The sequence below is a fragment of the Pseudactinotalea sp. HY158 genome (assembly GCF_009660225.1).
Taxonomy (GTDB): Bacteria; Actinomycetota; Actinomycetes; order Actinomycetales; family Beutenbergiaceae; genus HY158.
The window spans coordinates 3,555,614-3,613,284 of record NZ_CP045920.1 but is presented as its reverse complement, the minus strand read 5'-3'; the positions used below and the strand labels follow the sequence as shown (position 1 = coordinate 3,613,284).

The following is a 57,671-nucleotide window of genomic DNA, read 5'->3' as shown; positions in this document are numbered from 1 at the left end:
CGTGTTGTTCTCGCTCGTGTTGATGGCGTCGGAGAGGTCGAAGCCGACCTTCTTGGCGTCGACGTCGAACGCCGCGACGAACTCGATGTCGCGGATGTGGTAGTCCCCGAACTGAACATGCATGAGGCCCGGCACGGTCGTGGTGGGATCGGCATCGGCGTAGAAGTGCACGCCCTGAACCAGCGACGAGGCGCAGTTGCCTACACCCGCGATAGCGACGCGAATTGACATGGGTTCATGACTCCTTGGTTGACTCCGCCGAGGGGTCCCCCGGCGGTGTGGATGGGTTCGGTTCGTGTGGGTGGGCGGGGCCGCGCTGCTCGGCGGTGATGAGGTCCTCGAGCCAGCGCACCTCGCGATCGAGCTTCTCCAGGCCGTAGCGGTGCATCTCCTGGGTGTAGGCGTCGCGGCGCTCGCGGGTCGTGGCCACGTGCTCGCGCAACGCCTCCCGGCGCGCCAGGATGCGGGCCCGACGGCCCTCGAGGATGCGCAGCCGCGTGCTCGGGTCGACCTCCGCGAACAGGGAGAAGCGCACGTCGAAGTGCGCGTCCTCCGAGGCCGCGGCGTCGACGTGATGGAGCGTGGCGTCGAGGTGATCCTTGCCCTCGGCGGTGAGCTGGTAGACGATCCGGGCCCGCCGTCCGGCAAGCGCGTGCGGCAGCTCGTGGGAGTCGGCCCCCTCGATGAGGCCGCGGGCGAGCAGGGATTTGAGGGTGGGGTAGAGCGATCCGTAGGACAGGGTGCGCAGCGCACCCAGCGAGATGTTCAGCTGCTTGCGCAGCGCATAGCCGTGCATCGGCTCATCGCGCAGCTGGCCGAGGATGGCCAGCTCCAGCATCTCTCCACGGGTCCGCATGAGGTCCTTTCGATATATCGTATTGATATATCGAACTTGGTTGTCACGTCAAGTATCCACCCCGGTGCGGCGCACGGGCTCGAGGACGACGCCGCTGCTGCCCGTAGCCCGCTCCCCCGCCGCAGGCGGGCCCGTCTCGGGCGGGCGGGCGTCGTCCGGCGGGCGGGAGTGCGGTGACGCCGATCACAGGCGCGGCAGGGGCGGCGCGCAGGAACTGTGAAGGTCCGGGCGAGGGCACTGTGTCGCCCAGGTGCGACATTCATACTTGGGCTCGAGTCCCGTCAGAGGAGGGGTGTCGCGCGTGTCAGATTCCAGACCACCACGCTGGGAGCCGGTCGGCTCCGGTTCCAAGCCCGCCCCGCCGACCCGGCGCAGCGCCCGGGAGCGGGCGGCCGCGGAGGCGAGCGGGCGTCGTCCCAAGGCCTCGCAGGGCGACGACGCACGGAAGGTCGGCTACAAGGGCCGCCCGTACCAGGAGCCGAATCGCTTCTGGAACTACCCGCGGCCGAACCGCGGCCCGCTCCGCCGCTGGCTGCCGAGCTGGCGGTTCCTGCTCGCGTCCGTGCTCACCCTCGGCGTGGTCGGGGTCGGCCTGTTCGCATTCGCCTACGTCACGATCGACGTGCCCGAGCCCGAGGACGTCGCGCTCGCCGAGGCGAGCACCGTGTACTACTCCGACGGCACCACCGAGATGGGTTCGTTCGCCTCGGTCAACCGCACGATCATCGACGCCGACGCCTTGCCCGACCACGTCGGCCAGGCCGTCGTGGCCAGCGAGGATCGCCGGTTCTATTCGAACTCCGGGGTCGACCCGGTGGGGATCGCCCGCGCCTTCGTCAACAACCTGCTCGGCAAGCCGCGCCAGGGCGCCTCCACGATCACCCAGCAGTACGTCGAGAACTTCTACACCGGCCGCACCGACGGCTATGCGGACAAGGCCCGCGAGGCGATCCTCGCGCTGAAGATCGACCGGCAGCAGTCCAAGGACGAGATCCTCGGCAACTATCTCAACACGATCTACTTCGGGCGCGGCGCCTATGGCATCGAGCAGGCGGCGCAGCGCTACTTCGGCAAGTCCGCCGTGGATCTGACCCTGTCCGAGTCGGCGATGATCGCCGGGGTCATCCCCGCGCCGAGCAACTGGGATCCGGCCCTCCATCCCGAGCAGGCCGAGGCACGCTGGAACCGCACCCTCGACTACATGGTCGACGAGGGGTTCATCACCCAGGCCGAACGGGAGGCGCAGACCTTCCCCGACACGATCGACCCCGACGAGCAGAAGAACAAGTTCGGCGGCCCCCAGGGCTACCTGCTCGACCTCGCCCGCTCCGAGCTGCTCGACCAGGGGGGTTTCACCGAGGCGGACGTGATGTCCGGCGGCCTGCGGATCGTCACGACCATCGATCCGGAGCTGCAGGAGGCCGCGGTCGCCGCGGCCGAGGACCTGCCCGACGACCACGCGCCGAACCTGCGGGTCGGCCTCGTGTCGATGGATCCGGCGACCGGCGCGATCCGCGCACTGTACGGCGGCCCGGACTACGTGGAGGAGCCGCGCAACGCGGCGACCCAGGCGCGGGCGCAGGGCGGGTCGACCTTCAAGGTCTTCACCCTCGCGGCGGCCCTCGACCAGGGCATCCCGCTCGAGCAGCGCTTCCCCTCCTACAGCCCGATGACCATCGAGCCGTACGGCTACGAGGTGAGCAACTTCGACCACCGCGGCCACGGGAACATCAGCCTCCTGCAGGCCACGGAGGGCTCGGTCAACACCGTGTTCGCCCAGCTCAACGCGGAGGTCGGACCCGAGGCGACGGAGGAGATGGCCATCCGGCTCGGCCTGCCCGCGGACACCGCCGGGCTCGACCCGGTCATCTCCAACGTGCTCGGCAGCGCCTCCCCGCACGTGGTCGACATGGCCCGGGCGTACTCGACGATCGCCTCCGGCGGATTTCGGACGACGCCCCATATCGTCGCCGAGGTCACGGATTCCTCGCAGGCCGTTCGCTATACCGGCCCGACCGCGAAGACGTCGGTGCTCGATGCGCAGGTGGCCGCCGACACGACCTATGCGATGACCCAGGTGGTCCAGCAGGGGACGGGCCGCACGGCGAGCGAGATCGGCCGGCCCGCGGCCGGCAAGACCGGGTCGAGTCAGAACTACCGATCCGCGTGGTTCGTGGGCTTCGTGCCCCAGCTCACCACGGCGGTCGCGCTCTTCCAGCCCGGGGAGGACGGCACGGAGGAGGTCATCACCCCGTTCGGCGGAGTGAACCCGGTGGCGGGTGGAAGCTGGCCGGCGACCATCTGGACCGAGTACATGACGGCGGCCACGGACGGGATGCCGGTCGAGGACTTCCCCGAGCGCAGCGCGCCGGTCCGGCCGACGTACGCGCCCAAGCCCCAGCCCACGCAGCCGGCGACGGAGGAGCCGAGCGAGGAGCCGAGCGAGACCACCACGCCGAGCCCGACTCCCACGCCCAGCCCCACGCCGACGACACCGACTCCGACCCCGACGGCGCCGCCACCTCCCACCCCCACCGGTCCGCCGAGCGGCGGCTCCGATGGAGAGTCCGGCGGCGGTTCGGACGGCGGCTCCGGTGGCGGTTCGGACGGCGGCTCGGGCGGTGGCTCCGGTGACTCCGACGGCGCCGGCTCGGGTGGTTCCGGCCAGGGTTCGGGTCAGGGGTCGGGCCAGGGTGGCCAGGGCTCGAGCCGGGGTGGCCAGGGCTCGGGTCAGGACGGCCGGGGCCTCGCGCTCCCGGGCCGGGGCGACGCCGGAGCCTGGTAGCGCGCGGACGTCCCGAGCCGGTCGCCACCGCCGTGGCCCGCCCGGCCCGTGCGTGGCCGAGCCCACAGTGGGCCTTCCGCCGCCCGTCCGGTAGCATGGCCGGGTTCCCCGTTTCGTTCTCATGCCCGGATTCGTGTCGCATCGCGGCCGAGGGGCGAGGCGGACGGGGCGCATCACCCTCCTGTCACGGAGAGACCGTGACCGATGTAGACCAGAGGAGGTGGGTGACACCTATGCGTCAGTATGAACTGATGGTCATTTTCAGCCCCGAGCTCGACGAGCGCACCGTGGCCCCGGCGATGGAGAAGTTCCTCACCGTGGTGACCGGCGACAGCACTCCGGGCAGCGTGGAGAAGGTGGATGTCTGGGGCAAGCGCCGCTTGGCCTACGAGATCGAGAAGAACACCGAGGGCGTGTACGTGCTCGTCGAGATGACCGCCACCCCCGAGCAGGCTCAGGAGCTCGACCGCCAGCTCGGACTCAACGAGACCGTGCTGCGCACCAAGCTCATCCGCCGCGGCGCCTGACGGCGTCGGGCCTCCCAGCAACCTTTCCGACCATCCCCTCCCGACCGGCTCATCGGTCGGCCACCAGCACGTGGCGAGCAATGGCGAGCACGTGACGACTAAGGAGTGACATGGCAGGCGAAACCACCATCACCGTGATCGGCAACCTAACCGCCGACCCGGAGCTGCGGTTCACCCCCTCGGGGGCTGCGGTCGCGAACTTCACCATCGCCTCCACGCCGCGGACGTTCGACCGCCAGTCGGGGGAGTGGAAGGACGCCGAGACCCTGTTCATGCGCTGCTCGATCTGGCGCGAGGCCGCGGAGAACGTGGCCGAGTCGCTGACGAAGGGGATGCGCGTCGTGGCTCAGGGCCGCCTCGTGCAGCGTTCCTTCGAGACCCGTGAGGGCGAGAAGCGCACCGTGGTCGAGATGCAGGTCGACGAGGTCGGCCCGTCGCTGCGGTACGCCTCCGCCAAGGTCACCCGGGCTCAGCGCTCCGGTGGCGGCGGTGGCGGCAACTTCGGTGGTGGCGGCGGCAACTTCGGCGGCGGCGGTGGAAACAGCGGCGGTGGCGGAGGCTACGGCGGAGGCAATGCAGGTGGCGGCGGCGGATTCGGTGGCGGCGCGGCCGCGACCGACGACCCGTGGGCCACGAGCGGCTCGAACTTCCCGGACGAGCCGCCCTTCTGACAGCTGTGCCCCGGGTTGCCCGGGGCAATAAATGACCAAGGAGTACCACTATGGCGAAGGGAAACCCTCGCAAGCCCGTGATCAAGAAGGTCAAGCCGGTCAAGCGGCCTGTCCTCGAGGGCGCGATCGATTACAAGAACACGGCCATGCTGCGTAAGTTCATCTCCGACCGGGGCAAGATCCGCGCCCGCCGGGTCACGGGTGTGACCGTGCAGGAGCAGCGCCTCATCGCGAAGGCCGTGAAGAACGCCCGCGAGATGGCCCTGCTGCCCTACTCGAGCTCCGCTCGATAAGGAAAGGGAGAGACCATGGCTACCAAGCTCATCCTCACCCACGAGGTGTCCGGCCTCGGCGCCCCCGGCGACGTGGTCGAGGTCAAGGACGGCTACGCCCGCAACTACCTCATGCCCCGTGGCCTGGCCACCGGCTGGACCAAGGGTGCCCAGAAGCAGATCGACCAGATCACCGCGGCCCGCCGCAAGCGTGAGATCGCGACGATCGAGGGCGCCCAGGCGGCCCGCGACTCGCTCTCGCGCACCCGCGTGATCGTGCCGGTCCGCGCCGGTGAGAGCGGCCGACTCTTCGGCGCCGTCACCACCTCCGACATCGCCACCGCGGTCAAGGCCGCCGGTGGCCCGAACGTCGACAAGCGCAAGATCGAGGTCAAGAACCCGATCAAGTCGCTCGGCGAGTACCAGGTGTCCGTTCGCCTGCACGCCGACGTGACCGCCACGATCGACATCCAGGTCGTGCCCGGGAAGTAGTCCCGCGCAGCCGACAGCGGCCCGGTCCCCAGTCCTGGGGGCCGGGCCGTTCGCCTTTGGACGACGCAGCTCGCCCGATCTCTCTCCCTCACCCGCCCGCCCGGGTCGGGTTCCGCGGATCGTGTCACAACGTTCACACGGGGTCCCGCGCCTCTCCCGCGAAGCACCACGTGGTCCCGGCACGATGGAACCGGTCCGAGCAGGAGGGTGCGTGCGAGGAGGAGGCGCCGATGGTGGAGAGCGTGATGGGCGAGGCGGCCGAGCGCAATCGCAATCGCATCATCCTCGTGGTGTGCCTCGTCGCGGTGCTGAGCCTCGGGAGCGCCGGCTACATGTGGTTCTCCTCGAGTACGGCCGCGTTCATGCGCCGGCACGTCTCCGACCGTGAGCCCGTCTCGGTCGAGGCGTATGACGACGTCGCCGGCGCGTGGCTCTCCGCCGGGGTCGACGACATGCTCATCGTCGTCGCAGACATGCCCGATCTGCTCGGGGCGACGATCACGTTTCGCGCATGGGACGAGCAGTTCATCCTCCACCTGTGCGAGGTGGAGATTCTCCGGTTCATCGCGGAACGGCCCGAGAAGCCGCTCGCCCGCGTCACGTTCGACATCGAGGTTCCCGGCAGGGATCTGCCGCTGATGCACTATCCCCTACCGCTCGATTGCGAGACGCTGTCGGACTCGTTGAAGTCCGGCTGACCCGCGTCAGGCGCCGAGCACCATCCAGTTCGTGCCCCGCGCCCGGACGCCGGTGGTCAGGGCGCGGGCGATCATGAACGCGCCCGCGAACGCGGCCCAGAGCCAGGCGAGGGCTCCGGGTCCGGTGGGCAGCGCCCACCAGACCAGCGCCGCGAACGGCAGGTAGGCGACGAGGGTGACGACCCCGGCCCACGCGAGGAAGCGGCCGTCGCCGGCGCCGATGAGCACCCCGTCGAGCACGAACACCCACCCGGCGATCGGCATCGCGATCCCGCACACGAGCAGCGCCCACGCCGCCTCGGCCTGCACGGCCGGATCGGCGGTGAACAGCGGCGTGATCAGCCACCCCGACCCGGCCACGAGCGCGCCGATCCCGATGCCGGCGAGCACGCCCCAGCGCAGCGCCCGGGAGGTGAGCCGGCGTACGACGCCCGCGTCCCCGGCCCCGAGGCTTGCGCCGATGAGGGCCTGGGCGGCGATGGCGAGCGCATCGAGGGCGAAGGCGGTCAGCCCCCAGATCGACAGCACGATCTGGTGCGCCGCGAGCGGCACGTCCCCGAGCCGCGTGGCCACGAGCACGGTGACGATCATCGCCCCCCGCAGGGTCACGGTGCGCACGAACAGCGGCAGCCCGGCCCGGGCGCTCGCCAGGATCGCCGCCGGATGGGGCGCGAGCCGCACCCCGGGGAGGTCGCGGGCCCGGGTGAATACCTTGTACACGAGCCAGGCACCCATGCCGAGCTGGGTGGCCGCGGTGGCCAGGCCCGAGCCCGCGATGCCCATCCCCGCCCCGTACACGAGCGCCACCGAGCCGGCCGCGTTGACGATCGCCCCCGTGACGGCCGCGTGGAAGGGGGTGCGCGTGTCCTGCAGGCCGCGGAGCGTGCCGGTCGCGGCGAGCACGAGCAGCATCCCGGTGATGCCGGGTACGGACCAGCGCAGGTAGGCCACGGCATGGGGAACGATCTCGTCGGAGGCGCCGAGCGCGGTCACCAGTCCCGGGGCGAACGCGAGCCCGACGGCCGTGAGCACGAGCCCGAGGCCCAGCGCGAGCCACATGCCGTCGACCCCGAGCGAGACGCCCGCGGCCAGGTCCCCGGCGCCCTGCTTGCGCGCGACGGCGGCGGTCGTCGCGTAGGCGAGGAACACGCAGACCGCCACGACCGTGACGAGCAGGGTCGAGGCGAGCGAGAGGCCGGCGAGCTGGGCCGTGCCGAGGTGCCCGACGACCGCGGAGTCGATGAGCACGAACACGGGCTCGGCCACGAGGGCCCCGAGCGCGGGCCAGGCGAGCGCGAAGATCCGCCGGTCCACCGCCCGACCGACCGGTCCGGGCTCCGCCGACACCTCGTCGGCGTGTCGCGCGGGCGTGTCGTCCACCGATCTCCTCCCTCGTGGTTGTCCACAGCCCCCGCGGCACCTGTGGATGCGGCTCGGGTCTCCGATGCCGCGTGCGAGCGGGAGCGTGGGGACGGCGTATCGCCCGTCATTCTGCCATCTCACCGCCGTTCGGCGACTGTGGGTGCCGGCTCGTCCACCCGCTGGATCGCCGCGGCCGGTTCTGGCCGGGGGCGTCGTCCACAGGCCTGTCCACAGGGCGGGCGGCGTCGTCCACACCCGTGCGGGCCGTCGTCCACACGCGGGGCCGGGTTATCACCAGGCCGGGCTCGGGCGGGGCCCGGGCCGGTCGGCATGGGCGGTCGAAAGCGGATACCGTGCGCGGGAGGGGAACCCGGCAGCTGCCTGCCGGACCGATGTCGGAGCCGGGTGCGATCCTGATTCCATGCCGCGAACGAGAGCGGCCCGAGCAGAAGGCGAAGAGGAGTGCGGATGTCCACTGCGGAACTGGAAGCGGCGCCGACCACGGGGGTCGAGCGCACGCCGCCGCAGGATGTCGCGGCCGAGCAGAGCGTCCTCGGCGGGATGATGCTCTCCAAGGACGCGATCGCCGACGTCGTGGAGATCCTGCGCGGGTCGGACTTCTACCGGCCGGCGCACGAGATGATCTACGACGCGATCATCGACCTGTACGGCCGCGGGGAGCCGGCCGATGCGGTGACCGTCTCGGCCGAGCTGACCGACCGGGGCGAACTCACCCGGATCGGCGGCGCACCGTACCTGCACACGCTCATCTCCACCGTTCCGACGGCGGCCAACGCGGGCTTCTACGCGCGCATCGTGCAGGAGCGCTCGGTGCTGCGCCGGCTCGTCGACGCGGGCACCCGCATCGCCCAGCTCGGGTACGCCACCGACGGCGGTGACGTGGACGAGCTGGTCAACACCGCCCAGGCCGAGGTGTACGCCGTGACCGAACGGCGCACCTCGGAGGACTACGTGCCGCTGCGGGACGTCATCAACTCCACGATGGAGGAGATCGACGCGGCCTCGAACCGCGGTGAGGGCATGGTCGGGGTGCCCACGGGCTTCCGCGACCTGGACCAGCTCACCCACGGCCTCCACCCCGGTCAGATGGTCGTGGTCGCCGCCCGTCCCGCGGTCGGCAAGTCGACCCTCGGGCTCGACATCTGCCGTTCGGCTTCGATCCGGCACGGCATGGCCTCGGTCATCTTCTCCCTCGAGATGAGCCGCAACGAGATCTCGATGCGCATGCTCTCGGCGGAGTCGCAGGTGCCGTTGCAGAACATGCGCAAGGGCACGATGCGCGACGAGGACTGGACCAGGCTCGCGCGCACGATGAGCAAGGTGTCCGAGGCGCCGCTGTTCATCGACGATTCGCCGAACATGTCGCTCATGGAGATCCGGGCCAAGTGCCGCCGACTCAAGCAGCGGCACGATCTCAAGCTCGTCGTGATCGACTACCTGCAGCTCATGTCCTCGGGCAAGCGGGTCGAGAGCCGTCAGCAGGAGGTCTCCGAGTTCTCGCGCGCGATCAAGCTGCTCGCGAAGGAGATCGAGGTCCCGGTCATCGCGATCTCCCAGCTCAACCGCGGTAGCGAGCAGCGCACCGACCGCAAGCCGCAGATGAGCGACCTGCGCGAGTCGGGGTCGATCGAGCAGGACGCGGACATGATCATCCTCCTCCACCGTGAGGACATGTACGAGAAGGAGTCCCCCCGGGCCGGGGAGGCCGACCTCATCGTGGCGAAGCACCGGAACGGCCCGACGGCCACGGTGGCCGTCTCGTTCCAGGGCCACTACGCACGCTTCTTCGACATGGCCCAGTAGGAGAGCCGATGGTGGCGGGGTCGCCATCCCACATCCTTGATCAGCCGCCCGGCGCATCGATGTGGTGTGAGGGCGGGTCGAGGCGTACGCACGCCCGGTGCGTGACGTCGCGAAGCTGGGCGACCATCCAGTAGTGCCCCATCGGGTGGTGGCGCCCGCGCGAGGCCACGTCAGGCCGGCATGGTCACGAACAGGCCCGGGATCGGGTTGGTGCTGAGCTGCGTCAGACGCAACCGGGTCTGATACTCCTCGAGGATCGTGAGCGCGGCCTGGTCGGTCTCGTCGTAGGGCTTGCCCGGGCCGGTGAACTTGTTCCGCGACACAGACGTGCCCGGGATGAAGTAGTCATCCCAGGCACGTTGTGGTGGCTGCCGGTGCGCCATCGGCGGGGTGGCTCAGCGGCCGAGAACGTGACGACGGCCCAGCTCGCTGGCTTCCTCGATAGAGATCTCACCGCGGGCGAATCGTTCCCCGACCGCTAGCAGGTACGGGTCGGTGACCTCGTGCCCCACGGCACCCAGAGCTGCGTCCGCGAACGCCAGCCGGTCGGCCGCCTCGGCCTCGGTGTAGCGCGTCGTCCTCCTGCTCGTGCTGGCCATCGCCAGCCCCTCTCGTCGACCCTCTGATTTTACCACCCGGCCCGGAAACGGGGCGGGTGAGGGGGAACGGTCGAGCGCATAGTCGAGATGACCGGCAGCGCCCGGGGATCGCGTCGGCGGCGGGCCCCCCGGCTACGCGCTGCACCTGGTCCGCAGGGCACGGGCCATCCCGTAAGTCATCCGATCTCTGACGGTGCCGGCGCGGCCGGCGACGCTCCGCTGATGATCGCGACGCGGGAGGGTCGAACGGGCGACGACCGCTACGAACCATCGCCTCTAGCTGCTACAGTCCTTCCTGGCAACGTGGACAAAGTGGTGCCGTACAAGCGCCGAGCGTCGATGCTCGGCGAAGGAGGAGAGTAATGCGACGAAGTATTAATCCGATGTTTGCGAGTGTGGCGGCGACCGCGGGCCTCGTGCTCGGCGGGATCGCCCTGCCGGCGCAGGCGTCGATCCCCACGGATGACCTGAACCCCGGCGAGGTCACCGGCGTGCCCGCGTCGGTGCCCTACAGCGACGAGGAGCGCGTCGCGGACTGGCAGGAACTCCAGTTCGGGCTGTTCCTGCACTGGGGCGTCTACTCGATGTTCGAGGGCATCTACGAGGGCGAAGTCCAGACCATCGGCTATCCCGAGCAGATCAAGGCGTGGATGGACATCCCGGACGAGGCCTACCTCGCCGAGGCCGCGCAGATGACCGCCGAGAACTGGGACGCCGACGCCGTGTGCCAGACCGCCGCGGATCTGGGCATGAAGTACGTGAAGATCACCACGAAGCACCACGACGGCTTCGCGATGTGGGACACGGAGACGACCGATTACAACGTCGTGGAGCAGACCGCCTTCGGACAGGACCCGATCGCCCAGCTCGCCGAGGCCTGCAACGAACGCGACATCGAGCTCGGCTTCTACTTCTCGATCATCGACTGGACTCAGCACGAGGCGGAGCCGTACCAGAACCGCAACCCGATCCCCGAGTCGATGATGCCGCTCATCAAGGACCAGCTGACCGAGCTGCTGACGAACTACGGCCCGATCTCCGAGCTCTGGTTCGACATGGGCGGCCCCACGGCTGACCAGTCGGAACGGATGGTGCAGTGGGTCAACGAGCTCCAGCCGAACACGGTGATCAACTCCCGCGTCTGGAACGACAAGGGCGACTTCGAGGTCGGTGGCGACAACCGGGTGCACTCCGACCTGCGCACCGGGCCCTGGGAGTCGATCCTGTCGATCTTCCCCGCGTGCTGGGGCTACTGCTCCACGTACAAGGCGGACCGGTCCGACTCGAACATCCTGCCCAAGAGCCAGGAGGCGATCACCTCGCTCGTGACCGTGATCTCCGGCGGCGGCCAGTTCGCCTACAACATCGGCCCCAAGGGCGACGGCTCGTTCGACCCGTTCGACCAGCAGGTGCTCGACAACATCGGCGACTGGATGGACCGCCACCCGAGCGCGATCACCGGGGCGCACGCGACCTGGTTCGACGTGCCCGACTGGGGACGGGTCACCGCGAACGGCTCCGATCTCTACCTGTTCGTGCCCTCCGCCGAGTGGGAGGCCGGCCGGGTGATCGGCCTGTCGGGCCTGGCGAACGGGGTCGAGGCGGTCACGATCGACGGCACCGAGACCACGCTCGAGGCGGAGCGCGCGGGCCTGGACCTTCGCGTCACACTCGCCGGCGACGCGCCGGATGAGCTCATGTCGGTGATCAAGGTGTCGCTCGACGGCGAGGCCCGGATCGTCCCGACGGAGACGGTCGCGCTCGCCGACGGTGCGGCGGAGATCACCGGCGACGACGTCGTCGGTCGGCTCAGCCCGAAGGGCAACGGCTTCACCGACCTCGACGGCTACGTGCTCAACGAGCGCGCCACGCCGGTGATGCTCACGCTGGACATCTCGGCCGACGAGGTCACCCCGGAGGAGGAGTACCGCGTCACCTTCGGCGACCGCAGCGTCGTGCTCACGGGCACGGAGCTGGTCGAGGCCTCGATCACGGACCTCCCGCTCGAGGCCGGTGCGGTGGGCCGGGTCCGGATCGACTACGCCGATCCCGACTACTACGCCGACGGCCTCGACCTGGCCGGCGTCACCATTGCGGTGACCGCCGCATCGCCGAGCGTCACGCCCACGGACGTGACCTTCACCGACGAGCCGGGGACGGAGGACGACACGATCACCGTTCCCGCCGTCGAGGGCGTGGTGTACCTGATCGACGGCGAGATCGTCGACGCCGGCACGCACCCCGGTGAGGGAACCGTGACGGTCACCGCGGCCGCCGCGGACGGCTACGTGCTCGCCGAGGGCGCCGCGACCGAGTGGAGCCACGAGTTCAGCACCGAGCCGGGCGAGCAGCCCACGGACGAGCCGACCGGCGAGCCCACGGACAAGCCGACCGATGAGCCCACGGACGGCGCCTCCGAGGACCCGACCCAGGATCCGACCCAGGATCCGACCCAGGATCCGACCGGGGACCCGACCCAGGCTCCGACCGCTCCGGGAACCGGCCTTCCCGACACCGGGGCCGACGTGGGTATCTACACCGCCCTGGCCGCAGCGCTGCTGCTGGCCGGCGCGGCCGCAGCCCTCGTGGCGCGTCGCCGGCGCGCCTGATCCGCACCACGACGGGGCCGGATCTCCCACGCGGGAGGTCCGGCCCCGTCGCATGCAGCGGGCGATGGCGGCCGCAACGCGACGTTCCGGCGGCCACCCCGCCACGGAGACCTTCGAACGTGCACGAGGATGCCCGATCGGGCACGAACGGGGCCCACCACTGCCCGAAGGTCTCGAATCCGTCTCAACTGGAGACGGGCATCACATCCGGACGTCGTTCCCGCTAGTGTGAGAAGGGCTGAGAGGCAGCAGGGCCGCACACTTCATCGCCCAGGCGGGGCACGGCGACGGCCGAGCAGCGCCGGCCCGCACCCATGGGGTGGAGCCCTGGGTGGAAGGAGTGTGATGAGTTCAGCCCGCGTCGGCGTCGGACGCCGAATCCGCGCTGTGCCGCACCTCCAGTTCGCCGAGGATCTCATCACCGGCCCGCTCGAGTCCTCCGCCCTCGTCGTGCTGCGCGCCCCCCGCGGCTACGGCAAGACCAGCCTCCTCGGCGCCTGGCTCGACTCCGGGCACCTCGCGGGCGACTCCGGACGCCGGGTCGTCTACCTCTCGCTCGCGCCCGGCACGGCCACGGCCACGGCCACCGGATTCTGGCGCGAGGTGCTCGGGGCACTCGAGCCGGAGGGGGCGATCACGGGCGACGGGCCACCGGTCCGGGCGGCGCTCTCCGCGGCGCTGTCCGCCTCCGCGCGCCCGCTGACGATCGTGCTCGACCACCTGCACCACGTCGACACCTCGGTCGACGCGGAGATCGATGCGGGGCTGCTCGAACTGCTGGACCAGCACCCCGACCTCAACCTCGTGGTGGCGACCCGGACGCTGCGCAACCTCGAGGTCACCGGCCTCATGTCCATGCCGACCCGGCTCATCGGCCCCGGCGATCTCAAGCTCGACCGGGTGCGCTCGGAGACGCTCGCGATCGCCCTGGGAACGCGGCTCCCGGCGACCACGATCGATCGGCTCGTGACGATGACCGACGGCTGGCCGGCACTCGTGCGCACCACCCTCGCCCACGGCACGGACGACGAGGGCGGCCTCGACCGGGATCCGACCGTCGCCGCCGCATTCGTGCACCGGGTCATCGACGACTTCGGTGACGACCGCATTCGCGAGTTCCTCTATCGCACCTGCCTGCTCGGCTCCTTCACGCTCGATCGAGCCCAGGGCCTCGTGGGTCACGGCGACGCCCTCGGGCTGCTGCGCCCCCTCCACCACGCGGGCCTGCTGCACGAGGAGGTCCCGAACACCTACAGCTACACCCCCGCCGTGCGGGAGGCGCTCGAGCGCCTCGCCCGGGAGCACCGACCGGAACTGGTCAAGGAGGTGCATCGGCACCTCCTCGAGGCCGGCGCGCCGACGGTCGATCCCGCCCGCGCGCTCCACCACGCGGTCCTCGCGGAGGAATGGGAGGTGGGCCTCGACCTGGTCGAACGGTACTGGAACCGGCTCGTGACCCAGGGCCCGCACGCGCTCATCGCATCCGCGCGCGCCTTCCCCGGGCAGTACGTCGCGGCGAGCGCCCGCCTCCGGGTGGCGCTGACGGACCTGGAGGGCGGCGTCGTCTCCACCCTGTCCGGGCAGGAATGGTCGTGGCCCTGGCCCGCGGTCGACGATCCGGACGGCCTGACCCTCACGAGCCGCGCCGACCGGCAGCGCCGTCCGCTCGAACAGGACGAGTCGGTCGCACTCCTGCAGTGGGCGATCGCGGCGTTGTTCAGCGGCGACCTGCACGCCGCGACCTATGCGTGCAATCGCGCCCGCAACCGCGGCCTGAGCGATCCCGGCCCGGTGGCCGCGCTGGCGACCATGGGCCTCGCGGTCCTGCATCTCTTCCAGGGCGAGCTCGTGCAGGGCCGTCGGCTGCTCGAGGATCCCGTGCTCACCGCGTTCCTCGACGGCGAGGGTCCCGGGCCCGAGGACGACCGGGTCTGGGGCGAGGTCATGTCGAACGGGAGCCGGCAGCATCGCATCGCCGCCGGCACGGCCGCCGGAATCGTCGACCGGGGCGTCCGCCTGGCACGCGCGATGGCGGCGGTCGATTCGGGCAGCCCGGACTGCGCCCGGCTCGTGGGGGAGCTGGCAGAACCCGTCTACCGCGATCTCGTCTGGATGCTCACGGTGAGCGTCCGCGCCCGGTACGCCACGCTGTCGGGCGATCCGAGGCTCGTGCTCGACGCGGCGAACGAACTGCGCTCGGCCCTGCGCTACATCGCGGCGGGCACCCTCCCGGAGGCCATCCTCGTCCACGACCTCATGGACGTCCTGCTGCGCGCGGGAATGGTCGGCGTGGCCCGCGATCTCGACCACCGGACCGGCAAGTCTCCCCTTGCCCTGCTCGGCCGCGCGAAGCTGGCGGTCGCGGAGCGCAACTACCACCAGGCGATCGTGCTGTGCGAATCGATCGGTTCCTGGCTCTCGCTCTGGCCGCGGCTCGCCCTCGAACGGGACGTCGTGCTCGCCGGCGCCTATCACGCGGTCGGCCGCGGCCAGGAGGCGGCCGAGCTGTTCGCCCTCACGGTCCACTCGGCCCAGGTGCATGGGCTGACCCGCCCGTTCGGGCTGCTGCCCCGCTACGTGTTCGATGCGCTCGCGGGCGCCGACCGGCAGGCCCAGCTGCTGTGGCCGGATCCGCGCACCCGGACGAGCGCCGACGTGAGCGACGAGGCCCCGGCCCCCGCCTTCACCGATCGGGAGGCCCAGGTCCTGCGGGCGCTCATCGATCACGGTGGGCCGGTGGCGATCGCTCACCACCTCGGGCTCTCCACGAACACCGCCAAGACGCACGTGCGGAACATCTACAAGAAGCTGGGCGTGAGCAATCGGGTCGAGGCGCTGCGCGCGGCCGACCGGCTCCTCACGGGGTGATGACATGCGGCCGAATGGCGGGAGCACCCCGAGGGCTCCGGGAGTCGCGACGAAGCAGCGGAGCCCGATGAGTCGGACGATCGGGCGGTGCGAGAGCCTGGCACAGTAGGTCGGCGGGTTTCGCCGAGAGTTCGACGATGTGACGGATCCGTGGGAGGTGGGAGAGGTGGTGCCGGACTCCTCCGTTCTCCCGCGCGTTCCGGCCTGGTTCGAGCCGGCGCCGGCGGCCCTGGCGGCCCTGGCCGGCGCCGCCGAGACCGTGCTCGTGCAGGCACCCCCCGGCTTCGGCAAGACGGGCACGGTCGCGACCTGGCTCGCGGCCGAGCCCGGCCGGTTGTGGGCCTGGGTCGATGTGGACCTCGAGCTGGGGGTCGAGCGATTCCTCGCGGACGTCCGCTCCCGGCTCGAGCGGATCCGCGAGTTCAGCAGCGTCGTGACGGACCCGGATGGCGCCGCGGGCGCGGCTCGCGTGACGCTCGTGATCGATCGCCTCGACCGGCTTCCTATGGACGGCGACGCCCGCCTCGCGGAACTCGCCCGGGCGGCGGGGGCCCAGCTCGTGATCATCGCCCGCCGGTCGCGCGCCCTGCGCTCCTTCCGCGAGTCCTGCGCCCGGATCACGCTCGTCGACGAGGGGCATCTGCGCCTCGGCGCGGCGCAGGTGCACGTGATCGCGGGATCCCTCGACCGGGGCCTGCGCCCGGGGCAGGCGGACGCGCTCGTGGCACGCACGCGGGGGTGGCCGGGCGCCGTGATCGCGGCCCTGCGGGATGCGCAGTTGCCACCGCCCGAACCCACGCCGTGGCGACCCGGGGCGATCCTGTTGGGCTACGCGCAGACCATCCTGCTCGACCCGGAGTTCCACCGGCAGTCCGACCTGCTGCGCCTGCTCAGCGTGGTCGGCGACGTGACCGACGATCTCGTCGCCGACGTCCTCGGGCCGGCCCCCGGGACCCTGGCGGCGTTCTCGAACGAGGGCCCCGTCGCGCTCGAGCGCGCCGGCGACGCCTGGCGGCTCGGACCGGTCCTGGCGCCGGCGCTGGCGGACCTGTACGAGCGCATGGAGCCGGCGGCGATCCGCCGCGTCAACGCGCGCCTGCATGTGCACTATGCCGGCCGGGGCGACCTCGGCCGCGCGCTCACCCAGGCGATCCTCAGCGCCGAGGCCGGGCTCCTGCGCGAGTTCGTGGAGGCCCATTGGTCCGAACTGGCCGTGCTGGCACCGGGCCGGCTCGAGCGCGCCCTCGGGATGCTCGGGCCGGCGTCGGACCTGACACGGTTCCTCGCCGCCGAGGTGATCGGCGAGGCGGGAATGCGCCGCGGCCGGCGAGGACTCGTCGACGGCACGTTCCTCCTGCCCGGCTCCGCCCCGGACCCCGGGGAGGGGATCGCCGACGGCGCGGTCGACCTCGGGCCGTGGCGGCTGCGCTGGGCCTGGGCGCAGTTCTTCGCGCGCCGGCACCTGGGGGCCGCCGATGCGTTCTGGCGGCTCAGCGGGCATCCCGATCCACGGCTGCGGGGTGAGGCGTGGGGCGGGCTCGCGCTGTGCCTCCTGCACCGCGGCTTCGTTCGGGCCGCCCGGGACTGGTGGATCGCCGGTGACGGCCCGGGTGGCGGGGAGCCTGCCACGGTGACGGCCCGGGCCTGCGACTGGCTCGTGCGCCGGCTCCTCTTCGACGAGGGCCGGCCGGTCGAGGATCGGGTGCCGGGCCCGCCGGGCGACCTCGCGGACCTGCCCCCCGCGACCGCCGACCTCGGCGCATATATCGAACTGCTCGTGCTGCTGCCGACGCGGCGGGCCACCTCCACCGAGGAGGATCTCGATCACGCCGCCGAGCGGTGCGCGCGGGCGGCCGCGCAGAGTCCGACGCTGCGGACGGCGATCACCATGACGTATGTTCACCGGCTCGTCACCATGGGTCGCCTCGCCCGCGCCCGGGAGGTGCTCGCCGATACGAGCGACATGGCCGGCTGGGACATGTCGGCGAAGGCGTGGATCGACTGGCTCGAGGGCAACCTCGTGGGCGTGCTGCGGATCACGGGCGCGAGCCTGCCGGGGGCGGCGCTCGTCGACGAGGAGACCCGCCTCAACCCGCGCCTGCACGCGCAGCTGCTCGTGCTCGATGCGCTCGGCTCCGCCCGGCTCGGTCGCGACGACCGGGCGACGAATATGCTCGACGCGGCCCTCGAGCTGACCCGCGAGTCGGGGTACTGGCGGGCCTGGAGCTACGTGCCCCCGAGCGAGATCGCGCGCCTCGTCGAGCTGCTGCCCGCGCTCGCGGACGTGTTCGACGGCGCACCCGTCGGCGCCCCGGGACCGGAGCCGCTGCGGGGGATGGTGCGGCTGTCCCCGCGGGAACTGGACGTGCTGCGGCAATGGTCCCAGGACCACACCGTGGCCGAGATAGCCGATCGCCTATTCGTGAGCGTGAATTCCGTCAAGAGTCACCTGAGATCCATTTATAAGAAATTGAATGTCACGGGCCGGGGCGACGCATTGGAGCGTGCCAGGCAGCTGGCGCTCATTCCCTGACCGCGGCCGGTGCCCGGTCATCCGATGTCCGGTACGCCTCAAGGCTATCACCCGCGATACTATTGTATTCACCCGCATCTCACCCTCGATCATCGAATAATCCACCCCGGGGTGATGGGTCGAAGGTCCTGTGCGCTCGAATTGAACACCACCGCTCCAATAGGCTGAATCCATTCCGATTCCGTCCCGGGAGTAATCGTGCATACCTCCGCCTTCCGTCATGCCGCCAGCCCTGTCCGACCCAGACGGAGAAGCAGGCTCGTGGCCGCCACCGTGAGTGGCTGCCTGGCCCTGCTCACGGGGCCGATCGCGGCCTTCGCGACGACCGGAGGCGCCGGCGAGGCGGGCGGGAACGCCGCTGAGCGGGAGCCCGCGCGGCTGACGATCGTGAGCGATGCGACCGGGGCGATCGGGGCGGGCGAGGCGCCCTCGTTCTCGTACGGGTCGACCTCCGACGTCGCCGGCTCCTCGTGGGGCGAGGGGTTCACGCTCGCCCCGACGCCGGAGGATCCGGACGAGCTCACGGGCGCACTCCTTCCCGGTGAGGCCGTGACGGTCGAGGCGGAGCTGCCGCAGGGATGGGTCCTCGACGACCTCACGTGCACCGGCGGCGACGACGTCACGGTCGGGGCCACGAGCGTGACGGTCACGTCGGCGTCCGACGTCTCCTGCACGTTCACGAACGCGCCGGTGGCCACGACCGGTGAGGCCGATCCAGCCGATCCCGCTGACCCCGCCGATCCCGCCGATCCCGCTGATCCCGACGTCGCCGAGCCCGAGCCCGCGGATGAACCCGAGCCCGCGGACGCGCCTGCATCGGCGGCCCGGCCGAGCTCCGCCGACGTTCACCGGGCCGGCATTCACCCGGCCGACATGCAGCCGATGGCCGTCGGGGAGGCGCCGGTCTGCTCGAGCGGCTACGTCTACTCGGTCTACGACGGCGGCGACCTGGTCCAGATCGACCCGTCCGGCGCCGTGTCCACGATGGGCAGCTGGAGCTCCTTCGTCGACGGCCCGGGCGGAAGCGTCAACGGCCTGGCGATCGGCGACGGCGGCACCGTCGTCTACGCCTTCATGCGATTCAGCAGCGACACCGCCGAGGATCCGCTGAGCAACGCGACCGTGCTCCGCTACCTTCCGGCGACGGATGCGTGGGAGTCGCTCGGCACCCTCAACTCGAACACGACCCAGCAGCTGATCGCCGGCGCGGTCGACTTCGCCAGCGGCGACTACTTCTTCGGCGGATACGACTCCTCGAACAACTTCCAGCTGTGGCGCTACGACGTCGGGACCGGCCTGTTCGACAAGGTGGGCTACTTCGTCAGCGGGCTCGTCGGCGCGAACGGCGACATGGCCTTCGACGCGCACGGCAACCTGTTCGTCATCGCCAGCGACGACGACGGCAACGTCACCGAGTTCATGATCACCGCCGCCACCCTCGCGGCGGCCGAGAACAACGCGCTCGACCTCTCACAGACCCACGCGTTCGACGTCGGCGGGGTCGCCGTCAACGGCGTGGCCTTCGACGCGGACGGATCCATCTACCTCGGCTCCGACACGACCGTGTACAAGTACGACCCCACGACCTGGACGTCCCTCGGCACGCACACCGGCAACCTGGTCGACAGCACCGACCTCGCGAGCTGCAACTCCCCGGGAACGATCACCGTGCGCAAGGACATCACGCTCCGCGCGGCCAGCGCGGACCAGTTCAGGCTGACGCTCGAGCGCGACGCGGTCACGGTCGCGACCGAGGACACGAGCGGAACCACGACCGGGCTCCAGCCCACCCAGATCGGGCCGGTGCCCGCGATCTCCGGGGCGGACTACTCCTTCTCCGAAGCGATCATCGCCTTCCCCGGTTCCTCGCAGATGAGCGCCTACACCTCGACCTGGGAATGCGAGGCGGGCGGTTCGGTCATCGCCACGGGCACGGGCACGGCGGGAGTGGTCACGATCCCACCCCCACTCTCCGGCGACGAGGGCGCGCACGTCGTGTGCACCTTCACGAATGCGCCGAAGACGAACCCGATCGAGTTCACCAAGCGCTGGCAGGGAGCAATCGCCGGGGACACCGCCGAGCTGAGCATGAGCGGCTTCGCACTCGTCGACGCGACGACGGCGACCTCGACGGCAGACGGCACGAACCCGCAGCACGACACGGTCAACGTGGCGACGGGCGCGGCGGCCTACGGCTCCTCGGTCACGCTGGCGGAGAACATCGGCCACGGGTCGGACCCTGCCCAGGGGTCCTACAACGCCACGTACACGTGCACCCAGGGTGGCGTCACGGTGGCCGTGGCGGCCCAGACCTTCGTGATGCCGTTCACCGACGGGACGGTCGAGTGCGTCGTCACGAACACGCCCCGCACGGGCAACATCGTCGTGACGAAGAAGTGGGTCGTGCAGGATTCCGCCGGAAACGTCGTGGAGACCTATGACATTCCGGCAGACGCGTCGACGCTGCCCGCGGGCCTGCACGCGCAGCTGACCCTCGACGGCCAGAACCGGGCCTGGGACGCGAGCGACTCGCGGACCATCGGCTCGGTCGTGACGATCGACGAGGTGGCCACGCTCGACGGCGACGCCCTGCCCGGGTGCTCGATCCTCGAACCCCCCGTGCTCACGTTCGAGGGCACGATCGCCACCTTCGCGCCGACCCCCGGTGAGGACTACGGGCTTCCCTTCGACGCGACCGTGGCCGCGGGGACGAGCCGGTTCCACATCACGAACACGATCGAGTGCACGCAGTCCCTCAGCCTCGTCAAGCAGGTCGACGTGGGCGCGGTCACGGCGGACACCTGGACCCTGAGCGCGACGAAGCCCGACGGCAGCGCGGCGCTCGAGGGCCCGAGCGGCACGTACTCGCCGACCACCCCGGTCACCGCCGCCGTGACGGCCACCGTGCCGTACGCGCTCGCCGAGGCCGGCGGCCCCGCGACCTACGTCCCCGACGGCGGATGGGTCTGCGCCACGAGCGACTCGGAGGCGGTCGCGGTCACGGACGGCGCGGTCGAGGTCCCCCTCGGGGCCGACGTGACCTGCACGATCACGAACACGACCGCGCTGCTCACCGTGCTCAAGCACATCGACGGCAGCTCGGACCTCAGCCCGTCCGATTGGGACCTCACCGCCACCCCGGATGCCGGCGTCGCGGGGCTGACCCCGACGACGGTTCCGGGCGCTGACGGCGCCGCGACCGATCCGAACGCGGCCAGCACCTTCGAGGTGCGCCCCGGGCACGGCTACTCGCTCGCCGAGGCCCTGGCCGCCGGGCACGAGGACACGGCGTACCTGCAGCTCGCGCTGCAGCACTGGGACGGCGCCGAGTGGGTCGACGTCGACGCCGACACGGTGAGCGTCGAGGCCGGGGCACACGACGTGTACCGATTCGTCAACGCCGGCGTGACGGCGATCTCGCTGCCGCTCACCGGCGGCCTGGGCACGGACCTGTTCCTGGCGCTCGGCGCCCTGGGACTGATCGCCGCAGTGGCCCTGGCCGGCTGGCAGCACCGACGGACCACGAGGATGCGACGCGCATGAGGCGATGACCACCACCACGCAAGATGTTCGGCCGAGGAATCGGCGCGGGACTTACATCGATTGGAGCAGGAGAGACATGACAATCCAGACAACGGGTGGGCGTCTGCGCGGCATCGCCGCCGCCACGGGCGCGATGGCCCTCGGCGCGATGGGCATGGTCGCGCTCGCGGCCCCCGCATCCGCCGCCATACCGAACTTCCCCGACGGGCCCTACTCGGTCACCGTGCACAAGTACGCCCAGCCCGACGACGCGACCGGCCTGCCCAACGACGGCACGGAGATCACGACGGGGCTCACCGGTCTCGAAGCGCTCGACGGCGTCACCTACACGATCGCCGAGGTGTCGGGCATCGACCTGACCACCGCGGCCGGCTGGCAGCTGACCGAGCACCTGTCCGTCGATGCGACCGGCGCCGTCGTCGACGATGCGACGCCCGCGACCACCTATACGACGAGCGTGGTCGACACGCAGGTGACCGCCGCCGGCGGCGTGGCGGCCTTCACTGGCCTCGACCTCGGTGTCTACCTCGTCTCGGAGACCGACGCCGGCGCGAACAACATCACCCAGCTCGCCGACCCGTTCCTCGTCACCGTGCCGTTCCCCAACGAGAACGCGTGGCTGACCGACGTGCACGTGTATCCGAAGAACCCGGTCACCGACATCACCAAGGAGGTCGACGACTCCGGTGCCCACGGGCTCGGCGACACCGTCGTGTGGCCCATCACCGCCGGGGTGCCGAACATCCCGGACGGGCAGAGCCTCGACAGCTTCGAGATCACGGACGACCTCGACACCCGCCTCGACTACCAGAGCGCGACCGTCACCCTGACGGCCGCGGACGACACGACCGACGTGCCCCTCGCGACCGGCGACTACACGCTCGTCAACACCGGGCAGAACGTCACCCTCGAGTTCACGACGGCCGGCATCGCGGTGCTCGCCGCCAACCAGGGCGGCACCGTGACCCTGACGATCGACACGACCGTCAACTCCGTCGGCGACGGCACGATCACGAACACCGGCATCCTCTACGTCAACGACTCCGACCACGACCACGGTTTCGAGAGCGATACCCCCAAGACCACGTGGGGCTCGATCAACCTGCTCAAGACCGACGCCGCCGATCCGGGCAACCCGCTCGAGGGCGCCGAGTTCCAGGTGTACCTGACCGAGGCCGACGCGGCCGCCGGCACGAACCCCGTGAGCGTGGGCGGCGTGACGACCTTCGTCTCCGACGCGAGCGGCGCCGTGACGATCGAGGGCCTCAAGTCCCAGGAGAACGGCACGGGAGCCAACCTCACCTACTACGTGGTCGAGACCCAGGCGCCCGCCGGCTACACGATCGCGGCCGACTACTCCGCCGCCGAGTCCGGGGTCGCCTTCACCGTGCTCCCGGGCACGACCACGAACGCCACGGTCACCGTGGAGAACCCGCAGGTGCCCCCCTTCGAGCTGCCGCTCACCGGGAGCTCCGGCACGGCCCTGTTCATCGGCGGCGGCCTCGCGCTCATCGCCCTCGCGATCGGCGCGGCGATCGTGATCGGCCGGCGCAAGTCGCACGCCGGGTCCAACCTGTGACCGAGCGATCCTGACGCACCGACGCGGAGCGTGATGGTGGGAGGTGCCGGCCGGCGCCTCCCACCATCCGTCGGTTCGGCGCCCGAACCGACTCGTCCCTCACCCATCCGACCCAGTGCGCCGTGGCAGGAGGCCCGATGACGATGCTCATGACGCCGCCGCAGCCGCCGGCGCCGCCGAGACGCCGCCGGTGGCGTCTGCCCAAGCTCGCCCTCGGCGTCGCGTTCACGGCCCTCGTGGGACTCGCGGTGCTGCTGTATCCGAGCGCGGCCAGCTGGTATTCCGCGGTGCTCCAGGCCCGAGAGGTCGACGGTTATCAGCAGGAGGTGACGGCGATCGGCCCGGTCGGGCGGGAGAAGGTGCTCGCCGAGGCGCGCTCCTACAACTCGGCCCTGCGCAGCGGCGCCGTCGTGGCCGCGAACGAACGGCTGCCCTTCGCGCACACGAGCGCGCCCACGACGGTCGACTACGACGACCTGCTCGCCGCCGACGCGCACGGACTCATGGCCCGCCTGACCATCCCCGCGATCGGCGTGGACCTGCCGATCTACCACGGCACGAGCGAGCGGGTGCTCGAGGAGGGGATCGGCCACCTCGAGGGAACGGCCCTACCCGTCGGGGGCGAGGGCACCCACTCCGTGCTCACCGGTCACCGCGGCCTCGCGACCGCGACCCTGTTCACGCATCTCGACCGCGTGCAGGTCGGCGACCGGTTCCAGATCTACGTCTTCGGCGACGTGCTCACCTACGAGGTCACCAGCACCATCGTGGTCGAACCCGACGAGACCGAATCGCTCAACCCCGTGCCCGGAGCGGACCAGGTCACCCTCGTCACGTGCACGCCGCTGGGAATCAACAGCCAGCGCATCCTCGTCACCGGCGAACGCATCCTCCCGACGCCACCGGCCGACGTGCGGGCGGCGGCCGTGGACGCGCCCGGCCCGGGCTTTCCGTGGTGGGCGGCCGGTCTCGGCGGCGCCGTCCTCATCCTCGGCGGCTACGTCCAGCGATCCGGCCGGCCCCGGGTGCCACGGCAGGACGGCCCGCCTTCAGCTCCCCTTCCCGATTCCACCGGCGCCGCGATCGACCGAGCCCGGTGAACACGGCAGGCACCAATCCCGCCCGGCCTGCCGGGGAAGGGTGAGACGGCGGCGGGGTACTTCGGATGCCCCGCCGCCGGCGCCCCGGCGCGGCCCCGCCGCGGACCCGTCGCGCGGTGGTGAGCGAGACGGCGAGGGAGGCTGCGTCGTCCGTACGCCTCATCGGCCGCCGAAGCGTGCACGCACGGCGCGCAGGTACGTGCGCGGCCCGACCTCACGTACGCGCAGCGAGGCGACCTCGACGGCGGTGCGGACGGCGGCCTCCAGCTCGGCGCCCAGCGTGAGCGCGGCCACGAGCGCGCCATGGAAGGCATCGCCCGCGCCGAGGGTGTCGCGCACCGCCACCCGTGGGACCTCGACGCGCCCCGAGCCGCGCGCGTCCACCCAGGTCACGGGGCCGGCGCCGGCGGTGATGACGACGCCGCGGGCGCCCAGGGCGAGGAGCGCGTCCGGGCCCGAGTCGCCGGTCGCGGTGCGGAAGTCGGCGGAGCAGGCGACCACGTCGGCGTGCGGGATGAGCTCGGCGAAGATCGGCCGCCGGCGCCCCGCGTCGAGCACCACCGTGGCCCCGCACTCCCGGGCCCGGGCCAGGACGTCCCGCTGCAGGTCGGGGTGGTGGCCGTCGAGGAGCACGACCCGCGGGGTCGGCTCGGCATCAAGGTCCGGCGCGACGGTGTGGGTACTGCCGGCGTCGGTGGAGACGACGGAGCGCTCGCCGGTGGCGTCGTCGACGAGCACCGCGGAGACGGACATCTCGTGCCTCGGGCCGGCGTCGAGGAGCCGCACGCCGTTGGCCTCGAGGTCGTGGCGGGCCAGCGCCCCGACCGGCCCGGCGCCGATCGCCGTGATGAGCAGCGGGGACCGGCCCATCGCGGCGGCCACGACCGCGGCGTTGGCGGCCGGTCCGCCGGCCGCGAGATCCTGGCGCAGGGCCGTGATCTTCTCGTTCGGTGCCGGCGGGCGGTCGGCCCGATGCACGAGGTCGACCGTCGTGAGGCCGGCGAACCAGCAGGTCGTGTTCACTTCTTCTCGCATTCTGTTCGGCGTGTGCCACACTTGCGCTGACGTCGAGACGGGCAGGAGGCCGCGATGGCCGGAAGGAGCCGGGAGGCGGTCCGCCCTTGCCGATCCTGCCAGGAGTCCTCCGGCCGCGGGGCGCCGCGGGCCACCACGGATCGTCGGCGCTGACATGGTCCGTATCCGCGACGTCGCCGGCCACGCGGGCGTCTCCACCGCGACGGTCTCGCGCGTGCTCAACGGCAAGCAGGTGCGCGCGGACCTGGCCGAGGCGGTGCACGCGGCCGTGGCCGAGCTCGGTTACGTGCCCGACCGCACCGCCCGCTCGCTGCGCACCGGGACCACGCCGGTCATCGCGCTCGTCGTGCCCGATATCGCCAACCCGTTCTTCACCTCGCTCGCGCGGGTCGTCGAGGACGTGGCCGCCGCGGCCGGCTACTCCGTTGTGCTGTGCAACACCGACGACGTGGCCGCCAAGGAGCGCGGCTACCTCGAGATCGCCCTGCGCCAGCGGATGGCCGGCGTCATCCTCGCCCCCGCCGACGCGAGCCCCGACCTGGGCGCGCTGCTCGCGGCCGGGCGGGCGGTCGTCGTGATCGATCGGGACGTGCCGGAGGCCGTCGACCGGATCGCCTTCGACAACGAGGGCCTCGGGCGGCGGGCCACCGAGGCGCTGCTGCGGCGCGGCCTCACGGACATCGCCTGCATCACCGGGCCCGAGTCCACGAGCACCGCCCGGGCACGTGCAGCCGGGTGGCGCGCCGCGCTCGCCGGCGCCGGCATCGAACCGGGGCCCGGGCGGCTCACCTACGCGAATTTTCGTGTGGACGGCGGTCGCGCGGCCGCCGCCGGGCTGCTCGCCTCGCCGCGGCGCCCGCAGGCGGTGCTGGCCACGAACAACCTCGTGGGCGTGGGCACGCTGCAGGCGCTCGCCGGCGCCGGGGAACACGGGATCGCCGTGGGCATCATCGGGGACCTGCCGTTCGCGACCTCGGACATGTCGGAGGTCACCCTGACCCCGCTGCGCCCGGAGGACCTGGGCCGGCGCGCCATCGAGCGGCTGCTGGCGCGGCTGCGGGGCGAGGCCGGGGAACCGGTCCGGATCGTGCTGCCGCTGCAGTGAGGCGGGTCGTGCACCGAGGCGCCCCGACGATGTGCCGTCGCCGGCGCGCCGGGCTCCTCGGGCGCCCCGACTTTGTGTCGTCGCCGGCCGCAGAATGTGCGGCGCGTGGCGGTCTTCGCGCGTGTTCACAACGATGACGGCCCAGGGGGCGGCTCGCACTATTTGCGCGAGGGGTCGATCGGAATGTGCCGCCTCGGCCCCACGGAAGCAATGGCGGGTGTCCGCAGGCGCGGATGTCGAACCCGTCCCGGGCGGGAGGGGGCGATCCCACCCGCTCCGGCCCCTTGCGTCAGTAATCGATTTCTGTCATCGTGGGAAGGCAAGCACGACGGGCTTTCGACTGACAAGCCTGACAAGCCTGACGAGACTGACAAGGTGGCACGGTGGCGACGATCGCATACCTCGGCGTGGATATCGGCACGTCGAGCACGAAGGGCGTCCTCGTGGACGAGGCCGGCGAGATCCTGCGCACCGCCACCCGGGAGCACCGCGTGGACCGCCCCGCCCCGGGCCACGTCGAGATGGACGCCGAGATCTGGTGGGAGGAGTTCACGAGCATCGCCGCCGAGCTCACCGGCGCCGCCCCGACCCCCGACCTGCAGGTCGCGGCCGTCGGCGTGAGCGGCATGGGCCCGTGCGTCCTGCTCACCGATGACGCCGGCACCCCGCTGCGGCCCGCGATCCTCTACGGCGTGGACACCCGCGCCTCCGCCGAGGTCGCCGAGCTCACGGCCGAGCTCGGCGAGGAGGCGATCCTGCGCACCGGCGGCTCGGTGCTCTCCTCCCAGGCCGCCGGCCCCAAGCTCGCCTGGATCCGGCGCCACGAACCCGACGTCTGGGCGCGGGCCACCCGCTGGTTCATGCCCGCCTCCTTCCTGGCGCACCGGCTCACCGGCGCCTACGTGCTCGACCACCATTCGGCGTCCCAGAGCACCCCGATGTACGACTCCGCAGCCCTCGCCTGGCACGCCGACTGGGCGCGGCGCGTCGCCCCCGGCCTGCCGCTGCCCGAACTGCGCTGGCCCGGGCAGGTCGCCGGCGCCACGAGCGCCGACCTCGCCGGCATCCCCGCCGGCACCCCCGTGATCACCGGCACGATCGACGCCTGGTCCGAGGCCGTGAGCGCCGACGCCCACAACGCGGGCGACCTCATGCTCATGTACGGCACCACGATGTTCCTCATCGCGACCGGCACCGAATTCCTCACCTCGGCCACCATGTGGGGCACCGTCGGCGCCTACGAGGGCACCCGCAACCTCGCCGGCGGCATGGCCACCTCCGGCGCGATCACCGGCTGGCTCGCCGACCTCACGGGCGCCGACTACCCCACCCTCCTCGCCGAGGCCGCCGCCTCCGGGCCCGGTGCCCGCGGCCTCCTCGCCCTGCCCTACTTCGCCGGCGAGCGCACCCCCGTCTTCGACCCGGACGCCCGCGGCGTCATCGCCGGCCTCACCCTCGAGCACACCCGCGGCGACCTGTACCGGGCCGTGCTCGAGGCCACCGGCTTCGGGGTGCGCCACAATGTCGAGGCGATGAGGGACGCCGGAGCCCGCCCGGGCAGGATCGTCGCCGTCGGCGGGGGTACTCAGGGCGGGCTGTGGGCGCAGATCGTCTCCGACATCACCGGCCTCGAGCAGGTGATCCCCACTCACGCCATCGGCGCCAGCTACGGGGCCGCGGTGCTCGCGGCGACGACCCGGCAGGACGTCGATGTGGCCGCCTGGAACCCGCCGGCCCGGATCGTCACGCCCGATCCCGCTGTCCATACGCATTACGGCGAGCTCTACGGGCTCTACCGCGACCTCTACCCGGCCACGCGCGACATCGCCCACGCCCTGGCCACCCATCAGCGAACCGAAGGAGTCCGCCCATGACCGCCTACACCCTGCCCGAGACCCCCGCGCCGCCGACGGCCCCGCCCCGGACCGCCTACCTCGTGGCCAACGGCGACCTGCGCGAATCGGCCAACACCGCCGGTTGGGCCGCCCAGGTGGAACTGGAGCGGCAGCTCGAGGCGGCCTTCACCGCGGTCGGCTGGACCCTCGAGCGCGCCCACGCGGTCGACCCGGCGACCGGGCACGGTTTCATCTCCTCCCAGCGCATGGGCATGGACATCTTCGCGAGCATCCCGCCCGAGGCACCGCTCGTGGTGGCCGAGGCCGTGTGGCAGTACTCCCACCACGTGCTGCCCGGCCTGCGCGACCACCGCGGCCCGATCCTCACGGCCGCGAACTTCGCCCCCGAATGGCCCGGCCTCGTGGGCCTGCTCGGCCTCAACGGCGGCCTGACCAAGATGGGCACCCCGTACTCGAGCGTGTGGACGGTCGACGGCACCGACGACTGGTTCCTGAGGCGGATCCGCGAATGGGTCGACACCGGCACGATCGCCCACGACGACTCCCACGTGCGCCCGCTGCCGGAGCTGCCCGCCGGCCCCGAGGCCGGGCCCGAGATCCAGCTGGGCCGGGCCCTCGCCGCGGACCTGCGCCACCGCAAGGCGATCATCGGGATCTTCGACGAGGGCTGCATGGGCATGTACAACGCCATCATCGACGACGAGCTCCTCAATCCCACCGGCATCTACAAGGAGCGCCTCTCCCAGAGCGCCCTGTGGGCCGAGATGCAGACGGTCACCGACGCCGAGGCCGACGCCGTGCAGACCTGGCTCGAGGAGGCCGGAATGACGTTCCGGCTCGGCACCGACGAGGCCACCGACCTCACGCCCGGCCAGCTGCGGTGGCAGCACAAGATGTACGTCGCCGCCCTGCGCATCGCCGACGACTTCGGCGTGGACGCCCTCGGCATCCAGTACCAGCAGGGTCTCAAGGACGTCTGCCCCGCCTCCGACCTGGTCGAGGGCCTCCTCAACAACGTCTCCCGCCCACCGGTCGCCTCCCGCGACGGTGCGCGCATCCTGTGGGAGGGCCGGGCCCTGCCGCACTTCAACGAGGTCGACCAGGGCGTGGCCGTGGACGCGCTCGTGACCAACCGGGTCTGGACCGCGATGGGACTCGACCCGGCCACCACCCTGCACGACGTGCGCTGGGGCGCCGAATCGGGCGGGGAGTACGTGTGGACCCTCGAGATCTCCGGCTCCGTGCCCGCCAGTCACCTGCCCGACGGCTACGCGAGCGCCGAGGGCTGGCGTCAGGGCCCGGTGTTCTTCCCCGCCGGCGGGGCGACGCTCAACGGCATCTCCAAGCCCGGTGAGGTCGTGTGGTCCCGGGTCTACATCTCCGGCGGCGCGCTGCACGTCGACCTCGGCCGCGCCGACGCCGTCGAGCTGCCCGCCGCGGAGGCCGCCCGCCGCAAGGAGACGACCAATCCCGAGTGGCCGGTCATGTTCGCCGTCTTCCGGGGCGTGAGCCGCGACCAGTTCATGGCCCGCCACAAGGCCAACCACGTGCAGGTCGCCTACGCCCCGGATGCGGCCACCGCCGACAAGGCGCTCCTGGCCAAGGCGGCGATGTTCGAGGCCATGGGCCTGACCGTGCACCTGTGCGGCGACGTCGCGATCTGACGAGTCACCCGAGTCGCCCGAGTCACCCGAGGGCGCCGTCGCCCGGTCGCCCCGCCGTGAGCGGGGAGGAGCCACCCCGCCGGAGGTGGTGGATCCTCCCCGCTGCGGTGCTGCCGTGTCAGGGGGCCGGCGGCAGCCCGAGCAGGGTGATCGCCTCGAGTGCGAAGATCCCCGCGCCCGATTCGGTGATGAGGGCGGGGACGGCGAATCCGGGCGCCTCCGGCGGATAGGCCACGGCGTCCTCGCCGGTCACCGTGTTCACGATCTCCACGCTCGTATCCGAGCGCAGGTAGGCGAGCACGCCCCCGGCCGCCGAGATCCGCATCCCCTCGGACACGCCCCGGCTCCACTGCGGCTCCCCACCGGAATAGCCGGCGAGCGTCTGCGCGTCGAGGGTGAGCAGCACGTCCCCGGCGGGATCGAAGGCGATGTCACGGATTCCGGTGTCGATCACCTCGCCCGTGCGCACGTCGACCACCGCGCCCGTGCGGGCTTCACCCCGCGTGAGGACGGCGTAGCCCGCCACCGCGGGTACGCCCGCCAGGGCGTTCACTCGCCCCGTCAGGGTGCCCGTGGGGTCGAGGTCGGCCACGGGCAGGCGCCAGAGTTCGGGCCCGCCGGCGGTCGCCTTCGTGGCGATGATCTCCCCGCCGCGCGCGACCACGAGGACGTCGTCGTACACCCCGACGATCTCGAGCCCCTCCTCCTCGGCCTCGTCGGCGATCACCTCCCCGGTGAACGGGTCGAGCGCCTGCCGCGGGCCCCCTGCCCCGACGGCGCTCGCGGGGGAGGCACCGGCGAAGACGGGGCCGGGACCCTGGTGGGGTCCGGGCAGCTGGACCGGGCCCCAGCGCACCTGCCCGGTGAGCAGGTTGTAGCCCGTCGCCGTGGTGGCGGCGAGCGCGTCCTCGGTGGTCCCGACGTCGGTGAGGATCGCGACCGCCTCGTCCGCCGGGAGCTCGTCTCCGGTCGCCCCGGGGACGCCGGCCGAACCGGGGTCGCCCGCCTCGCCGGGCGGCTGCGCCGCGAGCACGTAGCCGGAGCAGCTCGCCGGCCGCTGCACGCGCCACAGCTCCTTCCCGTGGGCGTCGACGGCCGTGAACTCGAGCACCCCGCCGGCGTCGTGCAGGCCCATGAACACGCCCGCGGCGTACTGGGGCACGTCGTCCCAGCCCGGGGCGAACGCGGGCAGCTCCGCGAACGGGTACGGCAGCTGCTCGCGATCGATCGCGGTCTCCGCGAGCGGGCCGTCGATCACCTCGACCGTGCGATCCGGCTGGGCGGCGGGGGCCGGTTCCTCCCCGCCGATGAGCGAGCAGCCGGCCAGCGCGAGGGCGAGCGCCCCCGCGGCCGCGACGGCACGGCCGCGCCGGGAGAGCCGAGACGACCGGGTGGAGGGGCCGGCCCTCATCGTCGAGCCTCGGGATCGGTGCCGTCCGCCCGAGCACCGGCCCGCGCGCCGGCCCGGGGATCCGACGGGTTCCTACGCGAGCCCGGTGCGGGAGAGGCGGGTTCGGACGAGGGGGGAGCGGCGTCGTCCGTGCGCTCGCGCGGCCACCACCACCACAGCCCGAGCGCCACGAGCGCCGCGACTACGATGAGCGCGATCTCGGGCAGCGAGGCGGCGAATGAGCCGGCGCCCTGCTGCAGCGAGCTCTGGGTCTCGAGGCCGATGAGCTGGGGCGCGGAGATGAGGCCGTTGGTCGTGATGAACACGGTGCCGACGGCGATGAGCAGCAGGCCGGTGAGCACCGAGGTCGTGTGGAACGCGCGGCCTGCCACGGTGAAGGTGCGCCCGCGGGCGAGGTTGCGGATGCCGACCCGGTGCCACACGATCACGAGGACCACGAGCGGGAGCACCATGCCGGCCCCGTAGGCGGCGAGCAGGATCGCGCCGGCGGCGGGGTCGCCCTGCGCGGCGGCGAGGGTGAGCACCGCGCCGAGGATCGGCCCGGCGCAGAAGCCGGCGACGCCCGAGGTGATGCCGAGGAAGAACGCGCGGGCCACGCCGGCGGCGCCCCGGGCGGCCGCGGCCGCGCGCGTGGGGGCGAGGCGGTCGAGCCGGAAGCCCCAGCCGGCGATCTGCATGACCCCGAAGGCGATGATGAGCACGCCGGCCACGACGATGAGCACGGAGCGATGCTGGGTGAACAGCAGCCCGAGCGCGCTGGCGCCCAGGCCCAGGGGCACGAGCACCACGAGCAGTCCGGCGTAGAACAGGCCGACGTGGGCGCCGAGGCGCGTGCCCGTGCCCGCCGAGCTGGCGAAGAACGCGGGCAGCAGCAGCGCGCCGCACGGGCTGAGCAGTGCGAGGGCCCCGCCGAGGACCGCTGCGAGCAGGCTGATCTCCATGGGTCAGCCCGCGAGTTCGGCGTCGATCATCTCGGTGAAGACCGGGGTGGGCTGGGCGCCGCTGACCGGGTGGCCGTTGATGAGGAACGCCGGGGTGGACATGACCCCGAGCTGGGCGGCCTCGTCGAGGTTGGCCTGCACGCCCGCCTGCACGTCGGCCGAGGCGAGGTCGGCGCGGAAGGTGTCGAGGTCGAGGCCGACGGCGGCGGCCACGTCCGCGAGGCCGTCCTCGCTCAGCTGGTCCGGCGACGGCGGGTCGCCGCCGTCGAAGAGCGCCTCGTGGAAGGGCAGGTAGGCCCCCTGCAGGCCCGCGGCGTAGGCGGCGAGCGCGCCGCGGTGGGATTCCGGGCCGAACAGGGCGATGTCGCGCCATTCGATGCGCACGTCGCCGGCCTCGACGTAGGGCAGGATCGCGGGCAGGGTCTGGTCGGTCCACAGGGCGCAGAAGCCGCACTGGAAGTCGGAGTACATGACGATGCCCACGGGCGCGTCGAGCTCGCCGATCGCGAGCGGATCGGCGGGGTCGCGCCGCTCCACGTTCACCGTCGCGGGGGGAGTGGGCTGTTCGGCGGAGTCGACGACCCCGCTCGGCGCGGTCGGCGTGGCCGCGGGCTCCGTCGTGGGGGTGGAGCCGCCGCGGGTGGCGAGCACGACGGCGATGAGCGCGATGGCCACGACGACGATGAGGATCGGGATGAGCGCGTTGCGGCGCCCGGCCTGGGCAGCGGCCATGAGTGGAATTCCCCCGTGACGAGTGTGGTGGCGGATATGGTCCGAATCTCTACTACTTGGCATAGTAGATCACGGCCGGGCATAGTAGCCACGTGGTCCTTCACACTCCCTCCGCCCTCACGCCGCCTGAGGACGACGCATCTCGCCCCGGGCGGGATGCCCGCCCGGGCCTGTGGTCGGCGGCGCCGCGGGCGCTGGCGATGTGGGGCCGGCGGCAATGGCTCGCCGCCGCGGTGGTGGCCGCCGGGGTGGCGCTGCTCGTCGGGATCTCGACCGTGCTCATCCCGAACGGGTGGTTCAGCCGGGAGATCGCGACCACCGGATGGGACTACCCGGTCTGGGTGGTCATGGCGGCGCTCACCGGACTGCTCGCGCGACCTACGTCGCCCCGGTCTCCGGGGCCGCCTCCTCCGGGCCCGCCGAGGCCCGCCGGCCCGCGCGGTTCGGCACGGCCGGCGCCGTGCTCGGCTGGTTCGCGGTCGGCTGCCCGGTGTGCAACAAGATCGCCCTGCTCGCGCTCGGCTACACCGGCGCCCTGCAGTGGTTCGCCCCGGCCCAGCCGATCCTCGCCGCCGCGGCGATCGCGTTGAGCGGCGCGGCGCTGCTCGTGCGGCTGCGCGGGCAGGTGTGGTGTCCGGTCCCGGCGGACGGTGCGCCGTGAGTGTCCCGCTCGGCCCGCTCGAGGAGCAGGTGATGAACGTGCTCTGGCGCAGCTGCGAGAACAGGGACCTGCCGCTGACCGTGCGCGCCGTGGCCGATCAGCTGCCCGAGTCGGCGTACACGACCGTGGCCACGGTGCTCGGCAACCTCATGCGCAAGGAGATGGTCGAGAAGCTGCGCTCGGGCCGGCTCCTGCTCTACCGTCCCCGCCGCACGCGGGCGGAGTACGCCGCGGATCGGATGGCCGAGGCGCTGGCGACCAGCCGTCGTCCACACGTGACCCTCGACCAGTTCATCGGCGCGCTCACGCCCGCCCAACACGCCGAACTCGTCGCGGCGCTCGCGCGGGCCTCCGCCACACCGGGCGCCGATCCCGCGGCGGGCGGGGCGGTCGGGCTGGCCCGGGTGCCCGAGATCGCGGTCGACTGACCCCGCGGTGATCGGGCCGGGGTCGAACTCCGGAGAGGCACCCATGGACGAATTGATCGAATTGGACGATAATCGGGCCATGGGAGTTGCAGCATCAGCTCGAATTCGAGACGTCGTCGATCCCCCTCAGGATCTCGCCGGGATGCTCGAACTTGCGCGGTTCCTCGAGAGCCACGCCACTCCCGCCGTCCTGCTCGGGCCCGACGGAGAGCAGATTCCGTTGCCTCTCGAAGCGTACGAAGTCCTGCGGAAGGTTGCGCGAGCGATGGAGGGTGGCGCGTCGGTGAGCGTGGAGCCGATCGACCGGCAGCTGACCACTCAGCAGGCCGCGACCCTGCTCGGGATCAGCCGAAGCACGTTGATCAGATTGCTCGACGAGCACGAACTGCCGTTCGAACGCTTCGGCGAGTCGCGGCACCGCCGGCTGCGTCTGCGGGATGTGCTGGCCTATCGCGAGCGTAAGCGGGTCGATCGCCGCAGCAGACTTGATGAAATGACGAGACAGGCGAGCGAGGACGGACTGTACGACGTCGATCCGGGTGCGTACAGGGCAGCACTCGCCGAGGCGAGGAAGTCCTAGCGAGGTGGCACGGTACACGGCCTTCCTCGACGCCTGTGTGCTGGTGCCCGTCGCTCCGTGCGACACCTTGTTGCGAATGGCGGATCTGGGGCTCTTCCGGCCTGTGTGGTCGGCGCGTGTCATCGACGAGGCGCGTCGGGCTCTGGAACGCATACACCCCGACATCGACCCAAGTCGATTTCGGAGTCGGTTCCGATCGATGAACGAGGCCTTCGACGATGCACTCGTCGAAGGTTGGGAGCCCCTGACACAGGGCCTCGATCTCCCCGACCCGGACGACCGCCATGTGGTTGCCGCGGCTCTCCGGGGCCGGGCCGACGCGATCATCACGGAGAACATCAGGGACTTTCCGGACTCGACGCTCAAGCCCATCGGGCTTGACGCGGTTCGATCGGACGCTTTCCTGCTCGATCAGTTCGATCTCGACCCGTCCGCCGCTCTGCACATCGTCGTGGAACAGGCCGCTGCGATGACCCGTCCGCCGGTCGACATCGAGACGTTGTTGACTCGGCTTGCTCGGAGTGGGGTGCCGAGGTTCGCCCAGGCCGTGCGGGAACTCATGCTGGAGACGAGGCCCGGTGCGTCCCGCCGGGCATAGTCCCCGCGGTGGTCGGGGATCGCGGCCGGCCGGTGACCGGTCGCCTCAGGCCAGGGTCGCGAGGGTGGCCAGGTCGACGGGGTGGACTGGGTCGTGCCCGCCGACGTAGGCGGCGATCTCGGTCAGGGCGGTGTTCGCGAGGCGGTGGAGCTCGTTGCCCTGGGAGCCGGCGAGGTGCGGGGTGATGCTCACGTTCCGCAGCTCCCAGATCGGGTCGTCGGCGGGGAGTGAATCGTGCACGTCGAGCACGGCGCTGATCCGGCCGGACACGAGTTCGGCCCGCAGCGCCTCCTCGTGCACGAGCGCGGGCCGGGCGGTGTTGATGAACGTGGTGCCGTCGCGCATGAGCGCGAGCATCCCGGCGTCGACCATGTGGTGGGTGGCGGGCACGTCGGGGGCATGCAGGCTGACGACGTCGCTGCGGGAGAACAGGTCCGCCAGCTCGACCTTCTCGGTGCCGAGCTCGGCGGCCTGGGCCGCGCTCACGAACGGGTCGTAGAGGAGCACCTGCACGTCGAAGGGGCGCAGGTGGGAGGCGACGAGCCGGCCGATGTGGGAGGCGCCGATGAGCCCGACGACGCCGCCGTGGTTGCCGTAGCCGCCGCGGGTGTACCAGTCGGGATCGACCCGGCGCCGCCGGCGGTAGTCGGCCTCGGAGGCGAGCGTCCGCTTCCCGGCGAGAAGGATCTGCGCGAGGGTGTACTCCGCCACGGGAATCGCGTTCGCGTGGACGGCGGAGGTGACCCGCAGGGACGCGGGCGCGGCCGCCGCGGCGGCGTCGTCGAACAGGGACTTGACGCTCCCGGCGGTGTGCACGACCGCGCCGAGCCGGGGCAGCCGCGCGAGCAGGGCCGCGTCGAGTCGCGGCGCGCCCCAGCCGGTCACGAGCACCTCGACCTCGGCGAGCCGACCGTCGTCGAGGGCGGCGAGGTCCGGGTCGACCTGTGCGGGGTCGACGTCGAGCAGGCGGGTCAGCTGATCGAGCTGGTCGGGCCGGAACAGGCACGGCGGCAGGTCGGGCAGCATCGCCAGCAGGGCGACGGGGCGGCGGGTCGGGCGGGTCGGTGCGGTGGCGTGGGTCGTGTGCGGCACCCCCTCATCCTGCCCGCTCGAGGCACCCGAACGCGATTCGGCCCCCTGCGCCGGGCCGGGCGCCCCACTCGTTCAGGCGCGTCGTCCCCTCGTGGCGGGCGTGCCTCGTCGAGGCGGGCTCCTCTCCGGTCGGGGTCCGCCGCCGAATGGGAATCCCTGCGGATCGTGACGCGTCGAGCCTGGTGAATGATCGCCGTCGGGTCATGGATCGAGGTTGTACCCGGCCCCTGTTTCGTGGTTGTTCCCCTTATGGATCGGCGGTGACGCGAGGGCCCCCATTCGAATGGTGCGACATAAGTGCGACATAAGCGGCGTGCCGCGGCACGGTATTACCTGCCCGCGACGTCGGTCATTCCCACGCCCATCGGAAGCCGAATATGCCCGGCGGGGTGTTCTCCAGGAAACGATGGGCGGTGCCTCCGCGATCGACCGGCGTCACGGATTCGTCGATCGCGTGGGAGTCGATCGACTCCCACGTGCTCCACCACACCCGCGCGGGAAGCCGCGCCTCGTTGAACCGCACCTCCATCGTGACCGCCGGGATCGCGTCGAGGATGATCCGCCGGAACACCGGCTCGGGCGCGCCCGGGTAGTGGAAGAAGGTGCGGTACTCGAGGGCGGCCGTCTCCCCGGGCGTCAGCGCGTCGGCGAACTCGATGTCCACCGCCCAGATCTCCGGACGGTCGGGGTTCGGATACGAGGCTCCCCGCGTCCCCCCGCGCAGCACCTCGACGGAGGCGTGGTCGGTGTCGAACTGGAACGTGTACCGCTCGAGCCGCGCGAGCGCCTCGATCACGACGTAGGTCTGGTGCACGTTCGGCAGGCCGTCCGGGCCGAGCTGGTGGAACTCGTCGAGGGTGCGCACCCGGTAGTCCGCCCTCGACACGGGCCGGCGCGGCTCGCCGTTGTTGCCCGGCGGGGCGTAGATGCCCACTCCCGAGGGGGCCCGGGCGGCGTCGTTCCGGTATCGATTCCAGAGTGAGTCCGCGTGGATCTGATTCATGTCGAAGGCCTCGATGAACCAGCGGAGTGTCTCGGTCGAGAGGGAGGTGCCGGCCAGCGCGCGGGAGATCCGGTCCCGCAGCCGGCGCGGCAGGTCGGTCACGGCGTCGTCGACCTGACCGGTCTCCCAGAGGTATTCGGCGACGACTTGCGCAACGGCGCGCTGATGTATCAATTCCCCCGATTGTCGGGTGACGGAGACGCGCCATCGACGGTTGTATGACTCCTCATCGGCCAGCAAGTGTCGCAAGAACTGCGACGTTTCTCCCCGGGAGACCGTCGGTCGTCGTATCGTCACGATCCCATAGTAGGAAGAAGCCGACCGAATTGTGGCATTTTAAAACAAGTTTCATCCGGTCGTGGGCGGTAAGAAATTGTTACCGTTTTCTTCAGGGGTGCAGCCACTCCCGCAGCGTCGCGGCCTCGGAGGCGAGCAGGGAGGGGTCGTCGTCCGGCACGAACTCGAGCAGCACGTCGTGGTCGCCGCCCGCGGCCGCCAGGATCTCGACGGCGCCCCGCCACAGGTCGGCGCGCTCGGCGAGCTCCAGCCGCTCGGCCATCGGCCACCACGAGAACGCGTGGATCGTCGAGGTACGGTCCAGTACGCGCCGCAGCGTCGAGAGCGCGTCGGCACTCGGCATGCCCTGGTGCGGCTGCCAGTACGTGAGCACGTTCGCCCGGTCGACCTCCTCGAGCAGCCGCAGCGTCGAGCCGACCTCGTCGGTGAGGGTGTGGCCGTGGAACTCGAGCCCGAGATCGATGCCGAGCGGGCGGGTCAGGTCGGCGACGTGCCGGATCCGGGCCACGACCGTGTCCCGCAGCTGCGAGTCCGCCTCGGCCGAGCCCGTCCGGCCCGCCCAGACACGGATGCGCGGCGCCCCGAGCGCCTCGGCCGCCGACACGACCCCGGCCGCGGCGAGCGCGAACTCCTCCTCGCTGCCGAGGAAGTCGAGGTAGGAACCGTAGGAGGCCACGGCCAGGCCGGCCGCCTCGGTCGCCCCCCGCACCGACGCCGCGCCCGCGACGTCGCCCGCGGGCACGTGCACGTCCCCGGCCCACTCGATGCATTCGAGCCCGGCGTCGCGGGCGAGGTCGATCACCTCGGCCGGCGTCAGTTCGCGGTAGGTGACCGAACACAGTCCAGGGCGTAACACGGGCGACTCCTCGATCGGGGTGCTCATCACTCTACGGGCCGCCACCGGGAGCGACGTCTTCCTCGGATCGGCCGTGGCCGCCCCAGGGCGCCACGTTCGAGAGCCGGACCGCCTACTCGAGCGGGTTGACCCAGCGCACCTCGGGGAAGCGCGCGAAGTCGCTGTCCGCGGAGACCACCGCCACCCCGAGACTGAGCCCGAGTGCGGCCAACTGGGCATCGGGCACGAGATTGCCGGTCACGTGGTGATCACGCATGAGCTGCCCGAACGCGAGCACTGTCTGGCGGGTCACCGGCGGCACCCATGCGGGCGGGGGGCGTTCACCCACGAATCCACGTACGCCCGCGCGGCCTGCGCGTCGAGCGGATGCGAGGTCACGCGAGGGTGGGTTGCCACGCGTAGGAATGCACCGGTCGTCTGCCGCGGCAGCCCCACCCGCTCGGCACCGTTGAGCACGCGCGTGAACCAGCGCGAGGCCCGATCGTGATGGGGTGACGTCGAGTCGACGGCGTACAGGAGGATATTCGCATCAAGGATCATGCCGCTGGTGAGTCGTGATCGTCGAGGAGATCGAGCACGGCGCCGACATCGCTCACGTCGACCTTGAGTCCGAGCGGATGGGACGTGTGCACGTATCGGGGTTGCTCGGATTCTGCGACGGAGATGCCTCGGCGGGCCAGCCGATTGAGTGCCTCGCTCGGCCCGATGCCTTCGAGCCGGCGCAGACGTTCGATCTCCGCGAAGACATCATCCGCGATGGTGATCGTGGTCCGCATCGACACAGCGTAGCCTCATGATGCGCTCGTGGCACATGATGATGTGGGGGGCAGTGGTGCCTGCGAGGCAACGAGTGCCAGTGCAGTAAGCCGGATCGCATGCGATCGCGGGTCGATCCGGTCAGCCAGAGATCGGTGCATGAGCCGGCGCGGGCTCAGCCGCAGTTCGGGCACTCCCCGGTCAGGGGCATCTGCATGAAGCACGTGGGGCAGATGCCGCCGGTGCGCTCCTCGCCCGCCGCCTTCGATTGCGGACGACGCCCGCTCGCCTTCGCGCCGGAGTCGCCGCCGCGAGCCGGCCGGCCGGTCGGGGTGGCGACCTCGGCCCCGGCCCGGCTGCTCGGGCCCGGTCCGGCGGTACCGCCATGACCGCCCGCCGCGTCGTCCGCGGCGGATGCGGACCCGGCCACGGCTCGACCGCCGGCCGAGCGGGCGGGGCGAGCTGCGTCGTCCATACGCTTGCGGGAGACGGGCCGCAGCACGGGAACGGCGCCGGTGGGAACGTCGGCGCCGAAGTGCCGGTAGCACTCGAGGCGCATCTCGGCGGCGTGGTGCTGCTCGTCGGGCGAGGTGCCCGGCCCGGTGATCGCGAGCACGTCGCCGTACCAGGGGCCGACCGTGGAGTCGGAGGGGCGCAGCACGAGCGCGGCGAGGTGGGGCCACTCCTCGCGCTGGCACTTGAGGGTGACCACGGCGAGCACCTTGCGCACCCAGGCCTTGCTCGTCACGTTCGCCCAGCGGCCCGAGCGGGACTGGATCTCCTCGATGAGCGCGCTGCTCGTGATCGTCGCGTTGTAGGTGCCGGCCACCTCCTGCAGCACCTCGAGCGCCGCCCGGGACCAGCCCGGAATGCCGTTCTCCACCGAGACCTTCACGAGAGCGGAGTCACCACCAGGAGCCTTGAGATCATCACGAGAGAATCCTACTTGCCCGCCTCACCGCTGCCCACCAGGTCCCCCTCGGCCGCCGACGACGGCCTGGGGCCTACCGATCCGGTGGCACGAGCCCGTTCTCGCGCGCCCAGGCCCGGAAATTGCCGGGTCCGAAGGGAAGCCGGTACTCGCTCTCGAGCAGGTGGTCCGCGATGTCGCTGACGACGTCAACCGTGAGCAGACCCTCACGAATCGCTTCACAGAGGAGCCCGAGCGTGCCGCGTTGCTTGACGTCGAAGTCGTGTGCGGCCTTGCGTGCAGCACCGTCGTCCACGACCGCGACACAATCATGGACGGCGGCGTAGGCGAGCACGGAGGCCTCGCCGACGTTCCGGGTTCCGACGACGAGGCGGGCGGCGAAGTCGGCAAACGACGTCAGTTCTGCCGTGGATCGGAGCTCCTCGGTCCTGATCCAGCGGGCCTCGAGGACTTGCTGCAGATGTGGGTATCGGTGAAGGCCCTCGTGGAGCTCGGCCTCGACCTCGGCAGTCATGACGACGGTGCGCCCGCCGGCAACAGATCGAAGCACCGACAGCCAACCGGCCTTGGCCAAATGGCTCAGCGGACCGGTATCGATAACGAGGGAGACGGGCTCCTTCGAGGTCACGAGACGAACTGCCAGATCTCCGACTCGTCACGGAGCGTGAGCGGTGGCAGGTCACCCGTGTCCCAGGTGTCGAGCAGGAGGTCGAGGGCTCGATCGGCACTCACGGTCTCGGACTTGAAGAGGCGCAACACCGCCGCCTGATAGGGCTGGGGGAGCTCACCGGTCGGCAATTCGTCCGCGACCACGAGACCGTACTCGACGATATCCGCGCGGCCGGTCCGGACCGTACGGACCTGCGCTGCGGCGCCCGCGTCGATGAGCCCGAGGTCGAGAAGTTGCTGAGCCAACGTCGACATGTCTACCCGGAAGTCGCTTGCTATGCGCACTGCGGCAGAGCGGATACCTTCGGCTTCGACCCGCTTGTGCCAGGAGGCGGTCAGCGCTGCGCGTGGAAGCAGCAAAGCCCGGGCGAACCGGTCCAGGCTGCGCTCCCGCGATTCGGCGGTGCTTCCATCCACGCGCCAGTCCACGGTGTACTCATCGGCGATGAGGGCGTGCCCGAACTCGTGCGCGAGCGCGAGCCGGCGGCGGCCCGTGTGGAGTGCGCCGTTGATGACGGCGACGGCGCCCGTCCGGAGGAGCAGACTGCCTGCATCTGCGGATTCGGTCCCGAGATCGGTGACGAACGTCAGTATCCCCGCTGTGACGAGCTTGGCGCTCAGATCGTGCAGCGGTGCGTCGAGGTCGATCCCGAGAAGCCCGCGCGCCTTGCTCGCGAGCGCCTCGGCTTCCGCGAGGGATGTGGGTTCCCCGAAGTCGGGGATGCCGCGGAGCACGTCGCGAAGCACGTGGTCATGTCGGGCCGTGAACTCAACGGCACGGGCCACGCGATTGATCTCCCCGTCGATCCGTGGACTCGGCTCACCCGGGTCGGACATGTTGCGATGCGACACGATCGACGGCACCGGCTCCTCCACGAACCATTCGATTCGTTCTCCGGTGGCATCCGCCACGCGTGCGAGTTCGAGCGCGGTGACCCGGCGGGCGCCCGTTTCGATCTTGGCGATCGTCGAACGCTCGAGCCCCGCAGAACGCGCGAGTTCGTCCTGTGTGAGCCCGGTGCGTTGCCGGGCCCCGGCGATCCGAAGTCCTAGTCCGGCCGAGTCGAGTGTCATATGTGCGATTTTAGAACATTGGCCGACGTTATGACAGGGTTCTACCTGCCAGCCTCGCCGCTGCCCACCAGGTCCCCCTCGGCCGCCGATGACGGCCTGGGCAGTGGAGCGGACTCGGAGGAGCCGCCGCGGAGCCGTTCGATCAGGCGCATCCCGTGGTAGACGACCACGGCGGCGATCGACCCGAGGGCGATGCCGGTGAACGTGGCGGGGCCGGCGCTCAGCGTCAGGTCGCCGATGGCGATGATGAGGGCCACGGCCGCGGTGTACTGGTTCACGGGGCGGGAGAAGTCGACCTTGTTCTCGATCCAGATCTTGATGCCGATGAGGCCGATGAGCCCGTAGAGGGCCACGGTCACGCCGCCGAGCACGCCGTCGGGCACGGTCTTGAGGATCTGGCCGAACTTGGGGGAGAAGGACAGGGCCACGGCCACGATCCCGGCCACCCAATACGCCGCCGTGGAGAACACGCGGGTGGCGGTCATCACGCCGATGTTCTCGCCGTAGGTGGTGGTGGCCGAGCCGCCGGCGGACCCGGCGAGCACGGTGGCCACGCCGTCGGCGACGAGGGTGCGGCCGGTCAGGTCGTTGATCCGGGGGCGGCCGGTGAGGTTCGCGACGGAGCGCACGTGCCCGACGTTCTCGGCGATGAGCACGAGCACGACCGGCAGGAACATCGGCAGCACGGACAGGTCCGCGACGGGGGCGTGGAACTCGGGCAGGCCGAACCAGGCGGCCTCGGCGACCGCGGTGAAGTCGACCTCGCCCGCGACGTAGGCGGCGATATAGCCGATGATCACGCCGGCGAGGATCGAGAGCCGGGCGAACAGGCCGCGGAAGGCCACCGCGATGATGAGGATCGAGCCGAGCGTGATGAGCGCGACCCACGGGGACTTCGCGAAGTTGCCGGTGGCGGCGCCGCCGAGGTTGAAGCCGATGAGGGCCACGATCGCGCCGGTGACCACGGGCGGCATGAGGGCGTCGAGCCAGCGGGTCGAGGTGGCCTGCACCACGAGCCCGATCACGGCGAGCAGGGCGCCGGTGGCCATGATTCCGAACAGGGCCGGGCCCATGCCCGCCCCGGAGGTCATCGCCGCCTGGATCGGGGCGATGAACGCGAAGGAGGAACCGAGATAGCTCGGCACCCGGTTGCGGGTGATGAGCAGGAACAGCATCGTGCCCAGGCCCGAGAAGAGCAGCGTGGTCGTGGGCGGGAAGCCGGTGAGCAGCGGCACGAGGAACGTGGCCCCGAACATCGCCACGACGTGCTGCAGGCCGAACCCGATCGTGCGGGGCCAGCTGAGCCGCTCGTCCGGCATCACGATGGCCTCGGGATCGGGGGAGATCCCATCGCCGTGCAGTTTCCAGACCACGCCTGCTCCTTGGTTGTGGGGCGCCTCGAAGCGCCCGCGGTTGGACCGCAGGAGAGTCTAGGCCAGGCCGTGCCATGTCGGACTGTTCCGGCGGGCAAGGCGGCGACGCTGTTGACTGCGCGCGTGTCCGGGTCGAGACCTCACAAATCTCCGGTTGGAAGTTCCACAAACGTCCGGTTGGAAACTCCACAAACGTCCGGTTGGATGTTCCACAAACGTCCGGTTCGGAACTCCACAAACGTCCGGTCGCGCGCTAGTCTACCTCCATGGACTACCGCCCGCGCGTCGTCGATCGGCTGATCGAGCACGCCCTTCGAGTGAGCGGCGCGATCCTCGTCGAGGGCCCTCGTGCCTGCGGAAAGACGGCCACGGGGCTTCACCATGCCGAGAGTTCTGTGCGCCTCGACATCGACGATGAGGCGAGAAGTCTTGCTGAGCTCGAGCCTCGCCTGGTCCTCGACGGACCGGTTCCGCGGCTGATCGACGAATGGCAGCTCGAGCCGCGCCTGTGGAACCACGTACGCCGAGCCGTGGACGATCGACGTGACCCGGGACAGTTTCTCCTGACCAGCTCCGCTTCTCCGAGCGACGATACGACGCGACACACGGGTGCCGGCCGGATTCTGCGCTTGCGTATGCGGCCGATGGCGTTGCGAGAGTCCGGCCACTCCAGCGGAACCGTGTCGCTCGCCGCGCTTGCCGACGGTGAGGAACTCACCCCGGCGGCGAGCCCACTCGGTCTCGAGGACCTCGTCGAACGGCTCTGCGTCGGTGGTTGGCCCGCACTTCAATCGCTCGGGGCAGTCGATGCACAACGGATCCTGCGCTCATACCTGGACGCTGTCGCCCGTGCCGACATCCAGGCGGCCGATCCCGCGGTCGCGCGCCGCGACCCGACGCGCGTGCGCCGGCTCTTGGCGTCCTACGCGCGCCACGTATCCACCCCAGCGTCCACGGCGACGATCGCGACCGACACGTCTTCGGGCCAGGGGCCCGCCTTGAGGAGCGAGACCGTGTCGGCCTACATCGACGCGCTCGAGCGGATCATGGTCGTGGAGGAGCAGCCGAGCTGGGGGCCGCATCTTCGTTCCCGAGCTCTCGTGCGGCAGGCTCCGGTGCGTCAGGTCGTCGACCCATCGCTGGCCGTCGCGGCCCTCGCGGCCAGTCCGCCGCGGCTCCTGCGGGATCCGAATTCGCTCGGTCTCCTGTTCGAGTCGCTCGTGGTCCGCGACGTGCGGGTCTACGCCGGTCCGCTCGATGCGGATGTCCTCCACTACCGCGACAGTTCGGGCCGGGAGGTCGACCTCATCGTCCAGCTCCGCGACGGGCGCTGGATCGCCGCAGAGGTGAAGCTCTCTGCGAGGTGGATCGACGACGCGGCGGAGTCCCTCCAGGCTTTCGCCCGCAATCTCGACTCCCGCCGCGTCCCGCCGCCGGCAGCGATGGTGGTGATCACGGCTGCTTCACACGCCTATACCCGGCCGGACGGGGTCCACGTCGTTCCACTCGCGTGCCTCGGCCCGTAGATCAGCCACGTGTCACCCAGCGAGATGTCCCGGCCCACCCTTCGGAACCGAACGGCCGAGTGGGAGACTGGACCCATGGCTGTCCCCGTTGAATCCAATCCCCGTTTCGCCCAGTACGCCCGCCCCGAGAAGCTCGTGTCCACCGGCTGGCTCGCCGAGAACCTCGGCAAACCGGGCCTCGTGGTGCTCGAGTCGAACGAGGACGTGCTCCTCTACGACACCGGCCACATTCCGGGCGCGCACAAGATCGACTGGCACCTCGACCTGAACGATCCCGTCACCCGCGACTACGTCGACGGCGCCGGCTTCGCGAAGCTCGCGGGCCGGCTCGGCATCGACCGCGACGACACCGTGGTCATCTACGGCGACAACAACAACTGGTGGGCCGCCTACGCCCTGTGGGTCTTCACCCTCTTCGGCCACGAGGACGTCCGCCTCCTCGACGGCGGCCGCGCCGCCTGGGTCGCCGAGGGGCGCGACCTCACCCGCGACAAGCCCGCCCCCGAGCCCGCCGAGTATCCGGTGGTCGAGCGCGACGACTCACGCGTCCGCGCCTATAAGGAGGACGTGCTCGACTTCCTCGGCGGTCAGCTCATCGACGTGCGCTCCCTGCCCGAGTACACCGGCGAGCGCACCCACATGGCGAACTACCCGCAGGAGGGAACCCTGCGCGGCGGCCACATCCCCGGCGCGAAGTCCGTGCCGTGGGCTCTGGCCGCGAACGCCGACGCCACGTTCAAGTCGCGCCCCGAGCTCGAGGAGATCTACGCCGCGCAGCAGGGGCTCACCGGCGAGGAGCCGGTGATCGCCTACTGCCGTATCGGCGAACGGTCGAGCCACACGTGGTTCGTGCTCACCCACCTGCTCGGCTGGCCCGACGTGCGCAACTACGACGGCTCCTGGACCGAGTGGGGTAACGCCGTGCGCGTCCCGATCGCCGTCGGCGCCGAGCCCGGCGAGGTTCCCTCGCGCTGATCCACGTGCCTATGGACGGCGCCCGCTCACCCAGGTGAGCGGGCGCCGTCCGTTCGCGTGTGGCGCGGGCTCGGGGAATCACCAGCCGCTGCCACGGTGCTCGACCACGCGTGTGGGAGGGGCTTACTAGGGTTGGCCGAGAACCGGCTGCCCACCAGCCGGGTGCGGTTCATTATGCTCGGAGGAGTTGCAATGGCGCATTTTCAGGCTCGTCGACCGCGGAGCGATTGTCGCGGTCGAAGACGAGTCTCGTCGGACCCACGGTGTAGGTGGTGAGGCTGCAACAGCCACCGGGAGTGAGATCGTGCCGTGACGGTGGCACGTGGAAGCTCGCCGGCGATGGTGATCGTGCTTCGTACCTGAAGATGGAGATCATGTCACTGCGGGAGGTGATGGGCGGTTCCGACTGGCAGATGCTGTTCGCCGAACTCGAGCAGAAGATGCGGGATGCACAGGGTGGATGGCTCACCTTCGTGACGGATCGCCCGGGTCGCCGGGTGGGTGATGTCGAGCAGATAGGCGTCGCCCCCAACGTGCTGGAGCTGCGACTCTCTGCGACCACCGGTGAGTCCGATGGCCAGAGGCGGGTTCGCCTCTATTTCTCGGAGCCGGTCGAGCTTCCGGGCGCGCTCCTCGCGTTGAAGTTGGCGTCGAAATACCCCGGCGAAATGGGACTCAGGGAGCAGAACGAGCACGCCCGGATCGCAAGTCGGCGTGGCGACGAGCACCTCGACAAGCTCCCCTGAGCTGTGGCACGATGCAGAGCAAATATGACTAGTAAGGAATGAAGGTGTGCGATGGACCTCACAGACCTGCTCGGTATCGAGTCCTCGCCCGGCATCGAGCACGCTCGCGCCATCGTGCAGGCCGACCGCGAACTGTTGCAGGATCTTGTGCGGGCACGGGACGAGGCGGGGCTGACGCAGACACAGGTGGGTGAACGCATGGGGATCTCCCAGTCGGCCGTCGCGCGGATCGAGTCCGGGCAGCGGGATCTGCGCATGTCGACGCTGCGCCGCTACGTGCATGCCGTCGACGCCTCCGTCAAGCACATCGTCTCTCCCCGGGCGCTGACTGACGCGATTGCCGTGACGGAGCGCGGCCTCCGCCTCGTCGGGGCGGCCGGCGCAGATGATCCATGGCCGAGGTATCGCGACTCCACCGGGTTCATTCCGGCGGCGGGATGAGCGTGAAACTCAAGGTTCCGGACCTCCACCTCGAGGGCTTGCAACTCGTGCGGGTGACGCTGACTCCCGGGATGGGGCCGAAGGAGTACGACGGGCAATGGGTGATGTTCTGCAGCCCGCTTGGGAGTCCGGGGGCGCTGGTCGTATCCGCGGACTTCCACGAAGTCTCCGAGGGAGTTCTGCTCGGAGGTACAGCTCACGCGATCGTCCGGTCGAATGACGCGACGACGGCATCCCAGGCGGGAGCCGACGAGGCCGCGGAGGTGCTCGGTCCCTGGCTGTCCGAGGTCTTGTGGGACTTCCTCGCGGGCTATCTACTCCCGCTGGCCGCCACGAGCTGGGGGAATTTCACCTTGCCGCAGAAGGCCCCGACTCCCACGATCAGGCACCTCGCCGAGTTGGGTGGATCGGACAAGGAGTAGCGACACGCGCCACGATCCCGTCTGGAGTGGGCGGATCTCGGACCCGTACCGCGGTGCTGAGCCGCCCGGGTCGTCCGATTGGTGGCCAACTCGTCACGGACCAGTTATGACGCTGTTGCGACACGTCGTCTCTAGGGTGTCCAGCGACCACCCGGGCCTCCCGACCTCGCAACGAGGCCGAGCCGGGATGACCGCGGGGTCGCCCAACGACGCGCCCACTGAAAGTAGTCATTCCGATGATGAGCCGACGGTCACGGTCAATGCTGCACGGAGCCGCTGGACGCTCCACCCGGCCATCGAGGGGCGGTGTGCGCGCCCGTCATGCCGCGCACGTGCACGCAGGGGGTGAGCCACGCGCCGTCCTGGCGCACCTAGGGTCCTCGCGAGCCCTCCTTGCGGCGATCGCTGCCGTGCTGGCCCTCGTACTCACGATGACTATTGCGCCCGCTGGGTTCGCCTCGCCCGATGAGGCGGCCGCGGGTGACGCATCTACCGTGGCGGAACCGGTCGGTGGCGACGACGGGGCGGCTCAGGTCGCCGTGGACGAGGACTCCAGTGCGGGGCCAGGTCGAGAAGCTCCAAAGGGGGCGGAGGAGGAGTCCGCCATCGATCCGTCGATCGAGGATGCCAGCGTGGAGGGTGAAGTAGCGGATGCCGGCGCAGGTGCTCGGAAGGGCGGCGCAGGTGGAGCGCCCGACTCGGCTGAAGACGTGATCTCCTTGGAGCCCGAGCAGCCCGGTCCGCTTTCCGACGACGCCCCCACGGTCGCCGTGCCTGCACCTCAGGCCGCACGCGTGGCGCCGGCTGCGAACGAGGGAGACAGTAGCATCTCGGGCACCGTGACCGACGCGCGCTCCCAGCCGCTGGCCGGCGTGAATGTCTCGATCTGGCGGAATGTCGGCGAGGGCGACGAGGACTATGTCTCACGTGAGACCACCACAGATGTGAGTGGCCGCTATGAGGTCACCGGTTTGCCGCCGGGCAGCTATCACTTCGTCATTGCGGTCGAGACTCCACAGGGCTCAACCTACGCCTCTGAGACCGTGGACATTCCTGCGGGGGAGCCGGTCGATCTCGTGCTCGATAGTACGATCGGGGGCGAGAGTACGATCTCGGGGACGGTGACCGACGAGCACGGCGATCCGATCGGTGGGGTCTCGGTCTATCTCGCCGATGATTTCGTCGATGGTTATTTCGTCAATGTCTGGCGAAATACCCTGACGGATCGGGAAGGTCACTATGAAGTGACCGATCTGCCAGCCGGATCTTACGCGATCGACTTCCGGATCGGCGACGACTACACGTCCGTCACGAGCGAGATCCCCGAGGGCGAAGTGGTCGATCTCGTGGTGGATCAGACCCTCACCCGGCCCGGGAGCGTCCACGGCACCATGACGGGCATACCGCCCGAGTCGATCCGATCGGTCGGACTCTACCGCTTCGGGGAGGAGAGCCAGTGGCCGATCGCGTACGGATGGCCCGATGACGACGGAGACTTCACGATCTACACCAGCACTGCCGGACGCTACGCCCTCGGCGTGGACTGGAACGACGGCTCGATGACGCGCACGCTTCACGAGGTCACGACCGCCCCCGGAGAAGCCGTGGACCTCGGTACGATCAGCCTCGACCTCGCGACCCTCACGGTCGACGTCGATGCTGCCACCGATTCCTTCACGCTCGAGGCAGTGACTGCGACGGACGCCCACACGCTCATGGCGCGGCAGAACTATTTCGCCGATGACGTCACCGCGGGGTCTCAGCGGCTGCGGCTGCGGCTGCCCGCAGGAACTTTCGCCCTGCGCTATCAGGACGAGCACGGGCGGATCCGCTACTACGATGGCTCCCGCACCCTCGAAGAAGCGACCCATGTCACCCTCACGGCCGGCGAGGAGCGGACCGTTGCCTTCCGTGTCGGAGGTGGTGGGGCCATCGCGGGAACCGTCGTCGACGATTCCGGCGATCCCCGCGCCGGCGTCCCTGTCGACCTCTTCAACGCCTCGCATCTGTCCCGTTCGCTTGCGTCGACCAGTACGAACGAACGCGGTGAGTACGTCTTCGAGCGCCTCTACGAGGACAACTACGCCGTGGCCGCACGCGAGGACGGGCTGTATCCACAAACCTGGTACGGCCCCAGTGGCCATCGTGATGATGCCACGGCCATCGAGGTCGCGGACGGCTCTGAGGTGACTGGCGCCGACATCATCCAGCCGCTTCATGGCGGCGTCAGCGGAACCATCACGCTCGGCGACCCCGACCTGAACGGTTCGGAGGTCGTGTCGTACCTCGAGCTCACCGCGGTTGAGAGTTATTGGACGTACGTGGAATATTACCCCGAAGAGTCCGGTGCGTTCGAGTTCGGTGCCGTGACGCCCGGTGAGTACACCCTCTCGGCGTACGCCTACGATCGCTATTTCGAGTACTCGGAGACGCTGATCGTCACGGCCGGCGAGGTCCTGTCCGGAATAGAGTTTCCGATCCTTGCCGCACCCTCGGTCACCGGCGAAGTGATCGATGTCGCGACCGGCGACCCGATCAGAGCATACGTGACGGCAAATTGGCTGGAGTGGGATGGCGCCATGTCGGGAGAAGCGTGGCACAGCGTGCATGTGTACAGCGACCCCGAGACCGGCTCCTATTCCTTCCACAATCTCGAACCCGGTCGGGAATACCGGATCGAGGTCGGCGCGGACGGGTACGTGCCGCAATGGTGGAACGGCGCCGCGAACCGGGCTGACGCGACACCGGTGGTGGCCCCCGCCGCGGACGAGCCACCGGCGAGGGCGGACGTGGCGCTGGAGCCGGGGAGCACGATCACCGGCCGCGTCGTCGACTCGCTCAGCGGCGAGCCCCTGAGCGACGTGTTCGTTCGGGGGTCAGCGGCGTGGTCGACGAATGTGTACACCGCGGTCGATGGCACGTTCGCTATCAGCCTGCCCCCAGGTGGGACCACCCTGACGACGAGGTCCAGCCGTTCGCACGTCGAGACGTCCCGAATCATCACCGTGCCGGACGAGGGGATGACCGACCTCGTGATCCAGGTCGATCGCGGCTACACAGTCTCCGGCCAGGTCCGGGCGGCCAACCTGGGAGTGCCGCTGAACGACATTGACGTGAGGATCTCACCGGTACACGGCGGTGCATCCGAATCGGTCTACACGGACTCCTCTGGCGCCTTCACCACCCCGGCGTTGACACCCGGCGACTACGTGGTCGAGTTTGAAAACTGGCGCGGGCTGTACGTCACGCAATGGTTCGACGGTTCTCAATCATGGGAGGGTGCTCGGGTCATTCGCATTGTTGACGATCACATGACCGGGGTCGATGCCCAACTGACCCTCGGTGGGATCTTGCGTGGTGTGGTGCTCGATGAAGACGGCGAGGCGATTCGTTATGCACGCGTCGGTCTCGCCGCAGCCCCGGGAACTGCAGAACTGGGTGAGGCGATCCTCGGGATCGAGACGTACACGGATGCCGACGGCTCCTACGAGTTTCCCTCCGTGGCGCCAGGCCGCTACACGGTGTACGTGTACACCGGGGAGCACGTGACGTTCTGGTTCGACGGTGAGGAGGTCTGGGAGACGGCGGACGATATCCCCATCGAGGCGGGACGGACGATCGATCGGGATGCCGTGCTGTCAGACCTCGGGAAGTTCGACATCGCGTTGCTACCGGAACAATCCCTGAGTGCCACTTTCCAGATCGTCACCCAGCCCACGGACCTGGACCTCGAGGAGGGCGAAGGCGGCAGGATGCGGGCGTTTGCCTCCGGCCGGCCGGTGCCTGTGGTGTCGTGGCAGCAATTCAGCGACGGTGAATGGGTCGACCTGCCCGGAGAGGCCGACACGACACTCCGGTTCAGCGACGTCACGCTCGCCGAGTCGGGAACCCGGCTGCGGGCGGTGTTCACCCAAGGCGCCGAGGTACTCGTCTCGGATGAGGCGACCCTCACGGTCCGGGCGCCGGCGGCGGCACCCGCGGCGCCGAGCTCGCCCACGGCCGGAAGCATCACCTATACCGGGCTGGACCTGACCTGGTCGGCCCCGAGCGACGACGGCGGTTCGCCGATCACCGGGTATGCGGTCGAGATCTACCGAGCAGGCGCGGACGAGCCGGATCGCACGATCGGCATCGGTGCGGTGACCGAGCAGACCATCGGCGGCCTTGAGCCCGGTACCAAGTACGAGGTGACGGTCTCGGCCGTCAACTCGGTCGGGCAAGGCGCTCCATCGCCGCGCACGACGGTATCGACGCGGCAACTGACGGTGCCACAGTCGCCTACCGGGCTGTCCGTGAGCGACCGCTCACCCTCCCAGGTCGCCGTGGTCTGGGCCGCGCCCGCGGACGACGGCGGAAGCACGATCACGGACTACGTCGTGGACGTGCTCCTGGAGGGTGAGGTCGTCGCCTCCGAGAACGTGGCGGCTCCCGTGACCACCACGGTGATCTCGGGCCTGCGTCCGGATACCGCCTATTCCGCGCGCGTTGCGGCCACCAACGACATCGGAACGAGTCCGGCCTCCGATGAGGTCGCGTTCCGCACGCCCGCGGAGCCGCCTGCGCAGACGGTTCCGGCGGCGCCGGCGAAACCAGAGGCGTCCGCGATATCCCCGACCGAGGTGATCGTCACCTGGACCGAAACCGAGGACGACGGCGGGTCGGCCGTGACGGGCTACGAGGTGAGGGTCTACACGGCCGGGAACGAACTCTCCCGAACAGTGATCGACGGCAGGCAACTGCTGATCGACTCGTTGGAGCCGGATACGACGTACACCTTCGCTGTGGCCGCGATCAACGGGCTCGGATCAAGCGTGCTCTCGCCGCCTTCGGACGACGTGACGACCCCGGCCGAGTCGGTGCCGGACCCCGATCCGGGAGATCCGGACCCGGACCCGAACCCGGGGGAGCCGGGTCCGAACCCGGGGGAGCCGGATCCGGACCCGGACCCGAATCCGGGGGAGCCGGGTCCGAACCCGGGGGAGCCGGATCCGGACCCGGACCTGAATCCGGGGGGGAGCCCGTCCGCGGGCCCACAGGCGCCAAGTTCAGACGAGCTGACGCATGACGTGAGGGGCGGTCTGCACGCTGCCCCGATAATCGTCGTGATCAACGGCACGCTCGTGCTCACGGGGCTGGAACCGGATACCGAGTATCGACTGTGGTTCTTCTCGGAGCCGTCCGACGCCGGCTTGCACCGGTCCTCCTCGAGCGGGTCCCTCACCACGACGATCCCGCCGGTCCTGACGGCCGGTCATCATCGGGTTGCGGTTGTGGACGTGTCCGGCAGGCTCGTCGGATGGGCACCTTTCGAGGTGGTCGAATCCGCGACCGCAGGGCCTGACACCGCGGCCGGCACTGACACCACCGATGCGTCGGGCCGCGTTGCGCCACTAGCCACCGGTCTTGATCAACTCGACGACGTAGGCATGGTGCCCACCGGTACCGAACCGATGGGGACGTTGCTGCTCGCGCTCGTTCTGGTCGCGGCGGGTGGGATCATCTCCCGCCGGCGGTCGCCCCGGCGCTGATCGGCCACATGCCAATGGACTGCGCCCGCGCTCGCCCAGGTGCGCGGGCGCCGTCCGTTCGCGTGTGGCGCGGCGGGCTGTCGTCGGCGACGGATTCTCCTTGACGCGGCCGAGGACAGCGAGCCGGAGAGCGTGCGGGACCATCGTCGGCAACCAGTGAGCGAGTGGCCTTGTCAGTCGCGGAAGCGCCGGCTCCACTCGTCGACGTACGCGCGGAACTCGCCTTCGCGCGTGACTGCTCCCCATGCGTCCGCCACCATGCCGGCGAGGGTCGCGGATTTATCGAGGATCTCGATGAAGTGGTCACGGCCACGCTCCACCGCCTGCCTGAGGCGCGGATCTGCGCTGCCGAGCCGGGACACCTCGGCTGCGGCCTCGGGCGCGATGGCGACCACAAGCCTGTAGAGGTCCCGCTCGCTCACGTCGTGCAGGCTCGTAGCCGAGCTCGATCATTCGTTCGGCCAGTCTCGGCTCAGCGCTGAGGAGCTGCGGGGTCACGCCCAGGTCTCCGTCACGCGTCGTGTCATCCGGAGGGAGAGCAGGTATCCCCTGGGTCACCTCGATGACCGCGTGACCACCGAGGACCGTCAGCGCCTCGCGGTGCTCGGCGAGTCCCCTGATCACGTCGATCAGGGCGCGGCGGGAAGTGATGACCTCGCTCTCGAGTTCGCCTCCACCGGTGCTCACGCGCGGGCCGCCAGCAGCTGGCGCAGGATGCTCTCGGCCTTGTCCGGCTCTCGCCCCGATCCGGCGAAGGCGTCCAGCATCCCCTGTGCCTGCGTCACGAACCGGACGCCCCCGTCGGCCTCCGCGCGGTCGAGTTCGCCGTTCTGTGCTGCGATCAGGAGCACCCCATCGCCGGGTCGCGCCTCGTGGAGGCCGAGTTCCGAGGCTGCGCGAGCAGGATCCGCCACGTAGATCACCGGATTCACCGCCGCTGCGCTCGCTCTGTCCGCGCGGGCCGCGATCAGACCCGAGACGGCGTAGTCGATGCCCGCCTCGCCGAGCCGCGCGGTCAACGGGCGCCAGCCGCCATCGGCCACCACGGTTCGGCGCGCGACGGTCCGACGGGCGATCTTGGCCGCGTTGCCCGCCGAGACCGCGAGCAGGACCATCGCGTCGATGTCCGCGGTCTCCGACAGCCATCCGGCGCGAACCCAGCGCGCGCGCCACGGTGCCGCCGCCGGCGAACCGGTTCCCAGCACCGGCGGGACGAGCCCGGTGGAGCCGGGGATCGTTCTGGAGGTGTCCGACCAGCCGAAGTCGACCGAGGCCGCGTGCTCGGCGGACAGGGCCGTCGCGAGCGCCCCGGGCCGAGAATCGAGCAGCGCTTCCAGGAGCGGGCGTGCGGCCTCGATCGCGGCCGGGTCTCCTGCGGAGACCACGGTCTCACCGTGGATCCGGTGGCCGGTCGCCGCGAGAATCCGCGAGAGCATCCCCCACGTCGGGTCGAGCGTGCCCTGTTCGATTCGACCGACGGTGGAGGGCGAGATTCCGGCGAGAGTAGTGCCCCTTAGAGTGGTGTAGCGCGGTTGCCCAGCTCGTCCCGGTCGTGGACGTGGGTGCGGCCACCGCGTGATCCTTCGAGTCAACCTTCTACCGAATCCTCGAACGGAGTCATCACGATGACCGCACCACATATTGTCGACCCTGGCGGCCTGCTCAGTGAAGCCCTGAGCGAAGCAAGCCCGGATCTGATGCGTTCGCTGTTGCAGACGATGATCAACGCGCTGCTGTCCGCGGACGCCGACGCCGTCGTCGGCGCCGAGTACGGCCGGCCCAGCGCCTCGCGTACGGCGCAGCGTAACGGCTACCGCCACCGCGACCTGGACACCCGCGTGGGGACCGTGGACGTGGCCATCCCCAAGCTGCGCAAGGGCAACTACTTCCCCGAGTGGCTACTCGAGCGGCGCAAGCGGGCCGAGTCGGCGATGATCACCGTCGTGGCCGACTGCTACCTGGCCGGGGTGTCCACCCGCCGGATGGACAAGTTGGTCAAGACCTTGGGGATCGACTCACTGAGCAAGTCGCAGGTCTCGCGGATGGCGGCCGACCTGGACCAGATCGTCGAGGACTTCCGCCACCGCTCCCTGGATGAGGCGGGACCGTTCACGTTCGTCGCGGCCGACGCGCTCACGATGAAGGTCCGCGAGGGTGGGCGCGTGGTCGCCACCTCGGTACTGCTGGCGACCGGGGTCAACGCCGACGGGCACCGCGAGGTCCTCGGCCTGCGCGTGGCCACCAGTGAGACCGGGTCGGCGTGGAACGAGTTCTTCGCCGACCTCGTCGCGCGCGGCCTGACGGGCGTGCGCTTGGTCACCTCCGACGCCCACCAGGGCTTGAAGGAAGCGATCGCGGCGAACCTGACCGGCGCCGCGTGGCAACGGTGCCGTACCCACTACTCCGCGAACCTGATGGACGTGACGCCCAAGAGCATGTGGCCGGCCGTCAAGGCCATGCTCCACAGCGTCTATGACCAGCCCGACGCACCCAGCGTGCAGGCCCAGTTCGACCGGCTCATCGAGTACGTCGACGAGAAGCTGCCCGACGCGGCCGAGCACCTCACCGGCGCACGGGAGGACATCTTGGCGTTCACCGCGTTCCCCAAGGACGTGTGGACACAGATCTGGTCGAACAACCCCCAGGAGCGTCTCAACCGCGAGATCCGCCGCCGGACCGACTCCGTGGGCATCTTCCCCAACCGCAACGCCATCGTGCGCCTCGTCGGCGCCGTCCTGGCCGAGCAGACCGACGAATGGGCCGAAGGCCGGCGCTACCTCGGCCTCGACGTCCTCGCCCGCTGCCGCATCACCCTCATCACCACCACCGACCCCGAGATCGGAGCCGAAACCATGCCCGCCCTGACCGCCTGAACCCCTACGAAGGATCACCCACCGCTACACCACTCCAAGGGACTTGACCCCGGCGAGTCGTGCAAGTTGCAGGCGAGTGACCCCGCTCAGAGCGCGCACACGCTTGACGATAGTCGCGGCATCCATGCTTCATCTCCTAACCGTTTGCGTATACGCAAATATAGGCGACGGGGTTGATGTTGCCAAGCGATACCGCGAGACGCCGAACCACGCGCGCGGCGGCGGGTGGCTGAGCCGAGGCCCGGGCGCCCCGCCCGGCCGCCCGCAACTACGATGGACTCCGGACCGGCCGTGCCCCATGACGCCCGGCCGAGCGAGCAGAGCCCGGAGCCCGGGTGTGGAGGATGACGTGACCGAATCGACCCAGCTACCCGAGGCGTTCGCGGCGATCGTGGCGGACTTCAACGCCATGTCCCCGCCCGACCGGGTGCAGCTGCTGCTCGACTTCAGCGAGGGCCTGCCCGCCCTGCCCGAGCGGCTCGCGAGTCATCCCGAGCTGCTCGAGCCGGTGCCTGAGTGCCAGTCGCCGATCTTCCTGACGGTCGAGGTCGACGGCACCGGCCCGCAGGCCCCGGTCGCCCTGTTCTTCTCCGCCCCGCCCGAGGCGCCGACCACCCGCGGCTTCGCGGGCATCCTCGCCGAGGGCCTGGACGGGCTCAGTGCGGCGCAGATCCTCGCCGTCCCGGCCGACGTCTCGACCACGCTCGGCCTCGCCGAGGTGATCAGCCCGCTGCGGCTGCGCGGCATGACCGGCATGCTCGCCCGCATCCAGCGGCAGGTGCGCGAGAAGGCTGAGCTCGTCTGATCGTCGCTGCTCCCTGCGGCGGCGACCGTGAGCACGGATGCTAGCTTGAATGGTCTGCTGGGACATGAGGAGGTGAACCGGTGGAGGCGTGGGTCTTCGGCATGCGGCGTGCGGATTCGTTCGGTTCGTCCTGGGCCAGAACTCTCTACTATCGACTGTCGGGCCAGGCGCACCGGTGTGGAACGACTCCCGGAACGGACGCGTCGGAGCACCTCCTCGGCTTCGAACGATCTGTCTACCTCTACCTCGGTAGATGCGACCCGGCATTCGGAGATACAGGTATAGCGTGTGAACGGCCGGAACGCCGGATCGGCGTCGCCCCGTTCGATACCGGCGGCATGGCCCAGCGGAAGATCCGGCTTCGATTGGACCTCACCGACGACCAGATGGCCGACCTCGTCCGGCGCCACAGGATGGGTCCGTCGGAGTATGAGGACCTGTGGGCCGCCTGGGGCCGTGACGCATACGACTCGTCGTCGGAATACACGAGTGGCAACGTGCCACGATGGCATCGCTGCGAGGAGGTCGATCTCTCGACGGATGCCAACGAGGCACGTGCCTGGGTCTGGGAGGGAGCGGTGCTCGCCGATGCCGAGTCCTGTGACAGCGTGAGGCCTAGACTGGTGGCACTCTCCGGCGTGCAGTTGGATCGCTACAGGTCGTGGTTGCGTGACAGCGATATCCTGACGAGCGAGGAGTACCGTCAGCATGTGGCGTGGGTGTCGAGAATCCGACTGGATCCCGGAGATCTAGCGGAGTCCCTGGCCCTCAACTCTTACCTTTCCCGAGGAGGCGCAGTGGTAGACCGGTCGAAGGACGAAGACGCCGCAGTGCTGTCCGTCGTCGGGTTCGTCGGCGACTACCGGGGTGGTCGAGACGCCCTTATGGGTTATCGGCCCGTGGTCTCCGATGAGGCGGGCCGGGAGATGGTCGCGCTGCGCGACGACTGGAGACCGGCCGACCTCGAACCCGTAC

Annotated in this window: 50 protein-coding genes (2 of these 50 running past the window's edge); 29 read left to right on the top strand and 21 right to left on the bottom strand. The window is 70.5% G+C overall.

Annotated elements, in window-relative coordinates:
* Together GCE65_RS15935 and GCE65_RS15930 are read right to left on the bottom strand one after the other, a co-directional pair.
* Positions 1–231 carry the 5' end (the start) of an inositol-3-phosphate synthase gene (locus GCE65_RS15935; RefSeq protein WP_152910052.1) on the bottom strand. 846 nt of this gene lie to the left of the window's left edge, so 231 of the gene's 1,077 nt are visible here — the first part of the coding sequence; it begins with the start codon at positions 229–231; its stop codon lies beyond the left edge, outside the window.
* A gap of 4 nt (positions 232–235) precedes the next feature.
* Positions 236–838 (bottom strand): PadR family transcriptional regulator, encoded by a 603-nt coding sequence (locus GCE65_RS15930; RefSeq protein WP_227993777.1) that lies wholly within the window; start codon positions 836–838, stop codon positions 236–238.
* A gap of 319 nt (positions 839–1,157) precedes the next feature.
* Here GCE65_RS15930 and GCE65_RS15925 point away from each other — a divergent pair, with 319 nt between their 5' ends.
* The 6 genes from GCE65_RS15925 to GCE65_RS15900 all read left to right on the top strand — a co-directional run bounded on the left by GCE65_RS15925 (position 1,158) and on the right by GCE65_RS15900 (position 6,301).
* Complete coding sequence (locus GCE65_RS15925) at positions 1,158–3,641, top strand: transglycosylase domain-containing protein (RefSeq protein WP_153879069.1); 2,484 nt, start codon at positions 1,158–1,160, stop codon at positions 3,639–3,641.
* A gap of 233 nt (positions 3,642–3,874) precedes the next feature.
* Positions 3,875–4,168, top strand: coding sequence for a 30S ribosomal protein S6 (rpsF, locus tag GCE65_RS15920; RefSeq protein ID WP_152910055.1), 294 nt, complete (start codon positions 3,875–3,877; stop codon positions 4,166–4,168).
* Positions 4,169–4,278: 110 nt separating this feature from the next.
* Positions 4,279–4,839, top strand: coding sequence for a single-stranded DNA-binding protein (locus tag GCE65_RS15915; RefSeq protein WP_152910056.1), 561 nt, complete (start codon positions 4,279–4,281; stop codon positions 4,837–4,839).
* 50 nt (positions 4,840–4,889) lie between these two features.
* Positions 4,890–5,132, top strand: coding sequence for a 30S ribosomal protein S18 (gene rpsR / locus GCE65_RS15910; protein WP_152910057.1), 243 nt, complete (start codon positions 4,890–4,892; stop codon positions 5,130–5,132).
* A gap of 15 nt (positions 5,133–5,147) precedes the next feature.
* Complete coding sequence (rplI, locus tag GCE65_RS15905; RefSeq protein ID WP_152910058.1) at positions 5,148–5,603, top strand: 50S ribosomal protein L9; 456 nt, start codon at positions 5,148–5,150, stop codon at positions 5,601–5,603.
* Between the two features lie 230 nt (positions 5,604–5,833).
* Positions 5,834–6,301: a hypothetical protein gene (locus tag GCE65_RS15900; protein ID WP_153879068.1), complete on the top strand. Its 468-nt coding sequence runs from the start codon at positions 5,834–5,836 to the stop codon at positions 6,299–6,301.
* A gap of 6 nt (positions 6,302–6,307) precedes the next feature.
* On the opposite strand, the gene GCE65_RS15895 is transcribed toward GCE65_RS15900, so the two are convergent.
* Positions 6,308–7,681, bottom strand: a complete 1,374-nt coding sequence (locus GCE65_RS15895) for an MATE family efflux transporter (RefSeq protein ID WP_370460154.1) — start codon at positions 7,679–7,681, stop codon at positions 6,308–6,310.
* 450 nt (positions 7,682–8,131) lie between these two features.
* Between GCE65_RS15895 and dnaB the strand changes: the two genes are divergently transcribed.
* On the top strand, positions 8,132–9,487 hold the full coding sequence (gene dnaB / locus GCE65_RS15890; protein ID WP_152910060.1) for a replicative DNA helicase: 1,356 nt from the start codon (positions 8,132–8,134) through the stop codon (positions 9,485–9,487).
* Positions 9,488–9,657: 170 nt separating this feature from the next.
* Here dnaB and GCE65_RS15885 read toward each other — a convergent pair whose 3' ends face one another.
* Both GCE65_RS15885 and GCE65_RS15880 read right to left on the bottom strand, forming a co-directional pair.
* Positions 9,658–9,810: a hypothetical protein gene (locus tag GCE65_RS15885; RefSeq protein ID WP_153879067.1), complete on the bottom strand. Its 153-nt coding sequence runs from the start codon at positions 9,808–9,810 to the stop codon at positions 9,658–9,660.
* Positions 9,811–9,882: 72 nt separating this feature from the next.
* Positions 9,883–10,086, bottom strand: a complete 204-nt coding sequence (locus GCE65_RS15880) for a hypothetical protein (protein ID WP_153879066.1) — start codon at positions 10,084–10,086, stop codon at positions 9,883–9,885.
* Positions 10,087–10,469: 383 nt separating this feature from the next.
* Between GCE65_RS15880 and GCE65_RS15875 the strand changes: the two genes are divergently transcribed.
* From GCE65_RS15875 to GCE65_RS15850, 6 genes are all read left to right on the top strand, one after another.
* On the top strand, positions 10,470–12,695 hold the full coding sequence (locus tag GCE65_RS15875; RefSeq protein ID WP_194928751.1) for an alpha-L-fucosidase: 2,226 nt from the start codon (positions 10,470–10,472) through the stop codon (positions 12,693–12,695).
* Between the two features lie 345 nt (positions 12,696–13,040).
* The gene (locus GCE65_RS15870; protein ID WP_194928750.1) at positions 13,041–15,563 is read left to right on the top strand and encodes a LuxR C-terminal-related transcriptional regulator; all 2,523 of its coding nucleotides are present in this window, start codon (positions 13,041–13,043) and stop codon (positions 15,561–15,563) included.
* Positions 15,564–15,702: 139 nt separating this feature from the next.
* A complete protein-coding gene (locus GCE65_RS15865; protein ID WP_153879063.1) occupies positions 15,703–18,096 on the top strand; it encodes a LuxR C-terminal-related transcriptional regulator in 2,394 nt (797 codons plus the stop codon).
* Between the two features lie 261 nt (positions 18,097–18,357).
* Complete coding sequence (locus GCE65_RS15860) at positions 18,358–21,639, top strand: hypothetical protein (RefSeq protein ID WP_153879062.1); 3,282 nt, start codon at positions 18,358–18,360, stop codon at positions 21,637–21,639.
* 76 nt (positions 21,640–21,715) lie between these two features.
* Complete coding sequence (locus GCE65_RS15855) at positions 21,716–23,218, top strand: SpaH/EbpB family LPXTG-anchored major pilin (RefSeq protein ID WP_194928749.1); 1,503 nt, start codon at positions 21,716–21,718, stop codon at positions 23,216–23,218.
* 137 nt (positions 23,219–23,355) lie between these two features.
* Entirely contained in the window at positions 23,356–24,318 is a 963-nt protein-coding gene (locus tag GCE65_RS15850) for a class C sortase (protein WP_228760014.1), read from the top strand.
* Positions 24,319–24,477: 159 nt separating this feature from the next.
* Here the strand turns inward: GCE65_RS15850 and GCE65_RS15845 are convergent, their stop codons facing one another.
* Complete coding sequence (locus GCE65_RS15845) at positions 24,478–25,353, bottom strand: carbohydrate kinase family protein (RefSeq protein ID WP_153879060.1); 876 nt, start codon at positions 25,351–25,353, stop codon at positions 24,478–24,480.
* A 154-nt stretch (positions 25,354–25,507) separates the two neighbouring features.
* On the opposite strand from GCE65_RS15845, the gene GCE65_RS15840 reads away from it, so the two are divergent.
* From GCE65_RS15840 to GCE65_RS15830, 3 genes are all read left to right on the top strand, one after another.
* Positions 25,508–26,458 carry a LacI family DNA-binding transcriptional regulator gene (locus GCE65_RS15840; protein ID WP_153879059.1) on the top strand — a complete coding sequence of 317 codons (951 nt, stop codon included), beginning with the start codon at positions 25,508–25,510 and terminating at the stop codon, positions 26,456–26,458.
* 383 nt (positions 26,459–26,841) lie between these two features.
* Positions 26,842–28,332, top strand: coding sequence for an FGGY-family carbohydrate kinase (locus tag GCE65_RS15835; RefSeq protein WP_153879058.1), 1,491 nt, complete (start codon positions 26,842–26,844; stop codon positions 28,330–28,332).
* Positions 28,329–29,978 (top strand): fucose isomerase, encoded by a 1,650-nt coding sequence (locus GCE65_RS15830; RefSeq protein WP_153879057.1) that lies wholly within the window; start codon positions 28,329–28,331, stop codon positions 29,976–29,978. The genes GCE65_RS15835 and GCE65_RS15830 overlap by 4 nt, the downstream gene beginning before the upstream one ends.
* 118 nt (positions 29,979–30,096) lie before the next feature.
* On the opposite strand, the gene GCE65_RS15825 is transcribed toward GCE65_RS15830, so the two are convergent.
* The 3 genes from GCE65_RS15825 to GCE65_RS15815 are packed head-to-tail and all read right to left on the bottom strand — an operon-like array spanning position 30,097 to position 33,062.
* Positions 30,097–31,389 (bottom strand): hypothetical protein, encoded by a 1,293-nt coding sequence (locus GCE65_RS15825; RefSeq protein WP_153879056.1) that lies wholly within the window; start codon positions 31,387–31,389, stop codon positions 30,097–30,099.
* Positions 31,386–32,330, bottom strand: coding sequence for a cytochrome c biogenesis CcdA family protein (locus tag GCE65_RS15820; protein WP_153879055.1), 945 nt, complete (start codon positions 32,328–32,330; stop codon positions 31,386–31,388). Before GCE65_RS15820 ends, GCE65_RS15825 begins: the two co-directional genes overlap by 4 nt.
* 3 nt (positions 32,331–32,333) lie before the next feature.
* Positions 32,334–33,062 carry a DsbA family protein gene (locus tag GCE65_RS15815; RefSeq protein ID WP_153879054.1) on the bottom strand — a complete coding sequence of 243 codons (729 nt, stop codon included), beginning with the start codon at positions 33,060–33,062 and terminating at the stop codon, positions 32,334–32,336.
* Positions 33,063–33,384: 322 nt separating this feature from the next.
* On the opposite strand from GCE65_RS15815, the gene GCE65_RS15810 reads away from it, so the two are divergent.
* Genes GCE65_RS15810 through GCE65_RS15795 form a run of 4 tightly spaced genes read left to right on the top strand, consistent with a single transcriptional unit; the run spans position 33,385 to position 35,329 of the window.
* On the top strand, positions 33,385–33,723 hold the full coding sequence (locus tag GCE65_RS15810; protein ID WP_228760013.1) for a hypothetical protein: 339 nt from the start codon (positions 33,385–33,387) through the stop codon (positions 33,721–33,723).
* Complete coding sequence (locus GCE65_RS15805) at positions 33,720–34,151, top strand: BlaI/MecI/CopY family transcriptional regulator (protein WP_228760012.1); 432 nt, start codon at positions 33,720–33,722, stop codon at positions 34,149–34,151. The genes GCE65_RS15810 and GCE65_RS15805 overlap by 4 nt, the downstream gene beginning before the upstream one ends.
* Positions 34,152–34,194: 43 nt before the next feature.
* A complete protein-coding gene (locus GCE65_RS15800) occupies positions 34,195–34,731 on the top strand; it encodes a helix-turn-helix domain-containing protein (protein ID WP_228760011.1) in 537 nt (178 codons plus the stop codon).
* Between the two features lie 4 nt (positions 34,732–34,735).
* Positions 34,736–35,329, top strand: a complete 594-nt coding sequence (locus GCE65_RS15795) for a PIN domain-containing protein (protein ID WP_153879053.1) — start codon at positions 34,736–34,738, stop codon at positions 35,327–35,329.
* A 45-nt stretch (positions 35,330–35,374) separates the two neighbouring features.
* Here the strand turns inward: GCE65_RS15795 and GCE65_RS15790 are convergent, their stop codons facing one another.
* The 10 genes from GCE65_RS15790 to GCE65_RS15750 form a co-directional block, all read right to left on the bottom strand.
* A complete protein-coding gene (locus GCE65_RS15790; protein ID WP_228760010.1) occupies positions 35,375–36,421 on the bottom strand; it encodes a hydroxyacid dehydrogenase in 1,047 nt (348 codons plus the stop codon).
* Between the two features lie 349 nt (positions 36,422–36,770).
* Entirely contained in the window at positions 36,771–37,598 is an 828-nt protein-coding gene (locus GCE65_RS15785; protein WP_152910553.1) for a hypothetical protein, read from the bottom strand.
* A gap of 214 nt (positions 37,599–37,812) precedes the next feature.
* Positions 37,813–38,604, bottom strand: coding sequence for a sugar phosphate isomerase/epimerase (locus tag GCE65_RS15780; protein ID WP_228760009.1), 792 nt, complete (start codon positions 38,602–38,604; stop codon positions 37,813–37,815).
* A gap of 85 nt (positions 38,605–38,689) precedes the next feature.
* Positions 38,690–38,869, bottom strand: a complete 180-nt coding sequence (locus GCE65_RS16755; RefSeq protein ID WP_227993973.1) for a hypothetical protein — start codon at positions 38,867–38,869, stop codon at positions 38,690–38,692.
* Positions 38,866–39,117: a TA system VapC family ribonuclease toxin gene (locus GCE65_RS17165; RefSeq protein ID WP_370460152.1), complete on the bottom strand. Its 252-nt coding sequence runs from the start codon at positions 39,115–39,117 to the stop codon at positions 38,866–38,868. Before GCE65_RS17165 ends, GCE65_RS16755 begins: the two co-directional genes overlap by 4 nt.
* Complete coding sequence (locus GCE65_RS15770; protein ID WP_152910551.1) at positions 39,114–39,353, bottom strand: CopG family transcriptional regulator; 240 nt, start codon at positions 39,351–39,353, stop codon at positions 39,114–39,116. The genes GCE65_RS17165 and GCE65_RS15770 overlap by 4 nt, the downstream gene beginning before the upstream one ends.
* Before the next feature lie 155 nt (positions 39,354–39,508).
* Positions 39,509–40,228 (bottom strand): hypothetical protein, encoded by a 720-nt coding sequence (locus tag GCE65_RS15765; RefSeq protein WP_153879052.1) that lies wholly within the window; start codon positions 40,226–40,228, stop codon positions 39,509–39,511.
* Between the two features lie 109 nt (positions 40,229–40,337).
* Positions 40,338–40,892, bottom strand: a complete 555-nt coding sequence (locus GCE65_RS15760; protein WP_153879051.1) for a hypothetical protein — start codon at positions 40,890–40,892, stop codon at positions 40,338–40,340.
* Entirely contained in the window at positions 40,889–42,007 is a 1,119-nt protein-coding gene (locus tag GCE65_RS15755) for an ImmA/IrrE family metallo-endopeptidase (protein WP_153879050.1), read from the bottom strand. Before GCE65_RS15755 ends, GCE65_RS15760 begins: the two co-directional genes overlap by 4 nt.
* Positions 42,008–42,048: 41 nt before the next feature.
* Positions 42,049–43,326: a uracil-xanthine permease family protein gene (locus GCE65_RS15750; RefSeq protein ID WP_153879321.1), complete on the bottom strand. Its 1,278-nt coding sequence runs from the start codon at positions 43,324–43,326 to the stop codon at positions 42,049–42,051.
* Between the two features lie 320 nt (positions 43,327–43,646).
* Between GCE65_RS15750 and GCE65_RS15745 the strand changes: the two genes are divergently transcribed.
* The 6 genes from GCE65_RS15745 to GCE65_RS15720 all read left to right on the top strand — a co-directional run bounded on the left by GCE65_RS15745 (position 43,647) and on the right by GCE65_RS15720 (position 53,018).
* Entirely contained in the window at positions 43,647–44,906 is a 1,260-nt protein-coding gene (locus GCE65_RS15745; protein ID WP_153879049.1) for an ATP-binding protein, read from the top strand.
* 75 nt (positions 44,907–44,981) lie between these two features.
* Positions 44,982–45,881, top strand: coding sequence for a sulfurtransferase (locus GCE65_RS15740; protein ID WP_152910547.1), 900 nt, complete (start codon positions 44,982–44,984; stop codon positions 45,879–45,881).
* Positions 45,882–46,153: 272 nt separating this feature from the next.
* Positions 46,154–46,627, top strand: a complete 474-nt coding sequence (locus GCE65_RS15735; protein ID WP_153879048.1) for a hypothetical protein — start codon at positions 46,154–46,156, stop codon at positions 46,625–46,627.
* Between the two features lie 51 nt (positions 46,628–46,678).
* Positions 46,679–47,068 (top strand): helix-turn-helix domain-containing protein, encoded by a 390-nt coding sequence (locus GCE65_RS15730; protein ID WP_153879047.1) that lies wholly within the window; start codon positions 46,679–46,681, stop codon positions 47,066–47,068.
* A gap of 2 nt (positions 47,069–47,070) precedes the next feature.
* Positions 47,071–47,490, top strand: a complete 420-nt coding sequence (locus GCE65_RS15725) for a hypothetical protein (protein WP_153879046.1) — start codon at positions 47,071–47,073, stop codon at positions 47,488–47,490.
* Positions 47,491–47,921: 431 nt separating this feature from the next.
* A complete protein-coding gene (locus GCE65_RS15720) occupies positions 47,922–53,018 on the top strand; it encodes a carboxypeptidase regulatory-like domain-containing protein (RefSeq protein ID WP_194928748.1) in 5,097 nt (1,698 codons plus the stop codon).
* Between the two features lie 173 nt (positions 53,019–53,191).
* Here the strand turns inward: GCE65_RS15720 and GCE65_RS15715 are convergent, their stop codons facing one another.
* Together GCE65_RS15715 and GCE65_RS15710 are read right to left on the bottom strand one after the other, a co-directional pair.
* A complete protein-coding gene (locus tag GCE65_RS15715; RefSeq protein WP_153879044.1) occupies positions 53,192–53,440 on the bottom strand; it encodes a hypothetical protein in 249 nt (82 codons plus the stop codon).
* Positions 53,441–53,701: 261 nt separating this feature from the next.
* Positions 53,702–54,454: a hypothetical protein gene (locus GCE65_RS15710; protein WP_153879043.1), complete on the bottom strand. Its 753-nt coding sequence runs from the start codon at positions 54,452–54,454 to the stop codon at positions 53,702–53,704.
* A 189-nt stretch (positions 54,455–54,643) separates the two neighbouring features.
* On the opposite strand from GCE65_RS15710, the gene GCE65_RS15705 reads away from it, so the two are divergent.
* The 3 genes from GCE65_RS15705 to GCE65_RS15695 form a co-directional block, all read left to right on the top strand.
* Entirely contained in the window at positions 54,644–55,891 is a 1,248-nt protein-coding gene (locus GCE65_RS15705) for an IS256 family transposase (protein WP_153879042.1), read from the top strand.
* A gap of 349 nt (positions 55,892–56,240) precedes the next feature.
* Entirely contained in the window at positions 56,241–56,696 is a 456-nt protein-coding gene (locus tag GCE65_RS15700) for a SufE family protein (RefSeq protein ID WP_370460151.1), read from the top strand.
* Positions 56,697–56,776: 80 nt separating this feature from the next.
* Positions 56,777–57,671, top strand: the 5' portion of a protein-coding gene (locus GCE65_RS15695; protein ID WP_153879040.1) for a hypothetical protein. It continues 647 nt past the right edge of the window; the window shows 895 of its 1,542 coding nt (coding positions 1–895); its start codon is at positions 56,777–56,779; its stop codon lies beyond the right edge, outside the window.

Bases quoted from the DNA above. Each gene is read 5' to 3' on its own strand.
- GCE65_RS15820 (WP_153879055.1), bottom strand. From the start codon at position 32,330: ATGGAGATCAGCCTGCTCGCAGCGGTCCTCGGCGGGGCCCTCGCACTG.
- GCE65_RS15755 (WP_153879050.1), bottom strand. From the start codon at position 42,007: ATGACACTCGACTCGGCCGGACTAGGACTTCGGATCGCCGGGGCCCGG.
- GCE65_RS15930 (WP_227993777.1), bottom strand. From the start codon at position 838: ATGCTGGAGCTGGCCATCCTCGGCCAGCTGCGCGATGAGCCGATGCAC.
- GCE65_RS15740 (WP_152910547.1), top strand. From the start codon at position 44,982: ATGGCTGTCCCCGTTGAATCCAATCCCCGTTTCGCCCAGTACGCCCGC.
- GCE65_RS15705 (WP_153879042.1), top strand. From the start codon at position 54,644: ATGACCGCACCACATATTGTCGACCCTGGCGGCCTGCTCAGTGAAGCC.
- GCE65_RS17165 (WP_370460152.1), bottom strand. From the start codon at position 39,117: ATGATCCTTGATGCGAATATCCTCCTGTACGCCGTCGACTCGACGTCA.
- GCE65_RS15855 (WP_194928749.1), top strand. From the start codon at position 21,716: ATGACAATCCAGACAACGGGTGGGCGTCTGCGCGGCATCGCCGCCGCC.
- GCE65_RS15840 (WP_153879059.1), top strand. From the start codon at position 25,508: ATGGTCCGTATCCGCGACGTCGCCGGCCACGCGGGCGTCTCCACCGCG.
- rplI (WP_152910058.1), top strand. From the start codon at position 5,148: ATGGCTACCAAGCTCATCCTCACCCACGAGGTGTCCGGCCTCGGCGCC.
- GCE65_RS15880 (WP_153879066.1), bottom strand. From the start codon at position 10,086: ATGGCCAGCACGAGCAGGAGGACGACGCGCTACACCGAGGCCGAGGCG.
- GCE65_RS15825 (WP_153879056.1), bottom strand. From the start codon at position 31,389: ATGAGGGCCGGCCCCTCCACCCGGTCGTCTCGGCTCTCCCGGCGCGGC.
- GCE65_RS15815 (WP_153879054.1), bottom strand. From the start codon at position 33,062: ATGGCCGCTGCCCAGGCCGGGCGCCGCAACGCGCTCATCCCGATCCTC.
- GCE65_RS15870 (WP_194928750.1), top strand. From the start codon at position 13,041: ATGAGTTCAGCCCGCGTCGGCGTCGGACGCCGAATCCGCGCTGTGCCG.
- GCE65_RS15745 (WP_153879049.1), top strand. From the start codon at position 43,647: ATGGACTACCGCCCGCGCGTCGTCGATCGGCTGATCGAGCACGCCCTT.
- GCE65_RS15850 (WP_228760014.1), top strand. From the start codon at position 23,356: ATGACGATGCTCATGACGCCGCCGCAGCCGCCGGCGCCGCCGAGACGC.
- GCE65_RS15800 (WP_228760011.1), top strand. From the start codon at position 34,195: ATGGACGAATTGATCGAATTGGACGATAATCGGGCCATGGGAGTTGCA.
- dnaB (WP_152910060.1), top strand. From the start codon at position 8,132: ATGTCCACTGCGGAACTGGAAGCGGCGCCGACCACGGGGGTCGAGCGC.
- GCE65_RS15900 (WP_153879068.1), top strand. From the start codon at position 5,834: ATGGTGGAGAGCGTGATGGGCGAGGCGGCCGAGCGCAATCGCAATCGC.
- GCE65_RS15780 (WP_228760009.1), bottom strand. From the start codon at position 38,604: ATGAGCACCCCGATCGAGGAGTCGCCCGTGTTACGCCCTGGACTGTGT.
- GCE65_RS15810 (WP_228760013.1), top strand. From the start codon at position 33,385: ATGGGACTACCCGGTCTGGGTGGTCATGGCGGCGCTCACCGGACTGCT.
- GCE65_RS15720 (WP_194928748.1), top strand. From the start codon at position 47,922: ATGACTATTGCGCCCGCTGGGTTCGCCTCGCCCGATGAGGCGGCCGCG.
- GCE65_RS15710 (WP_153879043.1), bottom strand. From the start codon at position 54,454: ATGCTCTCGCGGATTCTCGCGGCGACCGGCCACCGGATCCACGGTGAG.
- GCE65_RS15730 (WP_153879047.1), top strand. From the start codon at position 46,679: ATGGACCTCACAGACCTGCTCGGTATCGAGTCCTCGCCCGGCATCGAG.
- GCE65_RS15875 (WP_194928751.1), top strand. From the start codon at position 10,470: ATGTTTGCGAGTGTGGCGGCGACCGCGGGCCTCGTGCTCGGCGGGATC.
- rpsR (WP_152910057.1), top strand. From the start codon at position 4,890: ATGGCGAAGGGAAACCCTCGCAAGCCCGTGATCAAGAAGGTCAAGCCG.
- GCE65_RS15915 (WP_152910056.1), top strand. From the start codon at position 4,279: ATGGCAGGCGAAACCACCATCACCGTGATCGGCAACCTAACCGCCGAC.
- GCE65_RS15770 (WP_152910551.1), bottom strand. From the start codon at position 39,353: ATGCGGACCACGATCACCATCGCGGATGATGTCTTCGCGGAGATCGAA.
- rpsF (WP_152910055.1), top strand. From the start codon at position 3,875: ATGCGTCAGTATGAACTGATGGTCATTTTCAGCCCCGAGCTCGACGAG.
- GCE65_RS15750 (WP_153879321.1), bottom strand. From the start codon at position 43,326: ATGCCGGACGAGCGGCTCAGCTGGCCCCGCACGATCGGGTTCGGCCTG.
- GCE65_RS15830 (WP_153879057.1), top strand. From the start codon at position 28,329: ATGACCGCCTACACCCTGCCCGAGACCCCCGCGCCGCCGACGGCCCCG.
- GCE65_RS15845 (WP_153879060.1), bottom strand. From the start codon at position 25,353: ATGCGAGAAGAAGTGAACACGACCTGCTGGTTCGCCGGCCTCACGACG.